Below are 56787 nucleotides of genomic sequence, written 5' to 3' on the forward strand. Positions count from 1 at the left end.
GCTACGATCCGCTGACGCCTGACATCAGGATTCCGCGCAAGGTCACCAAGGGCGGGTCCTTCCTCTGCGCGCCCAACTACTGCCGGCGTTATCGTCCCGCCGCGCGCATGGCGCAGGCGATAGACACGTCCACTTGCCACCTCGGCTTCCGCTGCATCGTGCGTCCGGTGTGAGGGAAGAGTGCGGAAGCTTGACCAGTCCGACGCGGCGCACAAAGCTATCGTCACCAAAAAGGGTTAGGCCGCGACCGCCAATGTGTGAGAGTCCGCTGGTGCCTCTGTACGGTTTCCCAAGCTAAATCCCAAAGGACGCTGGCGGCCTTGATGCGATAGTCGCGAGCATGCCGGCACGACCCTTAGGGCTTCGACGGATAGCTAGAGAGAGGGGCACAGTCCGACATTGGCTAAACCACGCTTCGGCGGACTTTTTCGTGCGCGCACAATTTTTTCGACGCCCGCGTCGTATGGTGTTGCTGCTGCGGCGGCTCGTGATGCCGCCAGAAACAGGAGGCCCGAGATGTACTCTTCAATGTTACCGACCCATGGCGCGTTGGTTGAAATCGCGATGCGACTCGCGACGACGACAGATCGGCAGCGGCGATCGGCTACATACGATCCGGTGAAGTGCGGAGATGCCTGGTGTCCGTGGTGCCACATGACAGGCGCCACAAAGCCATCGGAACTGGAAGCTGTTGCAAATGATGACCCAGCCGAAACACGCAGGTACGATTGCACGGTCTGCCGAGAAAAGTTTCGAGTCGGCACGTAATTATCGGCCGAGCGCTGGGTCTGCGAAGGTTATGCCAAACCGAATATTCGGCAAAAAAATAACGAAAACAATGGAGATGGCGGAGAGAGTGAATTCCAAGCGCGGCCTAGTGTTCTCTGCGTGTAAAATACCCTTTTCACACTGACTCGGTTTTTGGTCAGGCGTGATCGAATGGGCTGCTTCGCATCGCCCGCCGCCCGTCGACCACCTTTCATCTTGTCTGGCTCATTTGGTCTTCATGCCGGTCCGCGTTGAATGCCTGCTTTCCCTTCGCGATCCATAGGTCCCGCGCCTGCTCGCCTTCGTGGCCCTGCAGCTCGGCAGCGATCCAGAGCAGCGCGCCGTAGATGATAGCGCGATCGTCATTGGCGAGCTCGACAATGCCTGCCTTGACGACGAGACCGCCGAGTTCGATCAGATGCCGTGTGCGCTTGCGGCGCTCGACCTGCCAGGTGCGCATGTCATTGCGAGCCTGTGCCGCCTGCCGGCGATTGCGGGCTGCCCGATTGCGCCGGAGCGCGTCGCAGGTTGCCTTCAGATGCCGGAGCAGTTCGCCGGGACCCGCTCTCGAAAAACATCACCCCACGCTTGGCCCATGCCTCACGCTTTGCGGCTTCTTTTGTTTCAGCGATTGCGACCAGCGCGCCGGCCAATTCGTCGGTGCTGAGTTGATCGGCGCCGGTGGCGATCACCAGCTCGCCAAGCTGCTGGACCTTTCGCGTTTTGAGTTCTCGTGCCTTTTCTTCCAGCGCCCTCAGTTCCGCGTCGAAGTCTCTTGGTTTACGCATGGCGGTCTCCATAGATTGTCGATGCAGGTATGATAGGCGAGCGCCTGCCGGAAGGCTTCAGGGTTGCCGAGACAGGCGGGGACGGGCTGGTCCATCCCGAGAATTTTTCGAGGGAGGGCGCGCTTATACGTCGTGCCGACGTGCGCTTTGACGTGCAAATGGTGGAGTAGAGATGAAGCGCTACTTCCCCTTTCGGAGACAAGTTTCTCCATCCCTCTCCCCGAACCGGACAGGCAAGTTTCCCTGCATCCGGCTCTCCGTGCACGAGCGAAAGTTCGCTCATGGGTGTGCCTCAGTCCGACGTGAGGCTGTAGAACGCGTCCCAGAAGTCGCCCACGCTCTCGCGCTGACGGTGCCGGGATTGGGCATTCCATCCGTTCGGTTTCTCGATGCTTTGGTGAGGGTAACGCATGGTTCCGCCGTCGCGGAGGAGCCTCAGGCGCTTCGTGCCTTCGACCCATCGATGCCGTTGTCCCGTGACGTTGACGGTGAAGCGGCGACGCAGCTCTCGCCACGTTGCCTTTCGATGCTTCTTACGCAGCCAACGTCCAACGCGCTCCCAAATCCATTTGTCGAGATGGCTGAAGTCCCGACACGCCTGCGTGGCATATCGGTAATAGTTCCGCCACCCGAGCAGGATCGGGTTGAGGGTGCCGACGACTTTGGTGAGCGGCCATCCGGTAGGAATGCTCTTCACCAGGACCTTGATCCTGTGGCGCAGGTCGTTGAGCTTGCTCCTCGGGATGAAGAGGTTGCCGACCAGTCGCCCCGTGCGGAGCGCTTTGGTGCGCACCACCCGATAGCCGAGGAAGTCGAAGCCTTCCTTGGTCTCGGTGATCCGGGTCTTTTCCATCGAAAGCTCCATGCGAAGTTCCGTCTTCAGGAACTCCGCCAGCGCCTGCCTTTCAGCTTCCGCTTGCTCCCTCGTGCCTTCCACGAGGACGACGAAGTCGTCCGCATAGCGCACCATGTAGAATGTCGGCTTGCCGTTCTTGCGGTCCAGTGTCCGCCGGCCTGCCGCCCTGCTACTCGGTTCACGGGGGCGCATGGACCATCGTCCGTACCGTTCGTCGATGGCTGTCAAGTAGATGTTCGACAGCATCGGCGAGATTATCCCGCCTTGTGGCGAGCCGGTTATGGGATGTTGGATGGTCCCCTCGATCATCACGCCGGCCTTCAGGAATGCGAAGATCAGCCTCAGCACCTTACGGTCGCCGATACGCCGTCGCACGCCTTCCATCATGACGTGATGGTCGATTGCGTCGAAGCAGCCCTTGATATCGCCTTCAATGGCGTAGTCATAGACCGAAGGTCCACGAACCGACGGGTGAAGACACTTCTGGATTCGCTCCAGAGCATCATGGGTGCTCCGTCCTCTACGGAACCCATACGAGGTCGGATAGAAATCCGTCTCGAAGATGGGTTCGAGGATCAGCTTCATGGCCATTTGCACCACGCGATCGGTCAGCGTGGGGATTCCGAGTGGCCGGAATGCTCCCGGCTTGCCAGGCTTTGGGATGAGCCGCTGCCTGACGGGTTCCGGGTCATATGTTCCGTTGCGAAGTGCCTCGCGTATTTCGTCGAGGAACCTTGCTGCGCCACCGGCACGCTGTTCGACCGTACGACGCGTCATCCCGTCCGTTCCCGGTGTTCGGCTGCCGCGGTTGCGGGCGAGCCGTCGCCAAGCTTCGGCAAGGGTTCTGCGGTCGCATATGAGATTGAACAGATCAGCAAAGGCCTTGTCAGGGTCGTCGCTGCTCCACCGATACAGTTTGCGCTGCATGTCGAGGACAAACGGGATATTCATCCCGCCGGACATGTGCCCGCCTCCTGCTTGCAAGCCGTATCCACTGCCTCCCTTCGCCATGTGAACGGCTTTCCCGTCCTCGGACTACTACGAAGGCTCCGTCCCTCGGCACCACGGTCACTGGCCGCTTCAGTCGTCCGGCGTCCGAAACCGCCGGAAATGGTGACAAGGTTCTTGGGTTCCGCAACTGATCTCTTGCTCGCTTTAGGCGCCGACTCTACCCCGTGTGGAATCCGGCCTCGGCGCCACGCAAACTCATGCCGAGGCTGGCGCACAGCAAGCTGCGCGCCTCCAATCCGCGTACTGATAGCGCGGACCAACACTCCACCGATCCGAAGATCGACCCACCCACTTCCGAGTCGGCAGGCTCCATCTCTAAACGGGGCGTCCACCATCGGTTCGGTTTCCCTCGCCATGGCAAGCTCGCTGGCCGAACCGCTCACGGGGTCGGAAGTCCCCGCCCGTTCGGCTTTGATGGGTTCTGCTAATTTACGGTTCCCCGGAAGCGCCCGGTTCTCCTCACCCATCTGCTTATCGCCGTATGTTGCGTCATACAGCGTGCGGGGTCCTCCACCCCGCGAGATCCATTGCAGCATGAAGGCTGAATCCCTCCTTCCTTTCAACTCCCAACGCACATCTGGTCGCGATGGCGATCTATCATCTTCACGTCAAGGTCATTGGCCGCAAGGCCGGCTCGAGTGCTGTTGCCTCGGCCGCCTACCGGTCGGCCTCGCGGTTGCGCGACGAGCGGATCGAACGCACGCATGATTTCTCGGCCAAGCGCGGTGTCGTCCATTCCGAGGTGATGATGCCGGAGAATGCACCAGAAGCCTGGAGCGACCGCGAACGGCTGTGGAACGATGTCGAGGCCTTCGAGGTCAGGAAGGATGCGCAGCTTGCCCGCGAGGTGGAGTTTGCCCTGCCGCGTGAACTCAGCCAGGCGCAAGGCATCGAGTTGGCGCGCGACTTCGTTCAGACCGAGTTCGTCAGCCGGGGCATGGTCGCCGATCTCAACGTGCATTGGGACAGGGCAGAGGACGGCAGCCCCAAACCGCATGCCCATGTCATGCTCGCCATGCGATCCGTGGATGAGAACGGTTTTGGTCCAAAGGTCCGTGACTGGAATCAGACCGAGCTGGTCGAGCGCTGGCGTGAACGATGGGCCGAGCTTGCCAATGAGCGCCTTGCCGAACTCGACATCGACGCCTGCATTGATCATCGCAGCCTGGAAGCGCAGGGCATTGCCTTGGAGCCGCAGACTCAGATTGGTGCACCGGCCCAACGCATTGAAGGCGACGGCCTTGACGCTGCCGGCATTGAAGCAGATCGCGCCGAACTGCACCGCGACATCGCGCGCAACAATGGCGCGCGCATCATCGGGGATCCATCGGTGGCGCTGGACGCCATCACGCATCAGCAATCGACCTTTACGCGAAGGGACATTGCGAAGTTCGCGCATCGACACAGCGATGGAATCGAGCAGTTCAACCACGTGATGGCAGCCGTCAGCAACGCGCCCGATCTGGTCGAACTCGGCAAGGACGGACGCGGCGAAGATCGGTTCACGACCCGGCAGATGATCGAGACCGAACAGCGCCTGCATCGCGCGGCAGAACGCATGGCCGGACAGGAGCACTATGCGGTGAGTAACGCACATCGCGAGGCTGCTCTCGCGAATGCCAAGCAGCTCGGTCTTGTCCTTTCTGGCGAGCAGGCCGATGCATTGACTCACATCACCGATGGCCGCGGTCTTGGTGTTGTTGTCGGCTTTGCCGGAACGGGCAAGAGCGCGATGCTGGGTGTTGCACGCCAGGCATGGGCGGCAGCGGGCTTTGAGGTCCGAGGCGCGGCACTCTCCGGCATTGCGGCCGAGAATCTCGAAAGCGGCTCAGGCATCTCGTCACGCACCATCGCCAGCATGGAACACAGTTGGGAACAGGGCCGTGACCAGCTCACCGCACGTGATGTCCTGGTGATCGACGAGGCTGGCATGGTCGGCACGCGCCAGTTGGAGCGCGTGCTCTCCCATGCGGCGGACGTTGGTGCAAAAGTAGTGCTGGTTGGTGATCCGCAGCAGCTGCAGGCCATCGAAGCGGGTGCTGCATTCCGTTCGATCCATGAGCGCCACGGCGGCGTCAAGATCGGCCAGGTGCGCCGGCAGCGCGAGGACTGGCAGCGTCACGCCACGCGCGATCTGGCAACCGGCAGGATCGGTGCTGCGATCGGCGCCTATGACGCGAAAGGCATGGTGCACCAGGCTGCGACGCGCGATGAGGCGCGCAGCAATCTGGTCGAGCGCTGGGATCGCGACAGGCAGGCGCAGCCACAGGCAAGCCGGATCATCCTCACCCACACAAACGACGAGGTGCGCGCGCTCAACCACGCAGCGCGAGAGCGCATGCGCGCCGCCGGCGATCTCGGCGAAGAAGTGCAGGTGGATATCGAACGCGGGGTGAGAAGTTTCGCCAGCGGCGACCGCATCATGTTCTTGCGCAACGAGCGCGGGCTCGGCGTCAAGAACGGCACGCTTGGTGTGATCGAAGAGGTCAGCACACACAACATGGCCGTGCGCACCGATGACGGCAGGTCCGTACGGTTCGATCTGAAAGACTATGCCCACATTGACCACGGCTATGCAGCGACCATTCACAAGGCTCAGGGCATGACCGTTGACCGCACCCATGTCTTGGCAACACCGGGTATGGATGCGCACGGCAGCTACGTTTCGATGTCGCGGCATCGAGATGAGCTGAACCTACACTACGGCAGCGATGACTTTGCAACACAAGACCGGCTCGTCCGCACGCTGTCACGCGACCGCGCCAAGGACATGGCGTCGGATTATGAGCAAGCCGACCCAGCTCAGATCTATGCCGAGCGGCGGGGGATCACTTTCCGCGAGCGTGTGGTCGAGATCGTGCGCCGGATCGTTCCGGAGAAACTGCGCGATAGGATCGGCGGGCTGCTGGACGGGCTGCGCTCGCCCGGAGACGGCGAACCCGGCCAGAACCGTGGGCAAAGGCCGGGAAGGGAGAATGTCGGGGCCCAGATCGGAGATCGTGGCCCCACGCCTGGAAGAGAAGCTCTTGCTGAGGGAGCGCAGCGCGACACGACTGTGCCGGGGAACCGAGAGGCAGAAATGCGTCGAGCCCGCACCCAGGCGCTTGTGGGTCACGCGCGCGTCATCGATGCGATCCTCAGCACCGGAAGTGAGGACGGGCAGGGCAGTCCCGAGCAGATGCGCGAATTGAAGGATGCCCGTGGCGCGTTCGAGAAGGTTCGGCGGCATGGCTGGCGTGACGCCGAAGCGGCCTACGTCAAGAACCCTGAGCTAGTTCGTGAAGCGGCGGCCGGCCGGGTCAACCGCGTCGTGCAGGCGCTCCAGCTAGAAACCGAAATCCGCACCGGACTGGACATCGATCCGGGCCGCCGCGCAGACCGTTTCGTGGAACGCTGGCAAAAGCTTGATCGCACGGGCCAGCGCCAATACCAGGCCGGCGACATGTCCGGCTACAAGTCAACGCTCTCGGCTATGTCCGACATGGCAAAAAGCCTCGAACGCGATCCACAGCTGGAATCCCTGCTTGCCAACCGCAAGCGCGATCTTGGCATCAACATCGATTCCGGCCGGCGCCTTGGTGCGGAACTCGCATTCAGCCATGGCATCGGTAGGGGGCGGGGCCTTGGGCTTTGAGATCCCTCCGATTTGCCGCCGTTTTCACGCCGCAGGCGGCTGAAGCCACAAACCTGATTGCGTCCAGCGTTCGGTCTGTCCTGTCTGTCCCAATAGATACCAGCAACAACCACTGAGAAGCAGCGCGAGCTATGTCCGAGCCGGATCGCATCATACGCCTCAGAACCGTCCTTGCCCGGACCGGTCTGTCCCGCTCGACCATCTATCGCAAAATCGCCGAAGGCACGTTCCCCGCGCAGATCAAGATCAGCATCAACGGGGCGGGCTGGCGGGAATCCGACGTCAATCGATGGATCGCCGATCCTGTTTCGTGGTGTGCCAGAACGGGGCGGAACATAGCTACTAGCGGCAAACGGTCTGCGGGCACATAAGTTCACCTCTTGTCGAATCCGATGAACGATTAGGGCCGTCTCCTGGCAGCCCCCATCGGACGCCTTTTTTGCCGAAGTTGACATCAGACCCGTCGTGAATCGGGTGACCAACTAAGTAGACAACCCGGACCGTCGTGCACACTAGGGTTTAGTTCGGCATTTTCCAGCGGGAGGACGCCAATGCAGAGTTCCGAGGTACTTATACGGCGCGCCGAGGTTGTCTGCGTCCACCTCAATACACTTGAGGAACTCCTAAATGTATCGAAGCCGGGGGTCGCAGAGGCGCTCCGCGCCAGCCTCTCTCTACGATTTCTATTCGACGGTGCGCTCATTCAAACCGCTCATCTGCTCGGGCACGCCATCGAGATACCCGCACCGGTCTTAGAGAGAATTCCAATTGAGGAGGCGGTGCTCTTTGCGTGTGGCGGCTATCATCTGGGAGCTGCAACTGTTAGCCCGCACTACACCTACCGGGAGCCAGGACCCAACAGTGGGCACCGTCCGCAATTTGAAAGTCAGGTTGCCAGTTCCCCTAGCACGCACGTGTTCGCCGACATCAAACTGTCGAAGTTCCTGCTACAGCCTTGCTTGGGCCTTGTTGGCCTCACCATCTCGCGCAACGCCACGATCCGGTATGTGGCCAACAAGTGTGGCGGCGCACACCACCACGACGACCTCGCCGGGTTCAGCGAGTTGGATATGCGGCTGACACTTGTCGGGCATGCATTGCGCGTGAATGGTGACAGTATATCAGCGGTGTTTCTTGAAACACTTGGAACGGCGTCGCTGCTGCTCGCTTCGAACAGCATCATCATCCTACGTGCAGCTTTGGCCGCAGCCAGAACCCACTAAAGCCGCACCTGTCGATTGTCGCGCGGATGCCCGAAACTTCAGGATTCGACCATCAGCGACCATAAACCGAAACGCCTCTGACCTTGTCATAAAAGCGATCGATGAGCCTTTGCTCGTCTACGCGCTCCACGCGCATCGGCCGTCCGAGGCTCGCAAACCTGGCGTTGGGAAAAGCCCATTCAAGCTTTGAGTTACGCCGCAGATTTTTCACGGCAAACAAAACTCCGAACGGCCCTCGAATGCCCGAGTCATCTAGGATGAGTTGAATGTCTCGCAAATGCCGGGCGAACTCCGCGTGAAACTCGTTAATGGTCAGCCGTCCCTCCCCGTCCCGAACAGAAAATGGATGGGCAACATAGGAATGGACGAGCCAATCATCGTCGATAAAGAAGCGCGATATCGAACGGCCCTCCTGAAAGGTTGCGTCCCGAACCTCAACGCCATTATCGCAGCCTTTGAAAACGCCACGGCTTTCGCCATGATAGTGACGCATCACTTTCAGAACAGTTCGGCCGGGATCAAAAGACGTCCGCCCTCGTTCGTAGTGCTCCTGCGGCACGATCGCTATATGCAGGGTCGCGCCATTGTTCTGCATGATGTCGCGCGCTTCGACAGCTGCATTCTCACGTTCCATCAATTGCACCGTGTCGGCCTCTAGCTTCTCTAGTGGCGTAAACAGGGCGTGGAGTTGGTCGCGCGGGATTGGCGTATTTTGGGCGCCGGTGCGCAGGTAAAAGCCGCCTGTGATTTTGTTCTGATAGGGTCGTAACCGGTGGTCGGGCAGATCAAGACAAAGAATGAAACCTCCCGTGTCCAAATCGAGGAACTCTGCACGAACGCCCAACGGCTTGGGATCGATGTTGTCCTGAAGGATCGAGATGATGCGGCGTTGCAAAGCATCCCGATCGCCATCCATCGCTTCGAAGCGTTCGAAGGCGCCCTTCTTTTCATGTACCCCAACGATAAGATATCCAGGCCCTGCATTTAGAAACGCGACCACGTCATCGATGAAGTTTGACTTTCCACGTTGCTCGTCGAGGTTCAGGCGTGCCTTGAATTCATGGTGTTGCCCCTCGATGACAAGGCCAGATCGGATGCTGTCGCGTGTCGGCGCGGCTGGTTGTTTATTCATTCTGTAGCCCTCTCAAATTTTTCCGATCAAATGCTGTGGGCAACATTTCATCGCCGGGTATTTAGATCAACGCACGCTTGAGAAATATGCCTTTAGATAACAGTGTTCCCAACACCGCCCGACAGACGGAATAATTCTTGAACATCGCCGATATCGACCTCGACATATTCCTTGACGACGTCTGTTCACTCGACAGACGCCCCCGGGCACCGTCAACGACGCGCCCTTGGACCGGAGAGCAACTTCGGCGCTTTCTCGAAGACCAGTGCGGACTGAAGCGTGCCCTGTCGTCTAGCCGGCCCAAGGGGCGGTTTGTCGTCCATCATGACGAAGCATTCCCCATTCTAAACGTGCTCTCTCAAAACGGTGCTGTGCCGCTAACCCTCACCCATATCGACGCTCATTCTGATCTGGGAACCGGGGTCGGGGACCTTTCGTGGAAAGACATTGGCGGGAGGCTGCTTGCCCTGACTCCGAAAGAACGCGCCGCAGCTATCCCGCATCATGGCATGGAGCGCATTTCGGCCGCGAACTATCTCTCATACGCATTGGCCTGCAGGTGGCTTCGGATGCTGACATATGTGCATCACGCGCATAGCGGTGACGACCTGATGCCCTTCTTTTTCCGAGACTTCGATCCGGCATGCGGCATTATGGAGTTGCGGTATGTGCCGCGCGTCCATGACGTCCGCTCAAGGGAAGAACTGCTTGCCCTGCCACACATCCTTGAGCCACCTATCCCGTTTCAAAAAGTTCCGGTTGAAGCTTATCGAGCCGCGGAACTGTTCGAGTATGTGATCCTTTGTCAATCGCCCGGGTACACCCCAGCTGAGGCCGACACCTTGATCCCGATCTTTCAGGATTACGTCGACTTCGGCGACGTTCGTGCCCAAGGTTTCCCAGGCTCGGGCTCCCTCCCGAGCGGCAAAGGAGAGGCTCAGTGACACTGGACGGCTTCCTGAGTTTCCTCGCGCTTTTCATTGCATTCTACACGATCGTATCGCCAGTAACGCGACTACGCGCGCAGTTGCATCTGGCGGTGCAAATTCCGTTGGCGCTTCTGGCAGTCTCGCTTGTCTTCTACTTCGAGTTTTTCTCCTTGGTGAGTCAGCCTTGCCTGTTAGCAAGCACTGAAGCCTGTACCTGGCTGACTTTCCCCAAGGATGGCAGCTTTACGCCACCCCAAGCCGCTTTCCTGGTCGTATTCGTGTGGATGATTCTTGCTTGGCGTCTCAACGTCCTGCTGAAGCCGGGGCCGCGCTCCATGGTGGCCGTCGGCAAGATCATGCAGACCCTGCTCTATGAACGTCGCTTCGCGGAACTGCTGGATTTCATACGACCGCATCTCGGTCTGATACAGGCCGTGGCCGAGCGGCAGCTACTACGACAGAGAGCACACGACTGGTTGGCCGATACGAACTGGCTGCGCCGTCAGCAAATCCGAACGTTCAAGCCGGCTGAGTGTGACGGGGACGAGCCGAAGCAGCCAAGGGCGGGCTATGGCAAACGGATATCTGAGGCTTTCCGGCGGCGAATTCGTTGGGCGAGGCACTTTGTCCCGGCCAGTAGTAGAGCTCAAGCCAGCGCCGAGACCCTTGTGCGCATGCTTTTGCGTTCTGAGGAGTTTAGGAAGTTCCTCGTCACGATGCGGCCGGACGCACTCCCGGACTTCATGGCAATTAAGCTGCAACCGCGTTTCGATTTCTCGGACAAGGCGCTGCGCGATTTGATCACCGACAGTGGCAGCAGGCTCTACCAGGAAATTGAGCAGAACCAGAATCTCGCGGACAAAGGTGGCTATGCAATCCCCGGGGAGAATGTCCTGCTCCGGTTTCTGTTCGGCGATGCCCAGGTGGCTCACAACTTGGGAGCCTGGAAGCCCATAGGCGATGCCGTCATCGACACCATCCGTGCGGGAGCACCCAGTGGCTATGTCGCCCATCTCAATGGGCGTGCCAATGATTTCGACGATGAACAATGGCACGATATCACTTTTGTCGGAATTCGGTATTTCGATATCATGGTCAATGAGGCTATGCGTCAGGGTGTTCCCTATCATATGTGGCTATTTTACCTGCCACTCTTCGTTACCGAACTGGAAGGAATCTACGATACGACCGGCCACAACATCGACACGATGGCTGAATTTCCAACCCGCAATGCCCGCCTGCTGTACGAAGCGTTTGACGTCATGGGCAATTGGGTGCGCAATATCCGGCATCTCGATAGCACATCGCGGCATGCTGTGATTCCGGCGATGAATGAGTTCTCGACAGGCGCCATCCCGGTCGATGCTGCCGTCGCTCTCGGCAATGCCATGGCGGTTGTCGCGCTTTCCGACCGCATCGGCGACACCTTTGCAGGCTATCTCCATGACGGAATCCTCCACGACATTGCGTCCCTCTCACATGAGGGGCTTGAAGGACGCATGCGAGCTCTTTTGATCCGGATGATCGTCGCAGGAGGTAATCGGCATCCGGCGGCTCGATATGGGCAGCGCCTCAAGACCTTCCTGGTAATGGCTGACCATGTTTTGCGCGGATCGGTCAAAGACTATGTCGCCGCGGTTGAGGCTGCTTTCCCGGAATCGCGGAGAGGCGGATGATAGACTTGGCCCGCGCCAAAGCCGCGCATCATTAGTCGTTGTCCTCCTCGATAAGCTGACCGACCATTTTCTCGGCATAGTCGAATGCGCTTGGCGTGAGGGAACGGATTTCGATCGGAATCTTCAGCGAGACAGCGTCTGTTAAGTTGCTCGCATGGATGCGAAACTCGATTGCTCCCAAAGCCTCTCTAGGGCCGTGCGGCTCGATAGAGACGTCGAAGTCCTCGTTCCCTTGGCCATGTCTCCACAAATCGCATGACAGACTCAGATCTGAGCCGGAAGAGCCTGCCCTGTAGTAGAAGCCTTCCGCATCATGCTGCTTGGGTATGAAGGGCAGCGCAGAAGGGATAGCTGAGTCAAGATTGTCCCACAGCCCAAAGCTGCGCATGTGCCTTCCCAGCATGTGGACATAGTTAGGGCGAGTTGGTGCCGCCGGAGGCGACGGAAGTCCTTTTCGTTCGGCGGTATCATCGTCAACATCGCGCTTAGGTCGCCAGATGTAAAAGCTTCCATGGGCTTTCATTTCAACAAGCGCGTTTTCAGCAGGCCGCGTACCGACATTCCGTGCACGAAAACTGGCCACCAGCTTCGATGTCTCAGCAACCAGCCGTTTATGAATGCGCCCTAACGCTTCCTCCAATGCTACTTCCCACTTCTTGTAGGCGTCGTGGTAGGCCTCGATCTGTTGATCGGTCGGAGGCATATGCAAGCCTTTTAGGGACTCTAACGAAATCCCCTTACTCGATGACACGGGCGGCACCGCCTTCGGGGGAATGAAATTCTTCCGCTCGGGAAATTTTTCTCGCGCTTGCCGCATCAGCGCTTCAATTTCGCTCGGGACCAATGCCTCAACATGCGGGTTGTCGAAGACAATCCTGTCAATAGGTTGACCACTTCCGTCAACGCAAGCCACCTCGAATTTCGGCTCGGCGGTGCGCAGGCGGACAATTTCAGCCTGCGCCGCTCTAAGTTCCTTATCGGCCTTTGTTTCTTCAGGAGGCGCTAGCCATGTCTCGGGAATAGCATAGTGTGCCACACCCGCCGTGACTGCAGACGCCATCACCCCTCCGTCGTGTGTGAGGACACCCACATCCAATTCTAAATTGTTTGTGGCAAAGCCGCTTGTGATCCCAACCAGCGTGTCATCAGCCTCATCGTAGTCGAGCGTAGTTGCCAGCGCCGCATTTGGTTTCAGACCGACCTGCAATGACAGCAAGATTTTAGGGTTCCTTTCGCGCAACACAATGGGATTGAGTTGGTTTGAGATTACATCACGTAGAAGCCCGTGTGCCTTTCGGGCACGTTTTCCTAGCCGTGTAGTCATCTCGCCTTTGCGCCTATCAATCTCCTTTTGAATTGGGCGGGTGACAATCAACTCGACTTGATCGAAGTCCCCTAGCTCCGACCACGGAAGCTCTCCAATATCTTTGCACTGAAAGAAAAGGTTGGTGTCGGGGAATAGGTGGATTCGAGTCTTGTTCATGAAGAAACCAACCGCCGGCGCAGCTAACGATTCCAGTTCACCGTATTGAATAGCGTATACAACTTGGCGGCGTACGTTTCGTCGACCTGATGGGCGAATGCGATCAATCCCAAGATATGACGCCGCATGCCGATAAGTGAGACGAAATTCCTTTTCAGCCTATGTTGTTCGGGGCCGATCTTTTGGCTTGTTAACGCGTATAGATGAGTTTCGATGTTGTTTCTGAAATTTTTGGTTAGTCTAGGCTTATCCGTGTCGATCAGCACGCCTAGGAGAACCTTCCGCCCGCCAGGAGACACGATCGTCGTCTTTTGGCGATGTGTTTCGAGCCCGAACTTCGCGAGTTCAGCCTCTACCTTTTTGACGAGACTCATCGCCTGTCGCCGGGTGGTTGTGGTGATCCGGGAGAAAGCCAAGTCGTCTGCGTACCGCGAATAAGCCCAATCCGCGGTGATCGCGATAAGGTCGAGTTTCTGGTCAAGGGTTTCCACCACCCGGTTCGCAAGCATAGGGCTCGTAGGGGCACCCTGAGGTAGGTGGCCTTTGGAGTGTTGGCGGTATGGGCGCCGGCCTCCACGTCCAAGAAGTGCACGCGCATCATTGCGATTGTGGTCCGCTAGCCTGGTACATATCCTGGCCATTTGAAATGATATCAATGCCCCGTAACCAAATGACCTAAAAACCTGATAGACAGAGTCCTCAAAAATAGACTCGAAGAAATGCCGGACGTCCATTTTGACGACCCACTTCGCACCCGCGTGCTTCTTAGCGGCATCAACGAGGTCTCGATCTCTTGTGAAAGCAAAACTGGCATGATGGGAGGGCGTGGCCTGCAAGATGTTCTGGGCAATCCAGCGCTGCACCCTCATCAATTTTGGATCTGGGACGCATATCGTACGATAACGGCGCGGCGGCGCCGGCACTGCGTTCGCCACCCCGCGCTTCTTCACTCGAAAAACCCGGTACGGGTCGATCTTTCGATGCGCAACCTCTTGAAGGAAGTCCGCGTTGACATCGGCAAGATGTGCAAGATGATTCAGTGTGAAGATGATCGGCAGGTCCGGGTGCTTCCGCTTGACCGCCGTTGCCGCCGCCAAGCAAGCCTGGATTGTGCTTTCGGACCTACCCTCCGACCGTGCGCCAACTATGAAGGCCTGAGAGTCCCAACGATACGGCATCTACTTTAGCGCGGCCCTGGCGGCGTCGCGTCGTCCGTCGAAATGAGCCTCCGAGGAGGTTGCCTGAAAGGCAACGATGGATGACGCGACGTGGACTTGCATTCACGAGCTCTTTCAGCGGCAATGGAAAACTCCATTCCCCAAGACAATGGATTCGTATCCATCATCACGGCCATCCCGAAGGATGACAATAGCTAGACGCTAGCGTGGGACTCTCAGAGTCTCTGGATAATATGCTTCCTGGTTGGTGGCAATGATCGGCTTAGATCCTTGAAGAGCTTTTCCCGACGCCAGAAAAGCGTACCCTTTATCCGTTAACCTACCGCTGCCCACTATTAACCCGTTTTGGAGAGCCTGGCGCAGAATGTCCATTAAGGTGGGCACAGGAAGCCCTGTTCTCGAAGACAAAGCGGTTTCCGATCCTTTGTGCCACCGTCCGCGTAGCAACGTCAGTACGAGTATTGTTAGGCGGTCCTCTTCCGTAAGTTCTCGTCCCATATGAATGCCGTTGTCGGCCGCCGCGTTTTCAACGACCTCAGCCACCGGCCTCACACCGAATAATCCATGAAGTTCAGGCGGCGCAGGTCCGTCGAAAAGCGCGCGCCAGCCATCGCGACTGCAGTGAACCATTGCCGGAGTGTTGTTCGGAATGCGGTAGCTGAAGGCTATCAGCGCGGCAACATTTTCGAATCCGTAGCGCCCACAACCTCGTCCCTCTGCGGGTCCATTGTTATCGATCAACTTCGTCCAAGCGAAGTACAAGCGTGGCGACGTGTTCCAACTCACAGTAGGGGCTATCCACTCAGCAGTGGTTTCCGGGCGCATCCGGTGTTTCCGAACGCTTGCAAGCCCAGATTCGGTTGCTGCTGCTGCGATCACCCGGAACTTGATGAGCTTCCTAGACATCCAAGAGCGAATTGTGGGCACCGCCCAAAACTTGTCCAGCATGGATCTAACGCGACTTCCGGAGCCAATGAAATCAGTGATAATCACAATCTCGCCGGCTGGGGCAGACTTGGCGCGGAGACTATCGGGGCCGGGATGATTCATGAAAATTTTGGGCCATGCATCCTTCTGTTGGGAGGCGACGAACGCGAGCAGGCCTTCGCTGCCTACCCTGGCCCGACCTCGAACGGGTTTCACAGCCGGAGGCCCGGATCTGCCGATTGCACGCCGGCGCACTCTGCCGTCTTTGTCGGGCAGGTCTTGTGATGTAAAAATAGCCGCTTCCTGGAACTCCCGCTCCGCGTAAAGTGCAACTCTCCTGTTTCGATGGCGAGTCCCTTTGGCGATGCGGTCCAGGGCAGTCCTAATTGATGTGACGACCTGCTCTTCGTTTAAGAGCAGCATGGCATCCAGCATCGCGGCGGCTTGAACGCGATCGCCCTCGGAAAACTGAGCCAGCCAAGATCTGCCTGTACTCGTTTGGCTTGATGTCAGAGGGGCTGCCATTGTTCCTGATCAACCGTTTCCGCGTTAGGCCACCCGCTTGGCTGACAGGCTCGGCGCGACAATCCCGCCCCTTGCAGTTCGCGATGCGAAGTCTGGTCTCCAAGGGCCGAAGCAACTCCGCCGACTTGGTATCCTAGCGATCATCAATGGCCGTAGCTAGCGTTGCCAGGTTCCCAAGAGAATAAGGCTCGGGCCTTGGCATTCTGGTGTACTGCCGAGCGTCATCTAGTACGAGGGAGTGTCCGCTTTCAGTAGATGTTAAATCCGGCTGGTATGATCGGGACAAGGCGCAAAGCCGCCGCTCGTCCCCTAATCTAATTGACCGCCCTTCGACTTACGAATGAGTCCTTCCGGCTCCATTCCGAGCGCGTCGGCGATGCGTCCGAGAACCGTGACACTAGCCGAAACATCAGCGCGTTCAATCGCTCCTATGTAGCGAGAGCTCAGCCCCGACCGCTCTGCTAATTCCTCTTGGGTCAGATGCCGCCTGTTTCGGGCATGCCGCAAATTGATAGCTAAGATTTCCTTTAGATCCATCCCGAGAGATAACTCGCGAATGGAACGATCATTCCAGGAACGATAGTTCCTATTCGCAGTTTTATATGCTATGAAGTGAACCCCCTTCGTCAGCAATGATGGTCACCTGAAATGAATGATGCCTCTGAGGTTCCAGTCGATAGCGACCGCTCTCTCGATCTCGTTCTTGCCCTCTGGGCCGAGTGGAAACAGGCTCGATATGTTTCGCTGATGCTATGTCGAGTGCAGCAGCGGTTGGAGGCACGAATGATGGTCGATACCGGAATTCAGGTATTGACTGCAGGCGCGTCCGCGCCGCGTCGAAGATCAGCAGCGACGTCCGACGCAGCCTCTCGATACGCCATAGCTTGCGAAGCCGAAGCTCTTGCCATGACCGAGGCGCTCAAACTTCAGGACGAAATGCCCGACCTCCGGTCCTCATCGCTCCTCGGCATTGTTGCTAAGTTGGAAATGATTGCCGGCGCCGACAGGGATATCGGTGATCCCACCGATTTCCCGTGGCCGCATATCGCTTCCGTCCTAAAAGACTTGAAGGCAATCACAGGGGATCTACATCGCAGTCGACCGGACCGCACCATTGTCCGTGCTGACGTGGCGAGATATTGGAACGAAGCCACCAAGTTTGTGATGGCGCTTTCGGACGAGGGTCCGCAGCGGAATGCGCCTGTCGCGTAAACTTTGCGTCGCCGTCGTAGGCGCAGGCCCCCAGCCCAGGTGCACCTCTCCCTTGGAGAATGGTGCCGATAAGAGCAGGTTAGAAAGCTTGGCGACGCCCCTCAACGAACTTCATGATATACGCGGTGGCGAAAACACATCGCCGTCGAACCTCGTTCGGTTGATCCCTGTCCGATTTATACGCTGCGGCGTGCCAATTGCACGATTGATGGTACGCGTCTCTTTGCTCGTCGCTGGTCATCGCGATGCTAGCTCTCGTGAAGCCGGCACCAGACACAGGCAATGGTTCTTCCCTCATCGAAACCGCCGCTGCGGTAGCGCCGGAAGAGCTTCGCAAAGCCATGCTTGAGTTCGTCGAAGCGCTTGCCATCGCTGATGCTAGGCGCGATCATCTCGTCGCTATCGGCTCATCGATTGACCGAAGTTCTGCAATTGATTCGGATCACGCCCAGAAGGCTCCCAAGATATGACGCGAGCCGCTATCTACGCTCGTTTTTCGACCGAGCTTCAAAACGAAAAGTCCACCGAAGACCAAATCGCCCTTTGCCGCGCTTATGCAGCTCGCAACGGTTTAGATGTCGTTGCCGTCTATGAGGATAAGGCGCGCTCCGGAGCGTCGTTGTTCGGTCGCGACGGGCTCCTGGCTATGCTGGAGGCGGCCGGCCAAAAAACGTTTGATGCGGTAGTCGTCGAAGCGCTTGACCGCCTTTCACGCGACATGGCGGATCTCGCGGGTCTTCATAAGCGGCTCTCTTTTCTCGGTATCGAAATCCAGGCAGTTCATGATGGTATCGCCGATGCGGTCCTCATCGGTATTCGTGGGCTGGTCGGTCAAATGCAGAGGGAGGATGGCGCCAAGAAGGTGCGGAGGGGCATGGCTGGCGTTGTCCGTGATGGACGTCACGCCGGAGGCCGGGCCTATGGCTATCGACCTATCTTAGGTCGCCCTGGCGAACTTGAAGTCGTCGAACGGGAGGCAGAAGTTGTCAGGCGCATTTTTGACGCCTACTCTGCTGGTCGAACCCCACGAGACCTAGCTGGTGATCTCAACCGCGATGGGATAGCGCCGCCGCGAGGAACACGCTGGAACGGCTCCACCATCAACGGAAATGCCCAACGCGGGGTGGGTCTGCTCTTTAACGAACTCTACGTTGGTCGGATCATTTGGAACAAGGTCCGAATGGTAAAGAACCCCGATACTGGCAAGCGCGTCTCTAGGCCAAATCCGAAGGACCAGTGGCAGACGAAAGAGGTTCCGCATCTTCGCATTGTCGACGACGACGTTTGGCAAAAGGCACAGGCACTCAAAGTCGCGAGGGTGAACGCATCCTCTCGTTTCAAGCGCCGCCCGGCGCACTTGTTATCCGGCCTACTTCGCTGCGGCATCTGCGGATCGGGCATGTCGGTTCACGATCGTGACAAGACCGGCAAAACGCGTGTCAGGTGCTCCGCCGTTCGTGAAAGCGGGAGCTGCTCCAACCGGCGCATTATTTACTTGCCCGAGATCGAGAGGGCAGTCCTCGATGGCATGCGCGAGCAGTTGAAAGCGCCGGACCTGATCGAGGCATACATCCGCAAATATAACCAGGAGCGCCGAGAATTGGCGGCACGGTCGAACTCGATGCGCTCAGCGCTAGAAGCCAAGCGCGATCGGGCAAAAGGCGAACTTCAGCGGGCGATCGACCTTGTGATCAGGGGCGTGATTGCTGAAGAGGATGCCAAGCAGCGGATCGCAGAACTCAAGTCACAGCTTTCTCTGATCGAGGCGGAACTCTTTAGTCTCGATGAGCCACCATCAGCCGTGGCTCTCCATCCAGCCACCTTGCAGCGGTATACCAAAACCGTCGATGGCCTTTCAAAGGCGTTGGCCGACCACGCGACTGCTGCAGATGATCGTGGCCCACTTATCCAAAACTTCCGAGAGCTTGTTCATAGCGTTACGGTGTACCCAAAACCTGCACGGAAAGGCTTCGAAATCGAGGTCAAGGGCAAGCTCGCCGCCCTTATTGGCGGAGCAGCGTTCCCTACCGCGCGGTACACCGGAAAGCCCACCCCATTAGGCGGCCGCTACGGTGCGGCCGTCAGAGACGATAGTGGGTATGAAGTGGTAGCGGGAGGCCGTTTTGTCCCGACCCCCGGTTCAAACGTCGACACTCTACGCGAGAAACTCGCGCGTCCTCCGGAATGTCAGATTCAGCGCGTTATCGTATCGGGGCTGGGTTCGGCCGCACCGGCACGCACACTCTGAACTTGGCGCTTGAAATGCTCGGGTTCGGATCGTGCCATACATGGAGGACGTCAACTCTAACCCAGAGCACCGCGACCTGATCCGCGCCGCCGGGCGTGGCGAGCCGGTGGATTGGGACGTCGTCTATGTCGGTTACAAGTCGGCAGTCGACTGGCCGACGGCCTATTTCTGGCGCGAACTCGCTGAAAATTTCCCCGACGCCAAGCTCATCCTCACCGTTCGCAACCCCGAGGACTGGTACAGGAGCGCACGCGCCACGATCTTCAACACCATGGGCGAGACCTCCGACCCGCAAAGTTTTGGCAGGGCCGTCATAGAGACGAAAATTTTCGGCGGTCGTCTCTACGACGAAACCCATGCTATCGAAGTGCTCGAAGCCCACAACGCCGAAGTGATCTCGGCTTTCCCGCCGTCGCGCCTGCTGGTCTATCAGGTGGCCGAAGGCTGGCCGAACCTTTGCGCCTTTCTCGGCGTCCCGATCCCGGCCGAAACCTTCCCACACAGCAACACCACTACCGAATTCCGAAGCCGCTTCGCCAAATAAGCCCCGCACCGAGTTCGAGGCCGCGGCCCGGGTAACGCGCGTAGCAGCCTGTCTACGCCCGCTCCGATGCTTGAAACCAATAGAAGCGGGTGCATCATCAGGGGGAGGATGACCGCTGTTGGGCGCGAAGGTGCCATTGCGGCTAGCGGCTCGGATGTCCGCTTCTGGACGGCGGTCATGATAAGTTCAATGGCCAACTTGGCGGCCCAATGCTGACTGGCAGATTGGGCGCCGTATCCAGCCCGTCCGGTTTTGGACAAGCTTGGCCACACTCTCCAACGGATCTTGGAACAGCTGCGGTTGGCTTTGCCGGCCGGGCGAGTGCATTGTTGCCCACTAACGCTTGCGCAAGAAAACCGGTACGACGTGGTGAAAAGCGATTCCCTCATCGCGGTGTTCACCCCCGGTAATCGCTGCAAACCATGCTGCCGCAGCGCCAAGCGCTGAGCCTGCAGCAGTCGCGAAGCTAAAAATGGCAGTTATGTGGGCTGAAAGGCGCACCGTACTTTCGTTGAGTGGCGCGTCAGGGCGATTGACCACGGCGGCCGCGCCGTGTCCACCAATCATCGCCAAGAAAAACGCGGCTCCAAGTGTCGCTAGGGCCCAGACTGCGATGCCGTGTATGCCATCGCGGAATTCGCTTTCACTTTCGTTGCTATCTTCCCAGCGCGTGCGCATTCGTCCAGCTACATAACCGCCGGCTGCGGAACTTGCTATAGCAATGATAACTACCCACAGCCCGGCCACCAGCACATTCCAGGAGGCGCCACCGTTGGGAAGAGTCGGAGAACCCAGCGCCAAACCAACGCTCGACCCGAATTGCAGAAGAACCACCGAAACGGCGCAAGCGATTACACCCCCGCCAAATATGCCTCCCCACTCAAGATAGGACGATGTAGCCACTTTTGGGGGCACTGCGGCGCTTTCCGTTGGGGCTATTTTGGCCATGATCTTACCGAAGTCCAAGAAATGACAGAATGAACAAAACGATCACGACGAGGCCAACAAGATAGATTATTCCGTTCACGGCATCCTCCTCCTGATTGCTGACCGAAACACAACGTCTCCGGGATGTTTTGGTTGCAAAAGAGCCTGGCCCGGAAATCTGGACATTGACGATAGGTGGAAATTCCGCCTGAGCTCGGCATTCCCAATGATGTACGCATTTAAGCAGCGGCGAAGCTGATTCAATGCATCCGTTGCCCTGCTGGACCGGAATGGAGCCGCAGAACGAACCCGCTACGCGGGAGGGCGCGAGCGGTTGAGGTAAAGATCAAGAACCGGTCGTTGCGCTCGCGTTGAGCGTGGTCCGGCGGGGGCAGAGCATGACGGGCTTCTTCAACAAGGAGCCTGACCATGCCCCATTCAGTTCTCGAAGCTCCGATCAGCCCGTTGCGCCAACGGCTGATCGACGACATGAACATGCGGCGTTTCTCACGCGAGACGCAGCGCAACTACCTTCGCGACATCGGACGCCTGGCGACATTCCTCGGGCGTTCACCAGACGCTGCTACCGCCGACGACCTGCGCCGGTTCCAGATCGAGCAGCACGACGACGGCGTTCCGGTGCCGACCATGAACGGCATCGTGTCGGCACTGCGCTTCTTCTTCACCCACACGCTCGACCCCCCGGACCTGGCGCGAAGGCTTGTCCGGCTGGCGCATCCGCGCAACCTGCCCGTGGTGCTCAGCCGCGACGAGGTGGCCCGGCTGCTCAACGCCACCACGTGTCTCAAGCACCAGCCGCATTATCAGTCGCCTATGGCGCGGGCCTGCGTGTGGCGGAGGTGTCGACGCTGAAGGTCGCCGACGTCGATAGCGAGCGCATGCTGCTACGGGTCGAGCGCGGCAAGGGCGGGCGCTACCGCAACGCCATCCTCGGAGGACCTGCTCACGCTTCTGCGTGAGTGGTGAAAGGTCGGACCATGGAGCAACCCAGCATACCGCGCGCGCTGGCAATCTGCCGCAAGCAAGGCTGGAAGTTCGACATTGATGAAACGGTTCGGCTATCGTGCCGCCTTCGCCGGCGGCGTCGAGGCGACCGCTTCGATGGGTGGCCAGATCATGCCGCCGGTGATGGGCGCCGTCGCCTTCATAATGGCCGAGACCCTCGGTATCGAGTATCGTGAGGTGGTGCAGGCGGCGATCATTCCAGCCGTACTCTATTTCGCGTCGGCCTTCTGGATGGTTCATCTCGAAGCGGGTCGCGCCGGCCTGATGGGGCTGCCGCGTTCGCAACTGCCGTCACCACTTGCCGCGCTTAGAGAACGCTGGTTCCTGATCCTGCCGCTGGCAGCGCTCGTCTATCTGTTGTTTTCCGGCTACACGCCGCTTTATGCGGGCACCATTGGCTTCGCGATGACTGCGCTGCTGATCCTCGGCGGTTCAGTTGCACTTGGCCTGCCTTCACAGGCGTTTGGTGTCATATTCTGGATCCTGCTCGGCGTCGCGGCTGCCAGTTTCTTCAAGTTCGGCATCGGCATCGTGCTGGTGACGGCCGGAGCGCTCATCTTCGTCAACTTGTTTGTCAAGGGCGGCATGGACACGCTTAATGCCTGTCGCGATGCACTTGCTCAGGGCGCTAAGTCTGCGCTTCCGGTTGGTATCGCCTGTGCCATTGTCGGCATAATCGTGGGCACTATGACATTGACCGGTATCGCTAACACATTCGGCGACTACATCGTCTCGGTCGGCCGCGATAGCTTGATCCTATCGTTGATATTGACGATGATCACCTGCCTCGTTCTTGGCATGGGCATTCCGACGATCCCCAACTATATCATCACGTCGACGATCGCCGGACCGGCATTGCTGGCGCTGGGTATTCCGCTACTCGTCAGTCACATGTTCGTTTTCTATTTCGGAATTATGGCCGACCTTACACCGCCAGTGGCACTTGCCTGTTTTGCTGCGGCACCCATCGCGAAGGAAAGCGGGCTAAAGATTTCGATTGAGGCTATCAAGGTCGCTGCCGCCGGTTTCGTGATTCCCTTTATGGCGGTCTACACGCCGGCCCTGATGCTGCAGCCCGGCGGAGCTTTGGCCAACGAAATCGGCTTCTATCCCGCCGTTGTCTATATCGTGTTCAAGACAGCTCTTGCCATCTCGCTTTGGGGCGCTGCGGTCGTGGGCTTCCTCAAAACTCACATCGCTTGGTGGGAAAGACTGCTCGCAACGGCTGCGGCGTTTGCGCTGGTTGCGGCGGTCCCGATATCGGATCAGCTAGGGTTTGCGCTCGCCGTGACCTTCTTCGGCCAACATTGGTATCGCACCCGGATAGCCGTCGGAACCGTGGACCGATGAGCCTTTGCATCCTTGCTGCCGGCAAAATCACGGTGCTCGTCGGTGCCACCTTCACGTTGTCATGGACGCATTCGGTGGAAAAGACCCGCTGGGAAGAAAAGTGGCGGGCGACATCTGCTGGATTGCAAATCGTCGAGGCGCGCATCCAAGGCTCTGGCGCCGGGATGGACCCGCCAGAAGGGTCGCGGTTTGAGAAGGGTTGGTGGGTCTATGCGCCCGACAGGAAAGCACTTCCCCGGCTCGTGCTTGCTGCATCGGGAGCGACAGGCGAGGGCTGGACCATCTGCGACAACGGTACGTGCATGGTTTTTGGGAACGCAGCCGATGACCCTGTGGCTTTGCGAGCATTCAATAACTCGATCCGGTAGGAACACCGCCGACCTATGCCGCTGCGCTATTACAGCTGTTGGTGACGCCTGAAATCCGCCAGGCGCGCCATTGTTTTCGATCAGTTGAGAAAATCGGCACGGTGCGGCGTAAAGCTGTCGACCAGCCGTCCCGCTTCCAGCGCCTTGACGCCATGCACCAGACCGGACGGCACGATGAAGCTGCCGCCGGCCTCGAGAATTTCCGTCCGCCCGTCGATGGTCACCTCGAAACGGCCCTCGGCGACATAGCTTGACTGGACATGCGGGTGCGAATGCAAGGCGCCGACGCCACCCTTGTCGAAGCCGAATTCAACCAGCATCAGCTCATCGGTGGAGAGGAGAACGCGCCGCCTGTTGCCGTCTGCCGTCGGCGTCCAGGCGCCCTCGCCGGCATGCGCGAAGATCTTGGTCTTGGTCATGTCCTCTCCTCAGCGCGCCAGCCAGCCGCCATCCACCGGAACTGCGGCGCCATGCATATAGTCGGAAGCCCGTGCCAGCAGGAAGACGGCGGCATCGCCAATGTCCGACGGCTCGCCCCACCGCCCCGCTGGAATGCGCCCGAGAATGGCGGCACTTCGCTCGGGGTCGGCCCGCAGCGCCTGCGGCGGCGTAGGACAGCGGGCAGAGGGAAACGCGCGCTGGCGGCGCCTTCTACCGGTTTTGCTGGCGGCACCGCCGAACGAACGGAACATGAGCGGACATCGTCAGTTTATTGTTGTTCGCATTCGTCAAAAAAGGCCGCTGCCATGTCCCGTACCGTTGGTGATTTCGTCGTTTCGCGACTCCATGAATGGGGCGTGCGCCGGATGTTCGGATATCCAGGAGACGGGATCAACGGAGTTTTCGGTGCCCTCAACCGTGCGAGGGGCAAGATCGAATTTATCCAAGCTCGGCATGAGGAAATGGCAGCCTTTATGGCCTGCGCCTATGCAAAATTCTCCGGCGAACTGGGCGTATGCATAGCGACGGCCGGCCCCGGTGCGACGCATCTGCTTACGGGTCTCTATGATGCCCGTATGGACCACCAGCCGGTTCTGGCCATCGTCGGACAGCAGGCACGCAGCGCCATCGGCGGTCACTATCAGCAGGAGGTCGATCTTGCGGCGCTTTTCAAGGACGTGGCGGGAGCGTTCGTGCACCAGGCCTCGGCCCCCGCGCAACTGCGCCACCTTGTCGACCGCGCCATTCGCATTGCGCTGGCGCACCGGACGGTCACGGCGCTTATCTTGCCGAATGATCTCCAGGAGATGGGCTATGAAGAGCCACCGCGGGCCCACGGCACCCTACATTCCGGAGTAGGCTATCGACCCCCAACGGTAGCACCGCACGCCGATGACCTGAAGAAAGCAGCGGATGTTCTCAACGCCGGGAAGCGGATAGCCATGTTGGTTGGCGCTGGCGCTCTCGGCGCGACGCAGCAGGTGATCGAGGTTGCAGACCGGCTGGGCGCCGGTGCCGCCAAGGCATTGCTGGGCAAGGCGGTCTTGCCAGATTCCCTTCCATGGGTAACCGGATCGATTGGACTGCTGGGCACCGAGCCGTCCTGGAACCTCATGCGCGACTGCGACACGTTGCTGATGATCGGCTCGGGCTTTCCCTACGCCGAGTTTCTGCCAAAGGAAGGCCAAGCCAAAGGCGTCCAGATCGACCTCGAACCAGGCATGATGTCGCTGCGCTATCCGATGGACGTCAATCTCGTCGGCGAAGCTGCCGAAACACTCGAGGCCTTGCTGCCGCTGCTGAAGCAGAAGAAGGACACATGGCGCAAGCAGATCGCAAAGGACACGGTCTCTTGGTGGAAGCTCCTCGAGAGCCGGGCGCATGTCAAGGCCGACCCAGTCAACCCGCAGTTGGTCGCATGGGAACTGTCGTCGCGATTGCCCGACAATGTCATCCTGACCAGCGACTCCGGATCCTGCGCCAACTGGTATGCACGCGACATCAAGATCAGACACGGCATGAGCGCCTCGCTGTCAGGCGGTCTGGCGTCCATGGGCGCGGCGGTTCCCTATGCGATTGCCGCGAAATTCGCCTATTCGCACCGAGCGGTCGTCGGCCTTGTCGGCGACGGCGCCATGCAGATGAACAACATGGCGGAGCTGATCACCGTCGCGAAATACTGGAAGAACTGGGCGGACAGCCGCCTTGTCATCTGCGTTTTCAACAATCAGGATCTCAACCAGGTGACGTGGGAACAGCGTGTCATGGAAGGCGACCCGAAATTCGAGGCCTCGCAGCAAATTCCCGACGTGCCCTATCATCGCTTTGCGGACCTGATCGGGCTGAAGGGGCTGTTCGTCGATCGCCCCGAAGAACTTGGCGGAGCCTGGGACGAAGCCCTCGCATCCGATCGCCCGGTCGTCCTCGAGGTCAAAACCGATCCAGAAGTGCCGCCACTCCCCCCGCACTTCACTTTTGACCAGATCAGGAACCTGACCTCGTCCCTCGCCAAGGGCGACCCCGAAGAGATGGGCGTCATCGGGGGAACTGTCCGACAGGTGCTAAGTTCTATATTGCCGGGGCAAGACTGAATGGTCGGCGATTGGATGTTCGGCACGTCAAAGAATGATGCGAGACCGAGCGTCGTCTACGCGAGCGAGGCGGAAATGCCGACCATATGAGGGACCCGCTGGCGGCTGGAGGTCGGCGAAATCAGTCGCAGCGATTAACGCGAGAGAACATGTCGTCTTGCGGACCCAAAGCTCCTTTCGAGCCAGAACAAGCCTGAAGGATAGATGTGCGTCAGCTGCGCCTGGGCAAAGTCTTCTCAACCACATCCGCTTGAGTTCTGTGAAAATGGCGCCAAGGCTACTGCGCGGGAGTCGACATCGCGTCGAGCCGGTTGGCCATTTTTTGCCAACCACACGCTGGGCGAGTTGAAGACCTGGTCGGATCGCAACCTGGAAGAACGAGCTCGCTTGACGCATCCCACTCCTCTTCGTCCATCATCGTTCGTCCACTGCTAAGGACGATCTGCTTGATGAAGGCGAAATTTGTGCGCAAGTTCGGGAGCAGGCAGATCGAAATCGGTCAAACCGATCATGTCACTGGTCTTGTCCCGCCACACTTCGGGCGCGCGCGAGCCGCGCCTCACCTGCCAAAGCCGCCCAGCGCGGTCGACTGATTGGAGCTGCCATCGATAGCCGCTCGCCGCGGCAATGACCGACACGGATCATTCGCGTACAGCGGCTAACAATTCTTAAGAGGGAGGGCGCACTAGTTCTCGCCCAGTATGAAATCGGCGCAGCGGTCGCCGATCATGATTGCTGGCGCGTTGGTGTTGCCGCTGGTCAGCCTGGGCATGATCGATGCATCCGCGACGCGCAGGCGCGGCACACCGCGCACGCGAAGCTGCGGATCGACCACAGCCTGATCGTCCGTTCCCATCCGACAGGTGCCGCAGGGGTGATAGACCGTCTTGGCGTGGCGGATGATGTGGTCGACTATTGCCGCGTCGCCGAGATCGTCGGCATGGCCGGGCGCGAGCTCCTCGGCAACGACCTCGCGCAGCGCCGGCTGGCGCACGATGGCGCGCGCGACCTTCATGCCGGCGAGCAGCAAAGCTAGATCGTCGGTGTGCGAAAGGAAGCCGGTGGTGAAGCGGATCGGATCGCTTGAATCGCGCGAGCGCAGCAGCACCGAGCCGCGCGATTTCGGCCTCAGCACGCATGGGTTTAGCTCCATGCCGTGGCGTTCGATTGAGCCGTGCTCGGCGCTTTCGATCATCACCGGCAGTACATGGAACTGCACATCGGGCCGGCCGTCGCCGTCGGTGTCGAAGAAGCCGCCGCTTTCGACCACGTTGGAGGTGAGCAGACCTCGCCGGAACATGAGATATTCGATGCCGTGCCGAAGCGCTTTGAAGCCGCGATCCTCGCCGAGCAGCGAGACAGGCTTGCGGGTCAGCGCGTAGAGCGGGGCCGCGACATGATCCTGCAGATCCTGGCCGATCGCCGGCATATCACGGATGACTGGTATGCCCATTTCCGCGAGATGCGCCGCCGGCCCGAGGCCGGACAGCATCATCAGCTTCGGCGTGGCAAGCGCACCGGCGGCCAGGATGACTTCGGCCTTCGCGGAAGCTGTATGGCTCTGCCCGTCCGGCGTTGTGTAGGTCAGGCCGGTCGCCGCGCCATTCTCCAGCGTCAGCCCGGTCACCAGCGCATCTGTGACTATTTTGAGATTGGCATTGCCGGCAAGTGGCCGCAAAAACACTTTCGCTGCCGACTGCCTTTCACCGTTTGCGGTCGTCGTCTGGTAAAACCCGACGCCCTCCTGCCGCTCGCCGTTGAAGTCGTCATTGAAGCGATAGCCGGCCTGCTGCGCGGCTCGCACATAGGCGAGCGACAGCGGATGCCGGTAGCGCGCATCCGAAACCGGCAGCGGACCGTCTATGCCATGCCGTTCGCCGGCCAGCCTTTCGTTGCGCTCCAGCCGCTTGTAGACCGGCAGCACGTCGTCCCAGCCCCAGCCCGGGCAGCCGAGATCGCGCCAGCCGTCATAGTCCTCCGGCTGACCCCTTATGTAGAGCATGGCGTTGATCGACGAGCCGCCGCCGAGCGTGCGTCCTTGTGGGATCGGCAGCGAGCGGCCGCCGACGCTCGGCTCCGGCTCCGACTGGTAGATCCAACTTCGCGCCGTGCCGATCACCTTGGCGAAGGTGGCGGGCATGTCGATGAAGCGCGTGTTGTCGGCCGGACCCGCCTCGACGATGAGTACGCGCTTGCCCGCCGCGACCAGCCGGTTCGCCACGGTGCAGCCGGCGGATCCGGCGCCGGCAACGATGTAGTCATAAACCTCGGCCATCTGGTCAGGCGTAGCGCATGATGGCGGTTTTGGCCTCGAGGTAGCCCTCGATCGCCGCACGGCCATGCTCGCGGCCGATGCCGGACTGTTTGAAGCCGCCGAAGGGGGCCGCGGGGTCGAGCGTGTTGTGCGAGTTGACCCATACCGTGCCGGCCTTGAGGCCGTGGATGGCGGTCATCGCTTTGCCCATGTCGCGGGTCCAGATCGAGGCCGACAGGCCATAGCGCGTGTCGTTGGCAATGCGGATAGCCTCATCGAGATCGGCGACCGGCATTGCCACCACCACCGGTCCGAACACCTCTTCGCGCACGATCTCCATGTCGGGCCGGACGTGATGCAGGATAGTCGGCGCCACATAGTGTCCCTTGGCCGGAACCGCCCGCGCGCCACTCACGCGTTCGACGCCTGCCGCAAGGCTGCGCTCGACAAAGCCCTGGACGCTGTTGCGATGCTTGGCCGAGACCAGCGGGTTGATCTGTGCCTCTGCGTCGCGGCCGGCGCCCATCGTCATGCCGTCGGCGATCTCGGCCAACCGCGCCAGCGTGCGATCATAGATCGACTTCTCGATCAACAATCTCGCCGCCGAGGTGCAGACCTGGCCCTGGTTGAAGAACATGCCGAGCCCGGCCAGCAGCAGCTCGATGCCGTCTTCCATGTCGGACAACAGGATCATCGGCGACTTCGAGCCGAGCTCTAGCGTGAACCGCGCGACACGGTCGACCGCGGCGTGGCCGACGCGTTTTCCCACTTCCGTCGAGCCGGTGAAGGTGAGCTTGTCGATGCCGGGATGGCGGATCAGCGCTTCGCCGGTGACGGAGCCGCTGCCGGTGACGATGTTGACGACGCCGGGCGGGAAGCCGACCGCCTCGATCAGCTCAGCGAGCCTGAGCAGGCCAAGCGGCGTTTCCTGCGGCGGCTTCAAGACGACCGTGCAGCCGCAGGCGAGCGCCGGGGCGATCTTCCACATGCCGATCAGCAGCGGAAAATTCCACGGCACGATGGCACCGACGACGCCGACCGGCTCCATGACGGTCATCGCATGGTGCTTGGCGCCGGGGGGCACCGGAATCGAGACCTGGAAGGTCGAGCCCTCGATCTTGGTCGCCCAGCCGGCATAGTAGCGCAGCCAGTCGACCGTGCCGCCGGCGCTGAGCATGCGGGCGACGCCGAGCGACTTGCCGTTCTCGATACTCTCGATCTCGGCGAGAAGATCGGCGTCGGCCTCGACCGCGTCGGCAAGCCTCAGCATCAGGTTCTGGCGGTCGACCGGCCGCATCGAGGCCCATGGGCCTTCGAGCGCTGCCCGGGCAGCGCGCACCGCCTGGTCGACGAGTTCGGGGCCACTTTCGGGCACATGCGCGACGATCTCGCCCGAGGCGGAATCGTCAACAGCGAGACCGTCGCCGGCGAGGCCGTCGACGAAATGGCCATTGATGAAGGGCCGGTGCGAGCGCGACAGGAATGCGGCGGCGGCGGTGCTGATCGGCGGCACGGTTCTCTCGTTCACGCCATTCCTCCTCGAAATCCGATGAACAGTCTTGAGAGGGTTATGGAGCGTGCCGACGCGCTTCAAGCCGCTGTGGGCGTGAGTGCGCTTTCAGTCAAAACAAAGTTCCCGCTCGGACAAGACGGCTCGCCTTTGACCAATCAAGATTGGACAACGAGATCGGCCACGCTGGTACGTTCTTGATCGGTCTTGGAGGCGGCGGCGGTTGAGCGCGATTCTCGGCAATGCGATGGTCATTACTGCGGCACTGCCGCTATTGTTCGGCATCGTCCTGGCCCTGCTTTCACGGTTTGCCGTGCCGGCGTCATCGCCGGTGCTCACGCTGCTCTGGGCCGCACTGCTCCTGTTCTTCTATTGGGACACGCTCGGCCCGCCCGTCATGCCGCCGGTTGCCGCCAGCCAGAAGCTGGTCTATCTCGCCTTTGCCGGCACCGTCATCTGTATCCTGCCTGAGCGGATCCTGGCAGGCCGGACGGCAAGCGTTCTCGCCGTTGTTGCCCTGGCGGCAGCATTCCTCTGGCTCGGCTGGCGTCGCATTGCCGCCGGCTCGCTCGACCTGCAGATGATCGCAGCACTCGCCGTTGCCCTGCTGGCGCTCATCGGTGCGGCGATGCTCATGGCGCGGCCATCCTCGCCATCGCCTTCGGCCGAGGAGCCGTTCCTGGCGCCGGCTGCCGCCCTATCCATGTCGCTCTCCGGCGCCATCGTCTCGGTGCTTGGCGCATCGATCGTCACCGGGCAATTGCTCGGCTCGCTCGCCGCGCTGACCGGCGGCTGGTGCCTTGTCAAGTATCTCGCGACTTTGCGCGGTGGCGCAGCCTCCGCTTGGAGCAAAGGCGTGGAATTCCTGCTGCTCTACGCTGCCGTCACGGTGCTGATCCAGGTGGCACTGCTCGCCCCCAAGGCTAATCCCTTGGCCCTCATCCTATCATCCTTGCCGCTGCTCGCCGCCGTGCTCGTGGGCGACCGGCTGCAAGGCCTCCTTCCCGGCGCACGGCCCTTGCGGCCGCTGATTGCCGGTCTCGTGATCGCCCTTCCGGCGATGCTGGCCATCGTGACGGCGATCGTCTGGGCGCCGCACGGGGCCGCTCTTGGCTTTTCCTGAGCCGCTTCAACAACCACAAATAGGGAGAGATATATGAGTACGAAGAGATTGATTGCCGCGCTCGCTTTTGCTGGCGCCTCCATGCTGGCATCGGCCGCCTATGCCGACAATTACGAGATCGACGGCCAGCACGCCTGGGTCTCCTTCACCATCAAGCACGGCATTTACAGCGTCGCGCACGGCCAGTTCGACGCGGTCAAGGGCGCGATCGTAATGGACAAGGCTGACGTCACCAAGAGCAGCGTCAAGGCAGAGCTCGACGTCGGCGCCATCCACACCGCTTTCGATCAGCGCGACAGCGACCTGAAGGGGCCCGATTTCTTCAACGCAGCCGAATTCCCGACGATCTCCTTCGAAAGCACCAAGGTCGAGAAGATCGACGATAAGACCGGCAAGGTCACCGGCAACCTCACCATCAGCGGCGTCAGCAAGGAAGTCACGCTCGACGTCAAGCTGCTCAACGAGGCCCCGGCGCCGTGGGATGCGACACTGACCAAGGCGGCCTTCAGCGCCACCGGCAAACTGAGCACCGCGGACTTCCCGATGGCCAAGGCCGCCGACGGGTTCGGCCTTGGGCCTGAAGTAGACATTGCCATCGATCTGGAAGCGATCAAGAAGTAGATCACTGCAGTCGGCGGACCTGTGGTGGCCGCCGCGCGGCTCAGATGTCGCGCGGCGCTTCGCCAGGTGGTTCTGAAGTGCGCGTTCAGTCAAAACAAAGTTCCCGCTCGGACAAGACTGCGGAACGGCTTCGGCGCAATATCCTCAGAGAAGATCGGCACATGGCCAACACCGGCCTTTAGCCGGCGCGACAGCACCACTCGGGATGGACCAATGAGATTTTCCGGCAAGACGGCACTCATCACCGGCGGCGGCACCGGCATCGGCGCGGCCGTCGCCCGGCGCATGGCAGCCGACGGCGCCAGGGTGGTGCTGATGGGCCGGCGGCGCGAACCGCTCGAAGCCGTTGTCAGGGATATTGGCGGGCTGGTTGTGCAGGGCGATGCCGCCGACGCCAAATCCGTGCGCGCGGCCCTTGCGCAAGTGCATGACAAATTCGGTCCGGTCGACATTCTCGTCGCCAATGCCGGCGGCCACGGCGTCGGCCCGACTGTATCGATGAGCGACGAGACCTGGGCGCTGGCGACGCGTCTCAACCTCGACACCACTTTCGTCTGTGCCCGCGAGTGCCTGCCGGACCTGATCGCGCAGAAGGGAAACATCGTCGTCGTCGCCTCGATCGCCGGCCTGTTCGCCGGCCCGGCGGCGGCCGGCTACGTCACCATGAAGCACGCCTGCGTCGGCCTCGGCAAATCGCTGGCGCGCGACTATGGCCGCCAGGGCGTGCGCACCAACATCATCTGCCCCGGCTGGGTGGCGACCGACATGGCCGACGAGCAGATGCAGGTCGTCGTCGAAAAACACGGCCTCGACTCTATCGAGGAAGCCTATCGCATGGTCACCAGGGATGTGCCGCTCGGCCGCCCGGCGACGCCAGAAGAAGTGTCCAACGTCATCTGCTTCGTTGCTTCAGGCGAGGCGGCGATGATGAACGGTTCGATCCTGACCATCGACGGCGGCGCCACCGTCGTTGACCTGCCAACGCTTGCTTTTGTCGATTGATTTGGAGATGGCGATGAACGACCAGAACAGACCTGCCGACTGGAAGCACTTCGACGATTTCGCCGCCGGCATCGCCACCAACCGTCTGCCGACGACGGACGCGTTGCGCGGCCAGACCTTCAAGATCACGCTGAACACCGGCCGCGTCATCGACCTCGCCTTCACATCGGCCGATACCGTGGCCTGGAGCGAAGGCAGCGATGCCGGTGCCGACTGGTACGAGGCGCTGGAAGTGGCGCCACAGGTCTTCTTCATCAACATGGTTTTCGCCACGCGGCTGACGGAAGATGAGGCCTTCATCATCGACATCGGAACGCGGCGTGTGCTTTCGGTGCGCGAGCGGGTGCGTGAGCCTGGCGAGGCGCCCGGCGAGCCACGCGTCGCGCAGGTCTATTCTGCAGGTGTGCTTGGCGATCCCTCGGTTCCGCCTGCCGGTACCGAACCCGCGCCGACCCGCGATCTGATCGGTCTGACCGCGCACTACACATACAGCCCCAACCACGTCTACGAGCACATCTATCTGAGCTCTGAACGCTATGCCTGGCAGAACCTCGTCGGCGTCCAGCGCGGCCATGGCGATGTCGATCTCGCCACCACCTGGAAGTTCGCCGAAGGTCTCTACGTCTTCGGCTTCCGCGAGTTCATCATCCCGGTCGCCTCGCTGTTCTTCTACAATTGGGAGACGATGCGCTCGACCGGCAAATTCCTTGGCGTCACCAGCCAGGGCAAGATCGAGAACAAGCCGGCCGGCGCCTTCATCGAGAAGAAATCCACAACCGTCTACGGCCCGGGCAAGGCGCCCGTCTAAGCAAACAGGTGAGTAGTATGAGCAGGAATTACGAGGTCATCAAGGCGCACTATGCCGGCTCCGACGCCAAAGATCTGGCGGCGATGATGGCGCCAGTCACCGACAAGACGGCTTGGACCGAAATGGCGGGCTTCCCTTATGCCGGAACTTATGTCGGTGGCGACGCCATCATATCAGGCGTCTTCAAGCGTATCGGAGAGGAGTGGGAGGGCTATGCCCTGAAGGTCGACAAACTGGTCGACGGCGGCAGCACCATCGTCGGCATCGGCACCTATTCGGGCATCTACAAAAAGACAGGCAAAGCGATGTCGGCGCGCGTCGTTCATGTCTGGGAAATGCAGGACGGCAAGGCCGTCAGCTTCGAGCAGTTCACCGACACCAAGCTGGTGGCAGCCGCGATGGGCTGAAGCATTGGCGCTGTGAATGCGGGCCTCGCCCTGATGCGTTGGCCCGATGAACCTGGGAGGATGGAATGGAAATCACTTTGAAGGGAATGCTGGCCGGCCTGTTGCTGTCCACCGCGCTCAGTGCCGCCGGCACGGTCGCCGCCAATGCCGGCGACACCGAAATCGTCATCGGCGCGCCGATCTCGCTGACCGGGCCGCTGGCCGGCGACGGCAAGGAACAGAAATGGGCCTATGAGCAGGCGGTCGCCGACATCAACAAGGCCGGCGGCATCATGGTCAAGTCCGCCGGCAAGAAGCTGCCGGTGCGCCTCGTCGTCGCCGACGACGAAAGCTCTGAAGGCAAGGTGGCGTCAGCCCTGGAGAACCTGATCAAGGTGCAGAAGGTCGATGCGCTGCTGTCGACCCATTCCGGGCCGATGAACATCGCCGGCGCCATCGTCGCCGAGAAGTACAAGAAGTTCTACATGATCACGACGGCCTTCCCGTTCGAATGGCAGCCGTTGAAGCTCAAATACTCGGCGCTTTTCTTTTTCCATCCTGGTCCCGGCGCCGAGGTGCCGTTCGAGGTATGGGACAAACTGCCAGCCGGCGAGAAGCCGAAGCACCCGGCCCTGGTCACCGAAGATTCGCCTGACGGCAAGGGCTTTGGCGGCGCCTTCCAGGCGGCGGCGAAGAAATACGGCTACAGCTTTGCCGTCGACGATCCCTGGGCGATCGGCGCCACCGACTATTCGGCGCTGATCACCAAGCTCAAGGCCGCCGATGTCGACGCCATGCTGGTCTTCGGCTCGCCCGCCGACACCATCACGCTGCTCAGGCAAATGAAGGAACTCGGCTTCTCCGTGCCATATTTCCACGGCTGGAAAGGCACCTGGACCGGCGAATTCCATGAAGCGCTGGGACCGGACTCCGACTACATCATGACCGACGGCTTCTGGTCGGCGAGCTACCCCTACAAGGGCGCCAAGGAACTCGGCGAACGCTACGAGGCCGAGTACAAGAAGGACTCCGTCACCGTCGGCGCCTTCTATGCCAATGCGCAAGTGTTGGCGCAGTCGATCGAGAAGGCCGGCAGCACCGATGCCGCGGCGATCCACGATGCGATCTTCGGCCAGGAGTTCAAGGACACCGTGGTCGGCGACCTGAAGTTCGACGAGACCGGCTTCGCGCTGATCCCGAGCGTCGCCACGCAATGGTGGCAGGGCAAGCACCAGCTCATCTATCCGGACGGCACCTGGACCTACAAGCCGGCCCCGGCCTGGGACAAGCGCTGACAGGCGGGGGCAGGGCGTTCGCAAGGGGAGGCACCCCTACGAACGTTGGCGCTGCCCCTCATTGCCCCGCTGGGCTTTTCTCCCCGCATAGTGACGGAGAGACAGGGCTGGCCACAGGGCCTCGCGTATCCTGGCAGCTTCCCACACCCAATTGCGCTCACCGGAGAAACGGAAACACGATGCAGCCTAACGAAACCCTGCTTCGCCTCGAGGCGGTCCAGAAGCGGTTCGGCGGGCTCGTCGTGCTCAACAATGTCGACATCGCCGTCGGCCGCAACGAACTGATCGGGCTGATCGGCCCCAACGGCGCTGGCAAATCGACGCTGTTCAACGTCATCACCGCCATCTATGCGCCGACGCAAGGGCGGGTGCTGTTTCGCGGCAACGACATCACCGGTATCGCACCGCACCGCATCTCCAGGCTTGGCATCGCCCGCACCTTCCAGCTGGTGCGCACCTTCCTGACCATGACCGCCTTCGAGAACGTCATGGTCGGCGCCGTCTACGGGGCAGGGGGCCGCGTCAAGCATGCGACCGAGGCGGCGAATGCCGCGCTCGAACTGGTCGGCCTCACCGCCCGGCGCGACATGCGCACTGCGCATATGACACTTTCCGACCGCCGCATGCTGGAGATCGCGCGCGCGGTTGCCTCAGACCCAGCGCTGCTGCTCCTCGACGAGCCGATGGCGGGCCTCAACCCGACCGAGATCAAGCGCATGGTCGACGTCATTCGCCGCGTGCGCGCCGAGCTTGGTCTTTCGATGCTCTGGGTCGAGCACAAGGTCGACGCCATCATGAAAGTATGCAGCCGCGTTATCGTCCTCGACCATGGCGAAAAGATCGCCGACGGCACGCCGCGCGAAGTCACCCAGAACCGCAAAGTCATAGAGGCCTATCTTGGCGAACCGGCTGCTTGAAGTAAGCGATCTCCAGGTCGCCTATGGCGACGTCGGCGCGCTGTGGGGCGTCTCGCTCCATGTCGACCCCGGCACCATTGTCGCCATCGTCGGCGCCAATGGCGCCGGCAAGACGACGCTGCTCAGGACCGTCTCCGGCCTGCTCAAGCCGAAAAGCGGCGATATCAGGCTGGCCGGCCAATCGCTGGTCGGCAAGGCGCCGCAGGAGATTGCCTCCATGGGCATCGCGCATGTGCCGGAAGGCCGCGGCCTGTTCCGCCAGATGACTGTGCTAGAAAATCTTGAACTCGGCGCCTTCCAGCCCAAGGCGCGGCCGCGCACCAAGGTATTGCTCGACAAGGCCTATGCGCTGTTTCCGCGCCTCAAGGAGCGCGTCCATCAGAAGGCCGGTTCGCTCTCCGGCGGCGAGCAGCAGATGCTGGCGATCGCGCGGGCCACGATGTCGGAGCCGTCGCTGCTCATCCTTGACGAACCGTCGCTGGGTCTCAGCCCGCTGGTCGTGCAGCAGATGTTTTCGCTCATCCAGACCTTACACGCTCAGGGCGTCACCATCCTGCTCGTCGAGCAGAACATCCACCAGGCCCTGAAGGTCGCCGACTATGCCTTCGTGCTCCAGACCGGCTCGCTCGCCATGCAAGGCACCGGCGCCGAGCTGATCGCCGATCCCGAAATCCAGAAAGCCTATATGGGCGTGTTGGAGTAGATCAGATGTTCAAATTGCCCCCTCCCGACATCCTGCTCCAGCTCTCGCTCAACGGCGCGCTCGGCGGCGCCATGTACGGTGTCGCCGCCGTGGGCCTCAGCCTCATCTTCGGCACCATGCGGCTGATTTTCCTCGCCCAGGGCGCGATGATCATTCTGGCCGCCTATTTCGTGCGGGCGCTGTTCTACGGTCTCGGCATCGACCCGTTCCTGTCGCTGCTCATTGTCGTGCCGGTCGGGCTCGGTGTCGGCTGGCTGATGTATCAGGGCCTGTTCCGCAAGGCGGCTGCCGAGGAAGACCGCAACGTTTCGCTGCTGATCGCCGTCGGCCTGATGTTCCTGGTGCAGAACCTGATGACCGTGGTCTGGGGCGGCAACACCGCCGGCGTGGTGACGAGCTATACGGCGACCGGCATCGAGCTGCTGGGCGTCCGCACCTCGTTCACCCGCACGATGGGTTTCCTGATCGCGCTTGCCGGCACCGGGCTGGTGATGCTCTTCCTGCGCAAGACCATTGTCGGCAAGGCGGTGCGCGCCGCTTCGGAAGACATGGACGCGGCGACGCTGATGGGCATCAGCCCGCACCGCGTCAACGCCATTGCCTTCGCCATCGGCATTTCGCTGGCGGGCGCAGCCGGTGTGGCCGTCGCCACCACCTTCCCGTTCAACCCCTTCGCCGGTTTCATCTTCAGCCTGAAGGCGCTGGTGGCGCTGGCACTGGGCGGCATCGGCAACGTCACCGGTGCGCTCGCCGGCGGCATCCTGCTCGGCCTGATCGAAGCCTACGTCCAGTTCTTCATTTCCGGGGGCTGGACCAACGCCATCGCCTACGGCGTGTTCCTGGCCGTGCTGATGTTCAAGCCGGAAGGCCTGTTCAGCCGGCCCTACAAGAAGGCTTGAGAGATGATCAAAGCCTTCAAATGGATCGCTATTGTGGTCGTCGCGGCGCTCGCGCTGCTGCCGCTCCTGCCAGGTGCTGTCGACGCCTATTATTTCTCGTTCCTGTTCTTCGTCTTCCTCTACGCCATCATGGCGCAGAGCTGGAACCTTGTTGCCGGTTACGGCGGCCAGATCAGCCTCGGTAGCCACGCCTTCTTCGGGCTGGGCGCCTACACCACCGCCATCCTGTGGACCGGCAACTATATCTGGGGCTCGCTCTATGACACGCACCCCGGCATCTATTATTTCGATCCGGTGACGATGGCGCTGGGCGGCGTGGTGGCGGCCCTTGCAGCGGCCATCATCGGCGTGCCGCTGCTGTCCAAGCTGCGCGGCGACTATTTCGCACTGGGCACGCTCGGCTTCGGTGAGATCGTCAAGGTGCTGTTCGTCAATGGCGGCGACTTCACCGGCAGCGCCTTCGGCATCGTCGCGCCCGCCGGCCTGTTCGACACGCTGCGTCCGCATTACTGGGTCGCGCTCGGGCTGATGGTCGGCACCGCGCTCGCCATCCGCGCTCTGATGCGCTCACGTTATGGGCTGGCGCTGATCGCGGTGCGCGACGACGAGATGGCGGCGTCGGCCAACGGCATCGATGTGCTGAAGGTCAAGGTGGCGGCCTTCGCCGGCAGCGCCTTCATCGCCGGCGTCGCCGGCAGCCTCTACACCTTTTACATTTTCCATGTCGGCCCGGACTCGGTCTTCGATCTCGACTGGATGCTGCTGCCGCTGATGATGACGGTGGTCGGCGGCACCGGCACGCTGCTCGGCCCCATCCTCGGCGCGCTGGTCATGTACGCCGTCTTCGACCTCGCGCGCATTGTGGTGCCGGACTATCACCCGGTGGTCTCGGGGCTGACCATCATCCTGGCGATGCTGTTTTTACCGAAGGGGCTGATGCGCAGCTTTGCGGGCAAGGCAAAGCTGGCGTAGGCGATAAGCTTCCCGATGAATGCAGCGCCCGAACTCCGCCGTTCAGACCCACGCGCCTAATGCACCGCCGTCCTTAACCTCTCCCTCAGTTCCCTCGGCGCGACATCATACTTGCTCTTGAACGCCCTTGAAAAATGCGCGCTGGAATTGAACCCACAGGCGAAGGCGATTTCCGAAATCGAGGCCGAGGCGCGGGCAGGGGACAAAAGCTCCTCCTTGCTGCGCTCCAGCCGCCTGTCCCAGACGAAACGTTCCAGTGTCATGCCTTCGCCTTCGAAGGCGCGGTGCAGGTAGCGGCGGGAGCAGCCCATGTGGCGGGCTATGTCCTCGGCCGAGAGATTGCTGCGCGCCAGGTTGGCGTCAATATAGGCGACGATGCGCTCGCGCAGCGCTTCCAGCGGCGAGCGGCGGAACGCCGGCGCCATGGGCTTCGCCTGTATCAGCCCGTTGACGAGCTGAATCAGGCTTTCGCCGACGCGGCGGCAGCCGGCTTCGTCGAGCTTGTGTGCCTCGCCAATCGCCATCTGCATCAGACCGGACACGATATGAGTCAGGCTGTCGCCCTCGCCAGGCAGCGGCACCGGCACCGAAAGGCGCGCCAGCGTCTCGTCGCCAAAGGTCGAGCGCGGTACCTGCAGGATGAGCTGATCGACATCGGAGAGGTTCTGCAACGAATAGGCTCGCACCGGATCGTAGATGACCGCCGCGCGCGGCCCGAGATCTATCGCCGTCTGCTGCTGCTCAAAGCGGCTGCGGCCCTTGAGCTGCATCAGGATCTTGATCGCGTCCGGATCGAAGCTGCGCCAAAAAGCGCGGTCGTTGACGACTAGGTGGGACTTCGCCCTGATTTCCGAGAGCCGGCAGGAGCCCAGATCGACCGAGATCAGCTTCGGCAGGGAGGGCGCCTCGCCGCGCGAGAAGCGCTGCGTGATAGGGCCGAACAGCATCCGCGAAGCGGACAGGAAAGCCTCGCCGTCGGCGATGCTCACGTGGTGGTCGAGCATAGTCTCCTCCATCTTCATTTCGTCTCCCGTCTTGATGCGGGATTTGCGATGCAACGGCAGCGCCGATGCAACGGCCAGGAACTTAACATGCTAACTATATTCGCCGCAACGGCGAGAACGCATCAATCAGCCGCTTTAGAAGCGGCGCCTTCCGGGCGGGCGAGGGTCAAAGCAAGCGGCCGGAATTCCCACATTCTCCGGCCGCTCGAGATTGCATCTCACCTCAGCCCCACTTCATCTCGCCTTTGGCAACCTTCGAGCCGATGTCGAGAGCGACGCCCATGCCGAGGTTCGGAAAGCGGGCCTCCATGGCGGCCTTCAGCGCGGCGGCGTCGGCAGCCTTGGCCAACTCTTCCTCGAAGGCCTGCAGGTAGGTCTTTGTGTGCTCTATGGCCGAGATATCGGTAGCAGACTCCGGCATCAGGTGCCCTGGCACGACGACAGCGGGCTTCCTGGCGGCGATCTTGTCGAGATTGTCGATCCAGGCTGCACGCAATTCCCTGGTCGGGGTGTCCGCCGTCCACACATGCACGCCGGCAAAGATCAGTACGCCGCCGAAAACCGCGTTGATCGAAGGCGCCCACAGATATCGACGGTTGGCAAGACCTGCAGCCGCAACGATCTCAACCGTTTCGCCGTCGACTGTCAGCGATGGACCATCAAAAGCTTCAGGCATGACGATATCGGCCAGTACCTGCGGGCCATTCTCCTTGAGCTGCGGGCCCCAGACGGCGAGCTTCTTGTCGACCGAGCCTTTAATTGCCGCCACCGTTTCCGAGGCCGCAATGACCTTCGCATCTGGAAAAGCCTCACGGATCGGCTTCAGGCTGAAGTAATAGTCAGGGTCCGATTGGCTGACATAAATTGCCGTCAGCTTCTTGCCGTTGGCCTTTATTGCGTCTGCCAGGAAACGCCCGTCCGGATAGCTGAAGCCGCCGTCGATCAGCAACGCTTCGGATGATCCCGACAGCAGGACTGGAGCGCGGAAGAAGCCGTTCGAGCCGGCGGGAAAGTGCTTCCAGACGAGTCCGGTCCCGCTTGCGCGGCCTAGATCGGCGGGAGCAAAAGCGGCCGCGGCGATGGCAGCGGAAGTTTTCATGATCTGTCTCCTGGTGAGCATTTTGAAACTCCTTTTGTGATGGGCAAAGAAATCGGTCTGCGCGCTCGAGGCCAGGACTACGTCAACCGGGCCCAAGTGCCGGACAAATTGAGGAAGCTGCGATCGGGCTTGGTGATGTTGGTATGGATGACCCCATTCTCGAAATCCTCGACGTGGGTCACGGTCGTCCCGTCAGCCTCAATCCAGGTCACCATGAACACGCCCTGCCGAATGGGGATTGCCCGATAGGTCACTGCCTCCGCCTTGGCGAAGTTGTCCATTTGCTCAGGGGCAAACCGCATGGTTTCCCCGTCGCTATCGAACTTTAAATGAAACGCGAGTTCGCCAAAGCGGGCCTCATAGAGGTGGCCGATAGCCGGAAACATTTTCGCCGTCGTCATGCGGGGACCCTTCGAATGCTGGGCAGATCAGCCGGCGGCTGAACTCAATGCGCAAAAGATGCATTGTCTTGATTGGTCGATAAATCCCGACGAGTTGGATTCAATGTAAGCTATAGACACACAATCCTGCGGAGCGACGACCATGGAAACGATCAATCTCAATAGGCTGGCCTACTTCGCCGCGGTGGTGGAGGCAGCTTCCTTCACCCGAGCGGCGGAGCGTCTCGGCATTACCAAGACTGTCGTGAGCCAGCAGGTGGCGCGACTTGAACAGGAACTCAAGACAAGCCTTCTGCTTCGCACGACGCGGCGGGTTGAGCCGACCGAGGCAGGCCGGCAGCTTCACGCGCGATGCGCCATGATTCTGCGGGAGGCCGAGGCGGCCTTCAACGAGCTAGCCCAAACAAACGCTCAGCCAATGGGAGTTCTGCGGGTCACTGCGCCGAACGATTATGGCACAACCACCATCGCGCCGCTTGCAGCCCGGTTTTGTCGCACCTATCCGGCATGTCGTGTCGAACTGATGCTTTCGGACATCAGGATCGATCTGATTGCGAACCAGATCGATCTGTCGATCCGCGCGGGCTGGCTGGTGGATTCGAGTCTTCAGGCACGCAGGATCGGTTCCTTTCAGCAGATTCTCGTGGCGGTGCCTGATCTGGCGAGGAGCCTATCGCCCGCCGAACCCGAGGATCTATCCGAGTTGCCCTTCATCGCGAATGTCGCGCTGAAAGAGCCGCTCGTATGGCGTTTCACGCGAGGTGAACACGATCGGCGCACAGTGCGGATGAAGCTTGGGCTGACAATCAACGCCACCCCGGCCGTGCTGGAGGCGACCCTGGCCGGCGGCGGAATGTCCATCCTTCCAGACTTTGCCCTTGGCGACCACCTCGCGGCCGGCCGGCTGGTGCCCGTTTTACCCGCGTGGAACCTACCCTCCGGCGGCATCCATGCTGTGTATCCGGCCGCCCGCTTCCGGCCGCCCAAGGTGACGCGATTTGTGGAGATGCTCGCCCAAGCCGAGAGGGTCAGTGTCGGCACCTGATCGCGCTAAAGGCAGTCCATGTGACCGCCCGCGTGGCCGCTAGCTGCGACGTCTACGCAAGGTAAATTTGATGCTCGTGGTCCCCATCAAATCCGCCTTTTGTGGTTGAGATCGGCAAGGGCGACAGAATCGGTCAGGAAGCCTCCCACCCCGGCGAATGCGAGCGGGGAGTCCCAATTGTCGATCTGTCGACCGCGCCCACGAGGGTCGTCGTTGATGGTCATTTCACCTGACATAACTCGCCTCAACTTGGATGCGAGCGGTAGGAGAGGTTTCTCATCGGAACCTCCACCGCCAACCGGGCAGCCACATGACCCGAGGGCCGGCGGAGGAGCTTCAGCGTCACCGCTAAGGTGGCGGCGTGGGGCTTCAGCCTATGCGCCGCCGAGGAAAAATTGGTGGTCGCATACAGGCTCGGCCGTTATCGTCCAGTCGACATCGACGCCAGGGAGGCGGCTTTGTGCGCAGCGCACCCATATTCGAGGAGACCTCGCCTCTTAGGTAGGCGTCCTCCCGACAGGATGATAGCTGTTTCGATCCACGCCGAATTTCTGCAGAGTTGTCTCGCATGCGAGGAACGAACCAAACTTCCATGCATTTAGCAGGGGCTGCATTCGTACACTCTTCTTCGGGGAGCTGGACCCTTGTCATCCGAAGGCTACATTTCGGCCGATCAGGAAACCAATGAAGTTTCCATAGTTGGGCTCATACCGGCCATGCGGGCTTTCGCACGTACCTTCTGTCGCGTGCCCGACGATGCCGACGATCTGGTACAGGAGACGCTGACCAAGGGTCTCGCCAATATCGACAAGTTCGAACCTGGCACACGCATGAAGTCGTGGCTCTTCACCATCATGCGCAATACGTATTATACGCGGATCAAGATTGCCGCCCGGGAAGCGCCAGGCCTGCTCGACTGCGCGTCATCCAGGCCGTTTTTGGAAGCCACCCAGGAATGGAGCGTTCAGAGCAGGGAAGTGCATTGCGCCATCCAAAAGCTACCGGAGCACCAACGCGAGGTTCTGATGCTGATTGGCGTTCTGGGAGTAAGCTATGAGGAAGCGGCCGAGATATGCGGCTGCGCGGTAGGGACGGTCAAAAGTCGGCTGAACCGCGCGCGCGCCAATATTCTCGAGTTGCTTGGGGAGAGTTCGCTGCAGACATTGATGGAAAGACGAAATCATCTATCCGATGGGCAACTCGGTATGGACAGCCGCAGATAGTCAGTTCTTCAGGTCACGTCGACGCTTCTCGATCAGCGCGTTTTGCAGCTCCATTGCCAGCCTGGTCAGCCGGTCTGGAATGCTTTCCCGCTCTATGGCATCGAGGAGAGAAGCGATCTCTCGATCCATGGCCAGACCAAACTGGGAGTCGATCATATCATCCCTCGAACGAGACATCCGAATTCTCTTGATAAGAGCGGTTCCTTGAACTCAGTGTGGCGACAAATGCCCGAGATTACAAGGGGATGTCTGCCGCCGGCATGATTGCCAGTGGCCCTTGCACAGGTTTATTCCCTTGGCCTGATATCGCTGGGGGCCAAAAATGCGATGTGACAGCGTTCAATCCTCAGGCAATTAGTTCGCGGCATGGTCCTCATATTGGTCGGACTTGAGGCGATTGCCATCAGGTCCGCGCACTTTGCTTTGCTGTTTTTTGTCGCGATTGGCGAATCACGTTTTCTCCGACCTTGTCTTTGGTACGGTCATCGCGTCAGCCCGGTTCCCTTGCGCTTGCCGGATGCCATAGTTTCCTCTTCGGGTCGGTGACGGTCTTCAGCCTCTTGGTTCGACGTCGGAACTGGCGGCGCGCGGTAATGTTCCACCGCGGCGAGCGAGCAGGAATGCGTCTCCATCCCATGACCGGAATGGCTTCTCGCCGTTGATGACAACCCGCAATTGGTGAGTTTCCGCCAGACGGCCGATGTCGGCGCGGTCCAAAAAAAGAGATCCGCGATAGGAATAGTTCAGAAGGGCCAGCCAGCCCGACCGTTTCAGGACGCGTGCGATCTCATCGAAGTGCCGCTCGGCCATGCCGGCCAGAACCAGATAGGGAAAGCTGTCGACCGCCAGCACGCAATCGAAACTACCATCGTCGAATTCGGTCAGATCGAGACCGGAGGTTTGCCGCAACTCGACATTGCCCAGCGCGGCGCATCGTTCGGAGGCGATGGAAATCATCCGTGAGGATATATCGATGCCGACTATCCGATTGAATGATTTGGAAAGCGCGCGCTCGAAACGGCCGATGCCGCAACCAATGTCCAGAATATCCCGGTCGGTTCCAGTGAAGTCCTGCTCCTTGAGCCATGCAGCGACGTCCTCGGTCATGGCCAACAGCCTTCCGTCATCGCCGAGCGATGCGAGCTGGACACTCGCTGCTTCCGAAATAGCCGCGGCCGCATCGAAGCTCGTGGCCAGCCGCGTGACGACAGCGGCACCGGTCTCATGGTGATCGCGTACGTGCCGAACGGCCTCGCCCGTCGCCCGCAACTTGGCAAACGCGCCGGGTTCGCGGCGAAGCAGCCCGGCCACGTCCTGCAGCCTTTCCGCGTCTCGCGAATCGGAGGGAACGACCTCCCGCACGATCTCCGCCAATTCCGCCACCGCGACGTCCACCTGCAGATGAAGCGCCAGCCTGGCTACGACGGCTTCGGCGCAAACAGCGTCCGCCATGCAGTCTTCTACGACCGCTTTAATCGATCTGCGGCGGTGGGCGGATTTTGACCCGGTTGCCCTCACCCTATCAACTCCGCGTCCAGATCCTGCGCATGGTCCACCTGTCGACGGCGCCCCAGCCATATTTGTAGGCCTCCTGACCACGCAGGAAATCGAACTCGCGGGCACCTTCGCGGATCGATTCCGCGATCGCGTGGCCGATTAAAATCGCGCCTGGACTCTCCTCGGAATAGGCAGGGTCGAAGCCCCCGAGATAGGCATAGGCACGACCGCGATCATGGAAGCCGTAATAGGCGCCGACGGTCCTGCCGTCGATCGCGAACAGCCAGCATCGGACCAAGCCGCGAGCGTCGAGCAAGGGAAGCGAGCGCCTGTGGAATTCTTCTACGGCGACTTTGGCCAACACGCCACCTCCGCGCCCGGTCCAGCGCGCGTCGTGCAGGCGTATTAGATGATCGAGGCAAGCCTGGGGATCGCCGCGTGCGGAGGACAACGCGGTCCGGCCGCGTCTGGACGCGGCCCGGCGCGCCCGCCGCAACTGGCGCCTGCGTCGGTAGGGCACAGAGCCCGTAAGAGTTTCGTCGCCGGCAAGGGCGAGCACGGGGCAAGCGCTATGAGCGACTGGCCGTCCGGCTTTCAGGTCAGGATGCGTGATCGCAAAACCGACACCCCCCTCCGGCAAATCTGACAAGATCCATTGAGACCATTCAACCGAGAGGATCTTGTCGACAACAGCAGCGAGGACCGGAGCCTCGGTGCCGGGAACACAAAGGATATCCAGGTAGTCGCTGAGCGAAATGCCGACCGGAAGCAATTTCGAGCCGTCGATCCCGTGCTCGAGATAGAGCGGCGCCAGCGCCATCAGATCGCCTCCGCGCCAAACCGCGACCATCGCTAGACCTCCGGGCGCGAATGTGCGCCACCATGGCACCAGCCAGGCGGGAGACTGAAACGGGGTCGCCGAAGAACTCTGCTCCCACAGTTTCCACCAGTGTGGCGCAAGCGTTTCGAATTGCGCCGGGTCATCGATGATCTCGCTGCGCAACAAAGCTTCGCTCACGGTGCGATGGCGAGGCGCCTGGCATCTGTGCCAAGTCGCGCCAGCGCATGATAGGCGTCCATGTAAGACGAGATCATTCGCTCCAGCGAAAACCGCCGCCGTGCCTCGGCCCGGCATGCCTCGGCGTCCAGGCTGGACGCCGCAATGATGGCTTGCGCCATCTCCTCGATCGTGTTGACGAGAAAGCCAGTCTTGCCATGCTCGATGACATCGGGCAGCGCACCATTCGGAAAGGCGACCACCGGTGTGCCGCAGGCCAGCGCCTCCATGGCGACAAGCGAACTGGTCTCGGCGGCAAGGCTCGGGATGACCAGACAGCGCGCCGCGTTGAGAAAGCGCCGCTTGGCGGTGAAACCGAGCGGACCAAGGAAGCGTCGGCGGCCGTCGAGGCGGGGTTGGACCTCATCGCGAAAGTAGCGCGTGTGCAGTTCATAGGAATAAACCTTACCGCCGACAACCAGCGGCACACCTGCTTGCTTGGCGGCATCCAGCGCTAGGTGGATGCCCTTTTCCGGACAGATACGGCTGAGAACCAGGGCGAAGTCGCGTTTCGCTTGCGGCAGGCCGAGCGCCTCGATGTCGACGCCGTTCGGAATTGGCGCCGCTAGCCTGGCGCCAGGTGGCGCGGTTTTCTGCTGGGCGGTCGAGACTGCATGAAGCCACACGTCGTCGCGCTTCGGGCGCAATGCCTCGGCCGGATACCAGTCCAGCGGCAGGTGAAGGGTCACCAAGGTCGGGCCGTCGTCTGGCAGATAAGCGTCGAAGTCGATACCATGCAGATGAACCACATCAATCGGCCAATTGGCGCGGGCGGCGGCGATCGCAGCGCGATGAGCCTGCTGCGCGCGGCTCTTGGCCGTTTCGTCGAGCACGCCGCTTTCAGCCGGTATTTCCACAAGCGTGCCGCTCGCGCTGGAGCCCCGGCAGCCGACGACGATTGATCGATTGCCCGCGCGAACCAGCGCTCGGTCAAGCAGCGACAGGACCTGTTCGGCACCCCCAACCGCATCCGGTCCGACAGGCGCGAGAGGATAGGCGACATTGAGGACGGTGAGCGTCATGGCCGGCTGAGCCACGGTGCCAGAGCCAGTGAATTGGTGGCGGAACCGTGAGCTTCTACTCCGGTCGGTTCATCTAATGACGGACCGGGTCGCATGAGGGCCTCACGCGAGGCCCGCTGCGTCGGGCGCGAGGCGGACGTCAGTCCGGGCGCGTATCGGCGGATCATCGTTGCACAGAACTCGGCGAATTCCTCGGGCACCAGGGGAGGGCTGGTGTGGTGAGGCATCATCCCCCGATGTTCGGGCGTGAAGCAGAAGGTGACCGTTACGTCGAAATCGGCGAGTGCCTCCATCTGTCGATCGAACCAGTCCAACGCATTCGGCCTGAAGCTGTCGGCCCAGGAAAGCCCTGTGCGCATGTTGGTAACGCCGAGCCTCTTCATCCAGGCAATAGAGTTGTCCAGTCGCGGGTCCTCGAAATGAAACCACTGCACCAGTCCCATTTCGGGTGTGTAGCGCGGGAATTCCTCAAGCGCCGGCTTCGGCGTGCCGTCCTGGCGCAGCAGCCCCATGTGGAAGTGACGATAATAGGAGGATCCCTCCGCTTCGCGATGCCGTGTCGTGGCTTCCCATTCACGCGGAAGGTCGTAGAGGCTGTACCACTGGATGCGGGGTGCGTTGCCGAGCAGCAATTCGGCGGTTCGCTTGAGGCCCCAGGCCTGTATTTCCTCGGCCCCGAAGGTCGACACGCCGACCTCGCTGACCCAGATGGGGAGATCGGTGACGGCCGCGATCTCACCGATCTTGTGCGGCCATTCCTGAATTTGCCACAGGTTCCAGTCGAGGGGGAAGCCGTGAACCGCGACGGCGTCGACATGGTCCAACACCCCGAATTCCTTCATGCGCGTGATAAAGCCGGGATCTATCGGCGAGATGCCGCCAAGCACTTTTGTCAGAGCTGGGTTCTCGGACGCGATCGCGTCCGCCGATAGGATTGCCATCCTGGCAAAGCGGCTCCAATCGGGGTCGAGCTCAGGGTCCCAATGCGATTTGTTGTTGGGCTCGTTCCAGATCATCGCGGCTTCAATCATGGAGCTTTCCTTTCGACGGATATATCGCGCCACCGCCGGCCGGATCGCCGGCAGCGCGGCAGAAATAGACCTCCTGCTCGGGATGCAGCACGATCTCGAAACCGGCACTGCGCAGCATCGCCTCGGTACAGGCCCGGTTCGGTATCCACCAATTGGTCGGATCGTCGGCATAGCGGTGTTCGATGAAATGCAGCTTGGGAAATTCCGACCGCTCAAACAAATCATGCGTCCAGAAATGATAGTTCTCTTCCAACTCGGGCAGATCCTTGCTGCCGCGTTGCATGGACTGGAAGATCATCAAGTCACCGGCGACGTGCTCACGGATCAGGTCGAGCGCGAGCAGGGGGTGGCGCAGATGGTAAAGCACCCCCATGAACAGCACGACATCGAATGTCTCGCGCAGGGCGCCGACGTCGTAGACCGAAAGTTTCCGGAATTCGATCTCGCAGTCCGCGATCTCGGCGGCAAAGCGGGCCTGTGCCAGATACGCCTCGTCGAAATCTATGCCGAGGACGCGTGTAGCGCCTCGCCGTTTCATCTCGATCGAATAGAAACCCGCATTGCAGCCAATATCCAGCACAGTTTTGCCGGCCAGATCCGCGGGTATGGCATCGGCGAATTTGCGCCATTTGATCAGCGGGTAGTTGCCGAGAAAGTGGTTAGGCGCGGTTTCGACGCCGGCCAGTTCCATGTTGTGGAACCAAGGGCCGAGCGCGTCGATGCGGCGGCGGATTTCGGCATGGGAATGCAACATGGTCACGCTCCTTCCCCCGGAACGACAGGTACATGCGAATGCGCCCCGGACATGATCGTAGTGGGCTGGTGACGAGCGGACGGAACGCCGTCTTCAAGCAACCGCAGGGCTGTGCGATAGCCGTTGAAAGTGCCGACATCGACATAAGCGGACCCTGCCTTGATCCCGTAGGCCACCCCCCCGGTCGCGAGATAGGCGTTGATCAACGTGCCAATATATTCGTCACGACCGTCGCGCTCGCGCCAGAGTGTGGCAAGCCGATGCAGGATCTGGCCAGGCATTTTGAACGCCCCCCAAACCCAATTCGTGGACGCGTCCTGTCGCTTGACCTGGATTTCGATAACGCGCTCGTCATCTTCGGTGACGACGGCGTCGAAGAACTCCGGGCGACCCACCGGGAATAGCAAAAATGAAAGCTGATCGTCAGGCAAATGACAGAACCCGTCCTCGGGAAACCAGATCGTGTCCGGAAGGCCGACGAGGACGACCTCGTCGGCCGCGACGAGGGGCGCTGCTCGGAAAATCGCATCGCAGAGACCGACGGGGTTGGGCTGCACCACAAAGAGAGCCGCTGCCTCGCCATAACCGGCGGCGTAGTATTCGAGAATGTCGGATTTGCCCGATCCGATGATGAAGCAAATCTTGTCGACGCCGGCCTGGACCATGCGCCTCACCAGATACTCGCTTACGGCGCAAGGACGTTCGGTCTGACCGTCGATCCGGCTGCCAACCGGCAGCAGCTCCTTCGAGAAGCCGAGCGGTTGGATGCGGCTACCGCGCCCGGCGGCGGGCACAATGCCCAACATCAGACTGCTTCCTCCATCGGTTTGCTGACGGGATTTTGCAAGGCGTCGGCCAGGATTTTGTCCAGTTCCGCTGCACGCTTAGCGGAAGTGTGCTCGCTCAAGACCCGCTCGCGGGCGCGTCTTCGGATGCCGTCAAGTTCGTGCTCCGGCAATTCCAGCGCGGCGACTACGTCATCCGTCTCATGGGCTAGCAGGACTTCGCGGCCGGGTTCGAAGAAGTCCGAAAGGCCTGGCCATACGTCGGTGACGATGGCAGCCCCACACGCGGCCGCTTCGAAGAGGCGCCCCGACGGGCACCAGCCCTTTTGCGCCATAGCTTCCCGGGTGACGTTCAGCGTCAGCCGCGACGACGAGAAGAAGGCCGGATGATCGGCTGGCGGCAAATGCCTGACAAAGAAGATGTTGTCGCTCCACGGGAATTCCTGCGGATATTGCGCGCCGGCAATGATGAAGCGTTGATCAGGCAGGCGCATGGCCGGGCGGACCAGCAGCTTATCGACGCCGGCCTGGCGATCCGTCGCGTAGGTCCCGAGATAGGACAGACCACCGACGAATTCCGCCCGCTTCTCTGCCGGCCGGTGCCGGTCCGGATCAACATGGCCGTAGAGCGGCATCACGCGGCGCGCGCCGAGCACAGTCTTCAGCGCCTCGGTCGCCGGGCCGCCGGTGTAGCTCAGTACAAGGTCATAGTCAGCAAGTCCCTCTGGTCCGAAATAGGGCGGACGCTCGCCGTGCTCGAGGCGGGCAAGCGTCACCGGAGTATCGAGATCGTAAAAGACACGCAGTCCACGACTTGTATGCTGGGCCAGGCGCGAAGCCTCAACGGCGTCGGGACAGTAGGACGTGACGACGACGACGTCCGCTTGCTTCATCGCACGCTCCGCGACGCGGCGGATATCCTCCCAGTCCGGATAGATAACGACGTTGCCTCCATCGAGCTGATCCAGATCGCGGGTCCCGGCATAATAGGGAGTGTCGCATTCGAAAAAGGTGATAGACCAGCCCAGACGGGCGAGCGCGCGGATCAGTCCGCGCCAGAGCGTCGCATGGCCGTTCCCCCATGAAGATGTAACGGTGAGACCGAAAATGACCATCCGCATCGGGAACTTCCTCGTCAGGCAGCTTCATTTAATCGCACGAGCTTTGAGCCCCAGTCGCCCGACACAATCGTCGTGATCGAGGCGGGATCGATGTCGAAGCGAAAGCAGTCGCCGACCGGCAAGTTAAGCACCTTGCAAACGGCCGCCTTGATCACGTCGGCGTGGCTAACCAGGGCGACGCATTCGTTCTGATGCAGCTGGCGGACGCCGTTCATTAGAGAGACGATGCGGTGCTGGACATCCAGCATGGTCTCGCCGCTGGGCGTCCTGGCCTCCTGCCGCTGGTCGTTCCACGCGCGCCAACCGGCGTCGCTGCTCAATTGATCGAAGGTCTTGCCCGACCAGTCGCCGAAATCGATCTCGTCGAGTTCGGCGCAGATCGCGATTTCGCCGACACCGCAAGCGAGTGCGATTGGCAGCGCCGTCTCCTGGGTGCGTTCGCGCGGGCTGCATAGGATGGCCGCGATCGTCTCTCGGGCCATGCGCCCGCCAAGGTGCTCTGCTTGAGCCTTGCCGGACTCGCCGAGGTATACACCGGCCATGCGCCCGGCAAGATATGAGCCGACATTGTCGTGCGCCGCATGGCGGATTAAAAAGAACGTCGTCGTCATTCCGCGGCATCCAGCAGAGGATCGTCCTTGCCGGCGATGAAAGCGAGCGTGCGCTGGCGTGCTTCGGCGTCGGTGAACTGTTCGGGAGGCGACTTCATGAAATAGCTACAAGGGCCTGTCAGCGCGCCGGCGATGCCGCGGTCGAGGGCCAGCTTGGCGCAGCGCACTGCGTCGATCACCACGCCGGCGGAATTGGGCGAATCCCACACCTCCAGCTTCAGCTCGGCATTCAGCGGCACGCCGCCGAAGGTCGTGCCTTCAACGCGGATGTAGGCCCATTTTCGGTCAGTAAGCCAAGGCACATGATCGCTTGGTCCGACGTGAATGTTGCCCGGCTCCAGGGCAACATCGAGCTGGCTGGTTACCGATTGCGTCTTAGAGATCTTCTTCGATTCCAGCCGCTCGCGTTCCAGCATGTTGAGAAAATCGGTGTTGCCGCCGAAATTCAGCTGATAGGTTCGATCGACGCGCACGCCGCGCTCGCGAAAGAGATTGGCCAGCAGCCGGTGCACAATGGTCGCGCCGACCTGGCTCTTGATGTCGTCGCCGACCAGCGGCAGCCCGCGTTGTTCGAAACGCCGGCGCCATTCCGGACGTGAGGCGATGAAAACCGGTATGCAATTGACAAGGGCGCAGCCGGCCTCCAGAGCACATTCAGCATAGAAGCGCGTCGCCTCCTCCGAACCCACCGGAAGGTAGGAGACCACTACGTCGGCTCCGCTGTCGCGCAGGATATCGCTGACATTGGCAACCGGTTCAGGCGCTTCCTCGATTGCGTCGCGCAGGTATTTGCCGATCCCGTCAAGCGTCGGTCCGCGTTCGACGCGAACACCGGTAGTCGGCGCGTCGGCAAAGCGGAACGTGTTGTTCGGGGTGGCGTAGATCGCATCGGCGACGTCGCGGCCAACCTTGTTTTTGGCGACATCGAACGCGCAGACAATCTCGATGTCGTCGACGTGATAGCCACCGAGATCGGCATGCATCAGCCCCGGGATCGGTTCGTTGCTTTTTGCATCACGATAGTAGGAGAGTCCCTGCACCAGGGAGGATGCGCAATTGCCAAGCCCGACGATACCAACACGAACCTTTTTCGATCCCACGAAACTGCCGCCTTATGCTGTTCAAAGGTAAGTTCCTTGCGCCGAACCGCCACCGCGCCAGAATGTTCCTTGGTCTATCGAAAAATTGCGCGAGGCGGCATGGATCGAAGCTGCACCCGCCGCGTTGCCCGCACGACAAAAATCGGAAATCGGTCGATGATCGTCTACGGCGACAACAAGCGGACCCAGAACGCAGCACAACTTCAAGAGACAGCGATCGAACTGGCCCAAAGCCTCGATCGGATCCCTTGCGGCATCCGGCGCCATGCTGCATTGGTCGGGTTATTCATCAGTGCGTCGGAGCTGGTACAGGGGCTCGCCGATGCCGATTTCAAGGTCCTGGGCGTCGACACCAATTCGCCTTCACAACGGCTAGGCGCCGAGTTGCTGGTCGGACTTGCGGCAGAGGTGGCGAGATCGTGGCGAAGTGGGTTCGTCGTGGGCGCCGGCATCGATTCGCGACTTCTCCAATTGCTGGCCGGGCTCGATTGCAAGGCAGAAATTTTGACCGGCTCGGCCGAAGGCTACGCACATTATGCGCTTTATCCAGAGAGTTATCTCGGCGCGGGGCGGGAGTCGGGTCTCGATGCGAACACATGCGTGATCGGCATCCGCAGCATCGGCCTGGGGCTGGCGGCCATGGTGGCGGCCGCGATCGGTGCGCCGGCGCCCATTAGCGTGCGCCCGATCGGCCATCCTTTCGATCGGCGGGTCAATGCCGATCCGCGGCTGGTTGCTGCCTGGAGGAGTGAGCCCAGGGCTCGCTTCGCTGTCGTCGATGAAGGTCCCGGCCTGTCGGGAAGTTCGATCCACGCTGTCGTCGCGTGGCTGAGAAAACAGGGCATAGATACGGAGCGCATTCACCTGTTCCCCAGCCATTCGGGCGATCCGGGGGCCGAAGCGTCGCCGGATGTTCGGGAGACATGGGGACGCTGCCGCAAGCAAGTGGCGATGACGTTCGAACGCACCTTTCCCGAAAGCTCGCAAACGCTGCGCGATTGGGTAGCCGAGGTGGTTGGCAGTCCGAAATTGCGCTTGACCGAAATATCCGGCGGAGCGTGGCGCCCCCTTCACTACGCCGACGAAAGGCGCTGGCCACCGAGCGCACGCGGCACTGAACGGCGAAAGTTCCTGGCCTCCGCAGATCAAGATCGCTGGCTCGTCAAATTTGTCGGCCTCGGCAAAACTGGGCTGCGCAAGATGGAAGCCGCCAAGATGTTGCATCACGCCGGATTCGGATCGCAAGTCATGGGGTTCTGCCACGGTTTTCTGGTCGAACGGTGGACCGATGGCACCACGATGGATCAGCTACCGCTGTCCAGGCAGAGACTTGTCGCGGCGGTCACACGCTATCTGGCCTGGCGCGCGACCAGTCTGCGAACCAGCGAACCCGGTGCATCATTGCTCGCGCTGGCGGAGATGGCCGTTCACAATGCTTCCGAAGCCTTGGGCGAAAGCCAGGCGGCGAGACTGCGAACCTGGTTCTCGAAGCAGACGCCCACACAGGTATCGGAACGGGTCGAGATCGACGGCAGGCTGCATCCCTGGGAGTTTCTGGTCGGTTCCGATGGCACGCTGATCAAGACGGATGCTGTCGACCATTGCCGAGGACACGATCTGATCGGCTGCCAGCCGATAGAATGGGACCTTGCCGGCGCCTGCGTAGAATATGGGCTGTCCAAAGCCGAGGCGGCGACGTTGATCGGCGGCATGGGTAGCAGCGTTGACGCCGGACTCATCGATTATTTCAAACCTTGCTATTTGGCGTTTCAGCTCGGGTTGTGGAGCATGGCCGCTCAATCCGAAAATGGCCGGGAAAGAGCAAGGCTGGAAGAGACGGCAAACCGATATGAGGCAGGACTGACACAGTTCCTGGGCCAGGCCATGAAGGTATAGTCGCCGTCAATCCAGGCTTCGCAGCATGTCTGCTTCCTGCTCAAGAATACTGGCCACCTCCTCCCGCTGCAGATGCGTCATCATCAGGCTGACACAGCACTCCAGATAGGTGATCGAGGCTCGCCGCAGATACGCAGCCGTCTCTCGTTCCGCCATCTTGTCGATATCGGTCCGAGATTGCTTGGGGTACATGAGGAGGTCCTCCATTATGTGGTCCTCTCGTCAAACCAAAAGATTGCGCGGATGTTCCACGCGAATCGATGCGAAGATGTGACTGGGGTCCCGGCATCAGGCAGGGAGGTTCTGCAGCCCGCCTGACGTGGGTCTCGTCCTTGCCGAACGTCCTGCCATTTGATCGCCGATCGAGCCGCCTTCAAGCATGGCGAAATAGCTGATCGTCCGCGCGAGCCCCTCGTTGAGCGACACTCTTGGCGTCCAGCCGAGCAGCGCTTTTGCGCGCGAGATGTCGGGCTGCCGGCGTCGAGGATCATCCTGCGGCAGCGGCAGGAACGTCATATCCGATTTGGTGCCGGTCATAGCCTTCACCAATGCCGCCAGCCGCACAATGGTGAATTCGCCGGGGTTGCCCAAATTGACCGGCTTGCCCGGATTGGGGTTGATATCCATGAGACTCATCAACCCGTCGATTAGATCGGAGACGTAGCAGAAAGATCGCGTCTGCATGCCGTCGCCGAAAATCGTCAGCGGGCGCTTCTCGAGCGCCTGCATGATCAGGTTCGAAACGATGCGGCCGTCCGCCGGATCCATCCTCGGCCCGTAGGTGTTGAAGATACGCGCGACACGAACGTCGGCCTTCCCGGCTCGCAGATAATCGAAGCAGAGTGTCTCGGCCGTGCGCTTGCCCTCGTCGTAGCAGGCGCGTGGGCCGGTGCAGTTCACATGGCCGACATAGTCTTCCCTCTGCGGATGTTGCTCCGGATCGCCATACACTTCACTCGTAGAGGCCTGCAGCAATCCCGCGTCGTTGCGCGCGGCGAGTTCGAGCAGGTTCAACGTTCCGATGACGCAGGTTCGCGTGGTGTGGATCGGATCGGCCTGGTAACGCGGCGGCGAGGCGGCGCATGCCAGGTTGAAGATGCGATCCACCGGCTCGCCAAGGTCCAATGGACGGCAGATATCCTGCTCGATCAACCGGAAACTCGGCTGGTCCATGATCGCGTTGATGTTCTCCATGCGACCGGTAAGAAAATTGTCGGCGCAGATCACACGCCAGCCATCGCGTAACAATGCTTCGCAAAGATGCGAACCGAGGAAGCCCGCGCCACCGGCGACGAGCACCGTCTTTGCCCTTTGCGCCTTTTTTGATTGTCGCATCGCGATTTTCTCCTGTCTGCCAGTCATGCTGCACTTCCGATATCGAGATCGAGGACCACCGCCCCCTTTTGCGTAAGCGCCGTGATAAATTCGCAAGCCCGGGCCACACCGGTATGGGAAGCAAGGACGAGTTCGCGTGCCCGTTCGGCCATGGCCAGACGTGTCCGAGCCGATTCCCGCGATAGGATCGCGACGACCTTGTCCGCCTTCTTGGCCGTGTGGATCGTCGATGAGGGAAAGAAGCTGTCGAGGCCTGGCCAGCGGTCGCTGATGATCGGCGTGCCGCAAGCAGCGGCTTCGAAAAGGCGCACGCTGGGCGACCATCCCGCCGCAATCATGGAACTGCGTGTGACGTTCAGCGTGTAGCGCTGACGGCTGTAGAATGCGGCATGATCGGCCGGCGGCAAGTGTTCAATGCGCTCGACATTGTCGGGCCAGTCGATGTCGGACGGATATTGCGAGCCAGCCACGACAAAACGCCGATCCGGCATGCGCCGTGCCGGCTCGAGCAGAAGTGCATTGAGCGTGGCTTGCCGGTCGGCGCTGTAGGTGCCGAGATAGCCGAGGTCCCAGCCGATTGGATCGGCGGTGTGGTGATGTCGTTCCGGATCGACCGAACAGTAGAGCGGCTCGGCTCGGCGTGCGCCGAAGGTCTGTGTCAGATCGGTCAGCATCGGGCCACCGGCAAAAGAGAAATAGATGTCGAAGTAGGGGATCTGGCGCCAGCTCAGATAGTCGCAATCGTCCGCCGACAGCTTCGCCAGGGTCACCGGTGTGTCGATGTCGTAAAAGCAGAGTTGTCCTTTGCAAAGTGAAGCGACGGTGTCGATCACCGCGCGGCCTTCCGGCACGAAAGAGCCGATCACCACGACATCGGCCTGTTGCAGACACCGGCCGTAGTCGCGTTGCAGTGCCTGCACAGTTTCATAGTAGCGCAAGGCGCAGAAATCCGGATCGCGCAAATCGCGGTGATTGGCGTA

55 protein-coding genes and 3 pseudogenes (1 of these 58 only partly in view) are annotated in these 56787 nt (G+C 60.8%); 27 read left to right on the forward strand and 31 right to left on the reverse strand.

Translation table 11 applies throughout. The features are described from left to right. Nucleotides 1-173 (forward strand): SUMF1/EgtB/PvdO family nonheme iron enzyme (locus CK226_RS29680; protein WP_143750384.1); only part of this gene is annotated, 173 nt, incomplete at its 5' end. 806 nt (nt 174-979) lie between these two features. Here CK226_RS29680 and CK226_RS29685 read toward each other — a convergent pair. From CK226_RS29685 to ltrA, 3 genes are all read right to left on the reverse strand, one after another. Beyond that, nucleotides 980-1228: a conjugal transfer protein TraD gene (locus CK226_RS29685; protein ID WP_095793751.1), complete on the reverse strand. Its 249-nt coding sequence runs from the start codon at nt 1226-1228 to the stop codon at nt 980-982. Between the two features lies 1 nt (nt 1229). Continuing rightward, nucleotides 1230-1556, reverse strand: coding sequence for a conjugal transfer protein TraD (locus CK226_RS29690; protein WP_095793782.1), 327 nt, complete (start codon nt 1554-1556; stop codon nt 1230-1232). A gap of 292 nt (nt 1557-1848) precedes the next feature. Then, complete coding sequence (gene ltrA, locus CK226_RS29695; protein ID WP_095793752.1) at nt 1849-3375, reverse strand: group II intron reverse transcriptase/maturase; 1527 nt, start codon at nt 3373-3375, stop codon at nt 1849-1851. A 634-nt stretch (nt 3376-4009) separates the two neighbouring features. Between ltrA and traA the strand changes: the two genes are divergently transcribed. The 3 genes from traA to CK226_RS29710 all read left to right on the forward strand — a co-directional run bounded on the left by traA (nt 4010) and on the right by CK226_RS29710 (nt 8280). Next, entirely contained in the window at nt 4010-7057 is a 3048-nt protein-coding gene (traA, locus tag CK226_RS29700) for a Ti-type conjugative transfer relaxase TraA (protein WP_095793753.1), read from the forward strand. A gap of 131 nt (nt 7058-7188) precedes the next feature. Continuing rightward, nucleotides 7189-7428: an AlpA family phage regulatory protein gene (locus CK226_RS29705; RefSeq protein WP_095793754.1), complete on the forward strand. Its 240-nt coding sequence runs from the start codon at nt 7189-7191 to the stop codon at nt 7426-7428. A 180-nt stretch (nt 7429-7608) separates the two neighbouring features. Then, entirely contained in the window at nt 7609-8280 is a 672-nt protein-coding gene (locus CK226_RS29710) for a hypothetical protein (RefSeq protein ID WP_095793755.1), read from the forward strand. A gap of 52 nt (nt 8281-8332) precedes the next feature. Here the strand turns inward: CK226_RS29710 and CK226_RS29715 are convergent, their stop codons facing one another. Next, nucleotides 8333-9412, reverse strand: coding sequence for an ATP-binding protein (locus CK226_RS29715; RefSeq protein WP_095793756.1), 1080 nt, complete (start codon nt 9410-9412; stop codon nt 8333-8335). Between the two features lie 137 nt (nt 9413-9549). Here CK226_RS29715 and CK226_RS29720 point away from each other — a divergent pair, with 137 nt between their 5' ends. Both CK226_RS29720 and CK226_RS29725 read left to right on the forward strand, forming a co-directional pair. Beyond that, complete coding sequence (locus tag CK226_RS29720; RefSeq protein ID WP_095793757.1) at nt 9550-10356, forward strand: UPF0489 family protein; 807 nt, start codon at nt 9550-9552, stop codon at nt 10354-10356. After that, nucleotides 10353-12017 (forward strand): hypothetical protein, encoded by a 1665-nt coding sequence (locus CK226_RS29725; RefSeq protein ID WP_095793758.1) that lies wholly within the window; start codon nt 10353-10355, stop codon nt 12015-12017. The genes CK226_RS29720 and CK226_RS29725 overlap by 4 nt, the downstream gene beginning before the upstream one ends. 31 nt (nt 12018-12048) lie before the next feature. On the opposite strand, the gene CK226_RS29730 is transcribed toward CK226_RS29725, so the two are convergent. From CK226_RS29730 to CK226_RS29745, 4 genes are all read right to left on the reverse strand, one after another. Beyond that, a complete protein-coding gene (locus tag CK226_RS29730; RefSeq protein ID WP_095793759.1) occupies nt 12049-13500 on the reverse strand; it encodes a hypothetical protein in 1452 nt (483 codons plus the stop codon). A 23-nt stretch (nt 13501-13523) separates the two neighbouring features. Then, on the reverse strand, nt 13524-14597 hold the full coding sequence (locus tag CK226_RS29735) for a reverse transcriptase family protein (protein ID WP_210202265.1): 1074 nt from the start codon (nt 14595-14597) through the stop codon (nt 13524-13526). 282 nt (nt 14598-14879) lie between these two features. Next, nucleotides 14880-16028 carry a hypothetical protein gene (locus CK226_RS29740; RefSeq protein WP_142885358.1) on the reverse strand — a complete coding sequence of 383 codons (1149 nt, stop codon included), beginning with the start codon at nt 16026-16028 and terminating at the stop codon, nt 14880-14882. Nucleotides 16029-16439: 411 nt separating this feature from the next. Next, nucleotides 16440-16667: a helix-turn-helix transcriptional regulator gene (locus tag CK226_RS29745; protein WP_095793762.1), complete on the reverse strand. Its 228-nt coding sequence runs from the start codon at nt 16665-16667 to the stop codon at nt 16440-16442. Nucleotides 16668-16913: 246 nt separating this feature from the next. Between CK226_RS29745 and CK226_RS29750 the strand changes: the two genes are divergently transcribed. After that, the gene (locus CK226_RS29750) at nt 16914-17342 is read left to right on the forward strand and encodes a hypothetical protein (RefSeq protein ID WP_095793783.1); all 429 of its coding nucleotides are present in this window, start codon (nt 16914-16916) and stop codon (nt 17340-17342) included. A 248-nt stretch (nt 17343-17590) separates the two neighbouring features. Here CK226_RS29750 and CK226_RS35175 read toward each other — a convergent pair whose 3' ends face one another. Further along, entirely contained in the window at nt 17591-17734 is a 144-nt protein-coding gene (locus CK226_RS35175; RefSeq protein ID WP_179301154.1) for a hypothetical protein, read from the reverse strand. A 74-nt stretch (nt 17735-17808) separates the two neighbouring features. On the opposite strand from CK226_RS35175, the gene CK226_RS29755 reads away from it, so the two are divergent. Then, complete coding sequence (locus CK226_RS29755; RefSeq protein ID WP_095793763.1) at nt 17809-19590, forward strand: recombinase family protein; 1782 nt, start codon at nt 17809-17811, stop codon at nt 19588-19590. Between the two features lie 14 nt (nt 19591-19604). Then, nucleotides 19605-20134, forward strand: a pseudogene (locus CK226_RS29760) (sulfotransferase family protein). 336 nt (nt 20135-20470) lie between these two features. Here CK226_RS29760 and CK226_RS34575 read toward each other — a convergent pair. Continuing rightward, complete coding sequence (locus tag CK226_RS34575; protein WP_142887683.1) at nt 20471-21082, reverse strand: hypothetical protein; 612 nt, start codon at nt 21080-21082, stop codon at nt 20471-20473. Nucleotides 21083-21490: 408 nt separating this feature from the next. Here CK226_RS34575 and CK226_RS29765 point away from each other — a divergent pair, with 408 nt between their 5' ends. The 4 genes and pseudogenes from CK226_RS29765 (at nt 21491) to CK226_RS29775 (ending at nt 23805) form a co-directional block, all read left to right on the forward strand. Then, complete coding sequence (locus tag CK226_RS29765; RefSeq protein ID WP_245437884.1) at nt 21491-21934, forward strand: phage integrase N-terminal SAM-like domain-containing protein; 444 nt, start codon at nt 21491-21493, stop codon at nt 21932-21934. Continuing rightward, nucleotides 21922-22041 carry a hypothetical protein gene (locus CK226_RS36185; protein WP_348629103.1) on the forward strand — a complete coding sequence of 40 codons (120 nt, stop codon included), beginning with the start codon at nt 21922-21924 and terminating at the stop codon, nt 22039-22041. Before CK226_RS29765 ends, CK226_RS36185 begins: the two co-directional genes overlap by 13 nt. An 82-nt stretch (nt 22042-22123) precedes the next feature. Beyond that, nucleotides 22124-23437: pseudogene (locus tag CK226_RS29770) on the forward strand (TRAP transporter fused permease subunit); the annotation flags it as partial. Next, nucleotides 23434-23805 carry a DUF1850 domain-containing protein gene (locus tag CK226_RS29775; RefSeq protein WP_095793764.1) on the forward strand — a complete coding sequence of 124 codons (372 nt, stop codon included), beginning with the start codon at nt 23434-23436 and terminating at the stop codon, nt 23803-23805. The pseudogene CK226_RS29770 and the gene CK226_RS29775, both read left to right, overlap by 4 nt. Nucleotides 23806-23885: 80 nt before the next feature. On the opposite strand, the gene CK226_RS29780 is transcribed toward CK226_RS29775, so the two are convergent. Both CK226_RS29780 and CK226_RS29785 read right to left on the reverse strand, forming a co-directional pair. Next, nucleotides 23886-24224, reverse strand: a complete 339-nt coding sequence (locus CK226_RS29780) for a cupin domain-containing protein (RefSeq protein ID WP_095789633.1) — start codon at nt 24222-24224, stop codon at nt 23886-23888. A 9-nt stretch (nt 24225-24233) separates the two neighbouring features. Further along, nucleotides 24234-24407 (reverse strand): annotated as a pseudogene (locus CK226_RS29785) (SDR family oxidoreductase); the annotation flags it as partial. A gap of 144 nt (nt 24408-24551) precedes the next feature. Here CK226_RS29785 and CK226_RS29790 point away from each other — a divergent pair. Then, complete coding sequence (locus tag CK226_RS29790; protein ID WP_095789632.1) at nt 24552-26336, forward strand: thiamine pyrophosphate-requiring protein; 1785 nt, start codon at nt 24552-24554, stop codon at nt 26334-26336. A gap of 685 nt (nt 26337-27021) precedes the next feature. Here CK226_RS29790 and CK226_RS29800 read toward each other — a convergent pair. Together CK226_RS29800 and CK226_RS29805 are read right to left on the reverse strand one after the other, a co-directional pair. Further along, entirely contained in the window at nt 27022-28611 is a 1590-nt protein-coding gene (locus CK226_RS29800) for a GMC family oxidoreductase N-terminal domain-containing protein (RefSeq protein ID WP_095789630.1), read from the reverse strand. A gap of 4 nt (nt 28612-28615) precedes the next feature. Beyond that, nucleotides 28616-30118 (reverse strand): aldehyde dehydrogenase family protein, encoded by a 1503-nt coding sequence (locus tag CK226_RS29805; RefSeq protein ID WP_095793765.1) that lies wholly within the window; start codon nt 30116-30118, stop codon nt 28616-28618. A gap of 205 nt (nt 30119-30323) precedes the next feature. Here CK226_RS29805 and CK226_RS29810 point away from each other — a divergent pair, with 205 nt between their 5' ends. The 10 genes from CK226_RS29810 (at nt 30324) to CK226_RS29855 (ending at nt 38826) form a co-directional block, all read left to right on the forward strand. After that, nucleotides 30324-31223 carry a hypothetical protein gene (locus CK226_RS29810; RefSeq protein ID WP_095789628.1) on the forward strand — a complete coding sequence of 300 codons (900 nt, stop codon included), beginning with the start codon at nt 30324-30326 and terminating at the stop codon, nt 31221-31223. A 33-nt stretch (nt 31224-31256) separates the two neighbouring features. Then, nucleotides 31257-31844 carry a YceI family protein gene (locus tag CK226_RS29815; RefSeq protein ID WP_095789627.1) on the forward strand — a complete coding sequence of 196 codons (588 nt, stop codon included), beginning with the start codon at nt 31257-31259 and terminating at the stop codon, nt 31842-31844. 213 nt (nt 31845-32057) lie between these two features. Then, entirely contained in the window at nt 32058-32846 is a 789-nt protein-coding gene (locus CK226_RS29820) for an SDR family oxidoreductase (RefSeq protein WP_095789626.1), read from the forward strand. Nucleotides 32847-32859: 13 nt separating this feature from the next. Further along, complete coding sequence (locus CK226_RS29825) at nt 32860-33654, forward strand: MoaF C-terminal domain-containing protein (protein WP_095789667.1); 795 nt, start codon at nt 32860-32862, stop codon at nt 33652-33654. A gap of 17 nt (nt 33655-33671) precedes the next feature. Then, nucleotides 33672-34061: a nuclear transport factor 2 family protein gene (locus tag CK226_RS29830; protein WP_095789625.1), complete on the forward strand. Its 390-nt coding sequence runs from the start codon at nt 33672-33674 to the stop codon at nt 34059-34061. A 65-nt stretch (nt 34062-34126) separates the two neighbouring features. Beyond that, nucleotides 34127-35335 carry an amino acid ABC transporter substrate-binding protein gene (locus CK226_RS29835; protein WP_095789624.1) on the forward strand — a complete coding sequence of 403 codons (1209 nt, stop codon included), beginning with the start codon at nt 34127-34129 and terminating at the stop codon, nt 35333-35335. A gap of 179 nt (nt 35336-35514) precedes the next feature. Beyond that, nucleotides 35515-36252 carry an ABC transporter ATP-binding protein gene (locus tag CK226_RS29840; RefSeq protein WP_095789623.1) on the forward strand — a complete coding sequence of 246 codons (738 nt, stop codon included), beginning with the start codon at nt 35515-35517 and terminating at the stop codon, nt 36250-36252. Continuing rightward, nucleotides 36245-36955, forward strand: a complete 711-nt coding sequence (locus CK226_RS29845; RefSeq protein WP_095789666.1) for an ABC transporter ATP-binding protein — start codon at nt 36245-36247, stop codon at nt 36953-36955. Before CK226_RS29840 ends, CK226_RS29845 begins: the two co-directional genes overlap by 8 nt. A 5-nt stretch (nt 36956-36960) precedes the next feature. Next, nucleotides 36961-37854, forward strand: a complete 894-nt coding sequence (locus CK226_RS29850; protein ID WP_095789622.1) for a branched-chain amino acid ABC transporter permease — start codon at nt 36961-36963, stop codon at nt 37852-37854. Nucleotides 37855-37857: 3 nt separating this feature from the next. Beyond that, nucleotides 37858-38826, forward strand: coding sequence for a branched-chain amino acid ABC transporter permease (locus CK226_RS29855; protein WP_095789621.1), 969 nt, complete (start codon nt 37858-37860; stop codon nt 38824-38826). Between the two features lie 56 nt (nt 38827-38882). Here CK226_RS29855 and CK226_RS29860 read toward each other — a convergent pair whose 3' ends face one another. From CK226_RS29860 to CK226_RS29870, 3 genes are all read right to left on the reverse strand, one after another. Continuing rightward, on the reverse strand, nt 38883-39830 hold the full coding sequence (locus CK226_RS29860; protein WP_179301155.1) for a helix-turn-helix domain-containing protein: 948 nt from the start codon (nt 39828-39830) through the stop codon (nt 38883-38885). A gap of 223 nt (nt 39831-40053) precedes the next feature. Further along, a complete protein-coding gene (locus CK226_RS29865; RefSeq protein WP_179296046.1) occupies nt 40054-40950 on the reverse strand; it encodes an MBL fold metallo-hydrolase in 897 nt (298 codons plus the stop codon). A 56-nt stretch (nt 40951-41006) separates the two neighbouring features. Next, a complete protein-coding gene (locus tag CK226_RS29870; RefSeq protein ID WP_095789619.1) occupies nt 41007-41330 on the reverse strand; it encodes a hypothetical protein in 324 nt (107 codons plus the stop codon). Between the two features lie 142 nt (nt 41331-41472). Between CK226_RS29870 and CK226_RS29875 the strand changes: the two genes are divergently transcribed. Then, nucleotides 41473-42375, forward strand: coding sequence for a LysR family transcriptional regulator (locus tag CK226_RS29875; RefSeq protein WP_095789618.1), 903 nt, complete (start codon nt 41473-41475; stop codon nt 42373-42375). Nucleotides 42376-42461: 86 nt separating this feature from the next. Here CK226_RS29875 and CK226_RS35400 read toward each other — a convergent pair whose 3' ends face one another. Further along, nucleotides 42462-42599 (reverse strand): hypothetical protein, encoded by a 138-nt coding sequence (locus CK226_RS35400; RefSeq protein WP_210202266.1) that lies wholly within the window; start codon nt 42597-42599, stop codon nt 42462-42464. A 492-nt stretch (nt 42600-43091) separates the two neighbouring features. On the opposite strand from CK226_RS35400, the gene CK226_RS29880 reads away from it, so the two are divergent. After that, a complete protein-coding gene (locus tag CK226_RS29880) occupies nt 43092-43598 on the forward strand; it encodes a sigma-70 family RNA polymerase sigma factor (RefSeq protein WP_095789664.1) in 507 nt (168 codons plus the stop codon). Here the strand turns inward: CK226_RS29880 and CK226_RS35190 are convergent, their stop codons facing one another. The 10 genes from CK226_RS35190 to CK226_RS29935 form a co-directional block, all read right to left on the reverse strand. Then, nucleotides 43599-43754 (reverse strand): hypothetical protein, encoded by a 156-nt coding sequence (locus CK226_RS35190; RefSeq protein WP_179296030.1) that lies wholly within the window; start codon nt 43752-43754, stop codon nt 43599-43601. 396 nt (nt 43755-44150) lie between these two features. Then, nucleotides 44151-45050 carry a class I SAM-dependent methyltransferase gene (locus tag CK226_RS29895; protein WP_245437886.1) on the reverse strand — a complete coding sequence of 300 codons (900 nt, stop codon included), beginning with the start codon at nt 45048-45050 and terminating at the stop codon, nt 44151-44153. 70 nt (nt 45051-45120) lie between these two features. Further along, nucleotides 45121-46098: a GNAT family N-acetyltransferase gene (locus CK226_RS29900; RefSeq protein WP_245437887.1), complete on the reverse strand. Its 978-nt coding sequence runs from the start codon at nt 46096-46098 to the stop codon at nt 45121-45123. An 11-nt stretch (nt 46099-46109) separates the two neighbouring features. Further along, the gene (locus CK226_RS29905; RefSeq protein WP_095793769.1) at nt 46110-47174 is read right to left on the reverse strand and encodes a glycosyltransferase family 4 protein; all 1065 of its coding nucleotides are present in this window, start codon (nt 47172-47174) and stop codon (nt 46110-46112) included. Beyond that, a complete protein-coding gene (locus tag CK226_RS29910; protein ID WP_245437888.1) occupies nt 47171-48205 on the reverse strand; it encodes a beta-xylosidase in 1035 nt (344 codons plus the stop codon). The genes CK226_RS29905 and CK226_RS29910 overlap by 4 nt, the downstream gene beginning before the upstream one ends. Continuing rightward, a complete protein-coding gene (locus CK226_RS29915; protein ID WP_095789663.1) occupies nt 48198-48959 on the reverse strand; it encodes a TIGR04290 family methyltransferase in 762 nt (253 codons plus the stop codon). The genes CK226_RS29910 and CK226_RS29915 overlap by 8 nt, the downstream gene beginning before the upstream one ends. Before the next feature lie 2 nt (nt 48960-48961). Continuing rightward, nucleotides 48962-49765: a sugar phosphate nucleotidyltransferase gene (locus CK226_RS29920; protein WP_095789613.1), complete on the reverse strand. Its 804-nt coding sequence runs from the start codon at nt 49763-49765 to the stop codon at nt 48962-48964. Further along, a complete protein-coding gene (locus CK226_RS29925) occupies nt 49765-50865 on the reverse strand; it encodes a glycosyltransferase (RefSeq protein WP_095789612.1) in 1101 nt (366 codons plus the stop codon). The genes CK226_RS29920 and CK226_RS29925 overlap by 1 nt, the downstream gene beginning before the upstream one ends. 14 nt (nt 50866-50879) lie before the next feature. Then, the gene (locus tag CK226_RS29930; RefSeq protein ID WP_095789611.1) at nt 50880-51476 is read right to left on the reverse strand and encodes a histidine phosphatase family protein; all 597 of its coding nucleotides are present in this window, start codon (nt 51474-51476) and stop codon (nt 50880-50882) included. After that, a complete protein-coding gene (locus tag CK226_RS29935) occupies nt 51473-52576 on the reverse strand; it encodes an inositol-3-phosphate synthase (RefSeq protein ID WP_095789610.1) in 1104 nt (367 codons plus the stop codon). Before CK226_RS29935 ends, CK226_RS29930 begins: the two co-directional genes overlap by 4 nt. Nucleotides 52577-52675: 99 nt before the next feature. Between CK226_RS29935 and CK226_RS29940 the strand changes: the two genes are divergently transcribed. Next, nucleotides 52676-54472, forward strand: a complete 1797-nt coding sequence (locus CK226_RS29940; RefSeq protein ID WP_245437889.1) for a hypothetical protein — start codon at nt 52676-52678, stop codon at nt 54470-54472. A gap of 6 nt (nt 54473-54478) precedes the next feature. On the opposite strand, the gene CK226_RS29945 is transcribed toward CK226_RS29940, so the two are convergent. From CK226_RS29945 to CK226_RS29955, 3 genes are all read right to left on the reverse strand, one after another. Further along, a complete protein-coding gene (locus CK226_RS29945) occupies nt 54479-54679 on the reverse strand; it encodes a hypothetical protein (protein WP_245437890.1) in 201 nt (66 codons plus the stop codon). 81 nt (nt 54680-54760) lie between these two features. Then, a complete protein-coding gene (locus tag CK226_RS29950; RefSeq protein ID WP_095789661.1) occupies nt 54761-55807 on the reverse strand; it encodes a UDP-glucuronic acid decarboxylase family protein in 1047 nt (348 codons plus the stop codon). A 23-nt stretch (nt 55808-55830) separates the two neighbouring features. After that, nucleotides 55831-56787 carry the 3' portion of a glycosyltransferase gene (locus CK226_RS29955; protein ID WP_095793770.1) on the reverse strand. 147 nt of this gene lie beyond the right edge of the window, so only the last 957 of its 1104 coding nucleotides appear in the window; the start codon falls outside the window, past its right edge; the stop codon is at nt 55831-55833.

It is taken from the genome of Mesorhizobium sp. WSM4311, assembly GCF_002295115.1.
Lineage (GTDB): Bacteria > Pseudomonadota > Alphaproteobacteria > Rhizobiales > Rhizobiaceae > Mesorhizobium.

Excerpts from the sequence above, each read along its gene's own strand:
- CK226_RS29685 (WP_095793751.1), bottom strand. The coding sequence starts at position 1,228 with ATGCGCACCTGGCAGGTCGAGCGCCGCAAGCGCACACGGCATCTGATC.
- CK226_RS29690 (WP_095793782.1), bottom strand. The coding sequence starts at position 1,556 with ATGCGTAAACCAAGAGACTTCGACGCGGAACTGAGGGCGCTGGAAGAA.
- ltrA (WP_095793752.1), bottom strand. The coding sequence starts at position 3,375 with ATGTCCGGCGGGATGAATATCCCGTTTGTCCTCGACATGCAGCGCAAA.
- traA (WP_095793753.1), top strand. The coding sequence starts at position 4,010 with ATGGCGATCTATCATCTTCACGTCAAGGTCATTGGCCGCAAGGCCGGC.
- CK226_RS29705 (WP_095793754.1), top strand. The coding sequence starts at position 7,189 with ATGTCCGAGCCGGATCGCATCATACGCCTCAGAACCGTCCTTGCCCGG.
- CK226_RS29710 (WP_095793755.1), top strand. The coding sequence starts at position 7,609 with ATGCAGAGTTCCGAGGTACTTATACGGCGCGCCGAGGTTGTCTGCGTC.
- CK226_RS29715 (WP_095793756.1), bottom strand. The coding sequence starts at position 9,412 with ATGAATAAACAACCAGCCGCGCCGACACGCGACAGCATCCGATCTGGC.
- CK226_RS29730 (WP_095793759.1), bottom strand. The coding sequence starts at position 13,500 with ATGAACAAGACTCGAATCCACCTATTCCCCGACACCAACCTTTTCTTT.
- CK226_RS29740 (WP_142885358.1), bottom strand. The coding sequence starts at position 16,028 with ATGCTGCTCTTAAACGAAGAGCAGGTCGTCACATCAATTAGGACTGCC.
- CK226_RS29745 (WP_095793762.1), bottom strand. The coding sequence starts at position 16,667 with ATGGATCTAAAGGAAATCTTAGCTATCAATTTGCGGCATGCCCGAAAC.
- CK226_RS29750 (WP_095793783.1), top strand. The coding sequence starts at position 16,914 with ATGATGGTCGATACCGGAATTCAGGTATTGACTGCAGGCGCGTCCGCG.
- CK226_RS35175 (WP_179301154.1), bottom strand. The coding sequence starts at position 17,734 with ATGATCGCGCCTAGCATCAGCGATGGCAAGCGCTTCGACGAACTCAAG.
- CK226_RS29755 (WP_095793763.1), top strand. The coding sequence starts at position 17,809 with ATGACGCGAGCCGCTATCTACGCTCGTTTTTCGACCGAGCTTCAAAAC.
- CK226_RS34575 (WP_142887683.1), bottom strand. The coding sequence starts at position 21,082 with ATGGCCAAAATAGCCCCAACGGAAAGCGCCGCAGTGCCCCCAAAAGTG.
- CK226_RS29765 (WP_245437884.1), top strand. The coding sequence starts at position 21,491 with ATGCCCCATTCAGTTCTCGAAGCTCCGATCAGCCCGTTGCGCCAACGG.
- CK226_RS29775 (WP_095793764.1), top strand. The coding sequence starts at position 23,434 with ATGAGCCTTTGCATCCTTGCTGCCGGCAAAATCACGGTGCTCGTCGGT.
- CK226_RS29780 (WP_095789633.1), bottom strand. The coding sequence starts at position 24,224 with ATGACCAAGACCAAGATCTTCGCGCATGCCGGCGAGGGCGCCTGGACG.
- CK226_RS29790 (WP_095789632.1), top strand. The coding sequence starts at position 24,552 with ATGTCCCGTACCGTTGGTGATTTCGTCGTTTCGCGACTCCATGAATGG.
- CK226_RS29800 (WP_095789630.1), bottom strand. The coding sequence starts at position 28,611 with ATGGCCGAGGTTTATGACTACATCGTTGCCGGCGCCGGATCCGCCGGC.
- CK226_RS29815 (WP_095789627.1), top strand. The coding sequence starts at position 31,257 with ATGAGTACGAAGAGATTGATTGCCGCGCTCGCTTTTGCTGGCGCCTCC.
- CK226_RS29820 (WP_095789626.1), top strand. The coding sequence starts at position 32,058 with ATGAGATTTTCCGGCAAGACGGCACTCATCACCGGCGGCGGCACCGGC.
- CK226_RS29825 (WP_095789667.1), top strand. The coding sequence starts at position 32,860 with ATGAACGACCAGAACAGACCTGCCGACTGGAAGCACTTCGACGATTTC.
- CK226_RS29830 (WP_095789625.1), top strand. The coding sequence starts at position 33,672 with ATGAGCAGGAATTACGAGGTCATCAAGGCGCACTATGCCGGCTCCGAC.
- CK226_RS29835 (WP_095789624.1), top strand. The coding sequence starts at position 34,127 with ATGGAAATCACTTTGAAGGGAATGCTGGCCGGCCTGTTGCTGTCCACC.
- CK226_RS29840 (WP_095789623.1), top strand. The coding sequence starts at position 35,515 with ATGCAGCCTAACGAAACCCTGCTTCGCCTCGAGGCGGTCCAGAAGCGG.
- CK226_RS29850 (WP_095789622.1), top strand. The coding sequence starts at position 36,961 with ATGTTCAAATTGCCCCCTCCCGACATCCTGCTCCAGCTCTCGCTCAAC.
- CK226_RS29855 (WP_095789621.1), top strand. The coding sequence starts at position 37,858 with ATGATCAAAGCCTTCAAATGGATCGCTATTGTGGTCGTCGCGGCGCTC.
- CK226_RS29860 (WP_179301155.1), bottom strand. The coding sequence starts at position 39,830 with ATGCTCGACCACCACGTGAGCATCGCCGACGGCGAGGCTTTCCTGTCC.
- CK226_RS29865 (WP_179296046.1), bottom strand. The coding sequence starts at position 40,950 with ATGCTCACCAGGAGACAGATCATGAAAACTTCCGCTGCCATCGCCGCG.
- CK226_RS29870 (WP_095789619.1), bottom strand. The coding sequence starts at position 41,330 with ATGACGACGGCGAAAATGTTTCCGGCTATCGGCCACCTCTATGAGGCC.
- CK226_RS29875 (WP_095789618.1), top strand. The coding sequence starts at position 41,473 with ATGGAAACGATCAATCTCAATAGGCTGGCCTACTTCGCCGCGGTGGTG.
- CK226_RS35400 (WP_210202266.1), bottom strand. The coding sequence starts at position 42,599 with ATGACCATCAACGACGACCCTCGTGGGCGCGGTCGACAGATCGACAAT.
- CK226_RS29880 (WP_095789664.1), top strand. The coding sequence starts at position 43,092 with ATGCGGGCTTTCGCACGTACCTTCTGTCGCGTGCCCGACGATGCCGAC.
- CK226_RS35190 (WP_179296030.1), bottom strand. The coding sequence starts at position 43,754 with ATGATCGACTCCCAGTTTGGTCTGGCCATGGATCGAGAGATCGCTTCT.
- CK226_RS29895 (WP_245437886.1), bottom strand. The coding sequence starts at position 45,050 with ATGGCGGACGCTGTTTGCGCCGAAGCCGTCGTAGCCAGGCTGGCGCTT.
- CK226_RS29905 (WP_095793769.1), bottom strand. The coding sequence starts at position 47,174 with ATGACGCTCACCGTCCTCAATGTCGCCTATCCTCTCGCGCCTGTCGGA.
- CK226_RS29910 (WP_245437888.1), bottom strand. The coding sequence starts at position 48,205 with ATGATTGAAGCCGCGATGATCTGGAACGAGCCCAACAACAAATCGCAT.
- CK226_RS29915 (WP_095789663.1), bottom strand. The coding sequence starts at position 48,959 with ATGTTGCATTCCCATGCCGAAATCCGCCGCCGCATCGACGCGCTCGGC.
- CK226_RS29920 (WP_095789613.1), bottom strand. The coding sequence starts at position 49,765 with ATGTTGGGCATTGTGCCCGCCGCCGGGCGCGGTAGCCGCATCCAACCG.
- CK226_RS29925 (WP_095789612.1), bottom strand. The coding sequence starts at position 50,865 with ATGCGGATGGTCATTTTCGGTCTCACCGTTACATCTTCATGGGGGAAC.
- CK226_RS29930 (WP_095789611.1), bottom strand. The coding sequence starts at position 51,476 with ATGACGACGACGTTCTTTTTAATCCGCCATGCGGCGCACGACAATGTC.
- CK226_RS29940 (WP_245437889.1), top strand. The coding sequence starts at position 52,676 with ATGGATCGAAGCTGCACCCGCCGCGTTGCCCGCACGACAAAAATCGGA.
- CK226_RS29945 (WP_245437890.1), bottom strand. The coding sequence starts at position 54,679 with ATGGAGGACCTCCTCATGTACCCCAAGCAATCTCGGACCGATATCGAC.
- CK226_RS29950 (WP_095789661.1), bottom strand. The coding sequence starts at position 55,807 with ATGCGACAATCAAAAAAGGCGCAAAGGGCAAAGACGGTGCTCGTCGCC.